This is a genomic window from Streptomyces sp. NPDC002790 (assembly GCF_040295505.1).
Classification (GTDB): domain Bacteria; phylum Actinomycetota; class Actinomycetes; order Streptomycetales; family Streptomycetaceae; genus Streptomyces.
In genome coordinates, this window is record NZ_JBEOVM010000009.1 from 57,473 (window position 1) to 113,460 (window position 55,988).

The 55,988-nt window shown below is 71.1% G+C and carries 51 protein-coding genes, 3 pseudogenes and 1 riboswitch (2 of these 55 running past the window's edge); of the genes and pseudogenes, 22 read left to right on the forward strand and 32 right to left on the reverse strand.

What is annotated here, in order from left to right; all coding sequences use genetic code 11:
- Window positions 1–332, forward strand: the 3' portion of a protein-coding gene (locus tag ABT004_RS07675) for a DeoR/GlpR family DNA-binding transcription regulator (protein WP_351332436.1). It extends 460 nt beyond the left edge of the window; 332 of the gene's 792 nt are visible here — the last part of the coding sequence; its start codon lies beyond the left edge, outside the window; the stop codon is at window positions 330–332.
- Window positions 333–458: 126 nt separating this feature from the next.
- Here the strand turns inward: ABT004_RS07675 and ABT004_RS07680 are convergent.
- Window positions 459–787: pseudogene (locus ABT004_RS07680) on the reverse strand (Rossmann-fold NAD(P)-binding domain-containing protein); the annotation flags it as partial.
- A 168-nt stretch (window positions 788–955) separates the two neighbouring features.
- Here ABT004_RS07680 and ABT004_RS07685 point away from each other — a divergent pair.
- Together ABT004_RS07685 and ABT004_RS07690 are read left to right on the forward strand one after the other, a co-directional pair.
- The gene (locus ABT004_RS07685) at window positions 956–1,930 is read left to right on the forward strand and encodes an epimerase (RefSeq protein WP_351332438.1); all 975 of its coding nucleotides are present in this window, start codon (window positions 956–958) and stop codon (window positions 1,928–1,930) included.
- Window positions 1,931–2,168: 238 nt separating this feature from the next.
- Window positions 2,169–2,903, forward strand: coding sequence for a dienelactone hydrolase family protein (locus ABT004_RS07690; protein ID WP_351332441.1), 735 nt, complete (start codon window positions 2,169–2,171; stop codon window positions 2,901–2,903).
- Between the two features lie 93 nt (window positions 2,904–2,996).
- Here the strand turns inward: ABT004_RS07690 and ABT004_RS07695 are convergent, their stop codons facing one another.
- A complete protein-coding gene (locus ABT004_RS07695) occupies window positions 2,997–3,890 on the reverse strand; it encodes a LysR family transcriptional regulator (protein ID WP_351332444.1) in 894 nt (297 codons plus the stop codon).
- Between the two features lie 143 nt (window positions 3,891–4,033).
- On the opposite strand from ABT004_RS07695, the gene ABT004_RS07700 reads away from it, so the two are divergent.
- On the forward strand, window positions 4,034–5,137 hold the full coding sequence (locus ABT004_RS07700) for an alcohol dehydrogenase catalytic domain-containing protein (protein WP_351332446.1): 1,104 nt from the start codon (window positions 4,034–4,036) through the stop codon (window positions 5,135–5,137).
- A gap of 82 nt (window positions 5,138–5,219) precedes the next feature.
- Here the strand turns inward: ABT004_RS07700 and ABT004_RS07705 are convergent.
- A pseudogene (locus ABT004_RS07705) lies at window positions 5,220–5,945 on the reverse strand (NADP-dependent oxidoreductase); the annotation flags it as partial.
- Here ABT004_RS07705 and ABT004_RS07710 point away from each other — a divergent pair.
- Window positions 5,944–6,084, forward strand: a pseudogene (locus ABT004_RS07710) (TetR/AcrR family transcriptional regulator); the annotation flags it as partial. The pseudogenes ABT004_RS07705 and ABT004_RS07710 sit on opposite strands and share 2 nt — an antisense overlap.
- Window positions 6,085–6,138: 54 nt before the next feature.
- On the opposite strand, the gene ABT004_RS07715 reads toward ABT004_RS07710, so the two are convergent.
- From ABT004_RS07715 to ABT004_RS07740, 6 genes are all read right to left on the reverse strand, one after another.
- Window positions 6,139–7,443 (reverse strand): MFS transporter, encoded by a 1,305-nt coding sequence (locus ABT004_RS07715; protein WP_351332448.1) that lies wholly within the window; start codon window positions 7,441–7,443, stop codon window positions 6,139–6,141.
- A gap of 39 nt (window positions 7,444–7,482) precedes the next feature.
- Entirely contained in the window at window positions 7,483–8,952 is a 1,470-nt protein-coding gene (locus ABT004_RS07720) for an MmgE/PrpD family protein (RefSeq protein WP_351332451.1), read from the reverse strand.
- Entirely contained in the window at window positions 8,952–9,797 is an 846-nt protein-coding gene (locus ABT004_RS07725) for a cyclase family protein (protein ID WP_351332454.1), read from the reverse strand. The genes ABT004_RS07720 and ABT004_RS07725 overlap by 1 nt, the downstream gene beginning before the upstream one ends.
- Window positions 9,798–9,871: 74 nt before the next feature.
- Window positions 9,872–10,702, reverse strand: a complete 831-nt coding sequence (locus ABT004_RS07730) for an HpcH/HpaI aldolase/citrate lyase family protein (protein ID WP_351332456.1) — start codon at window positions 10,700–10,702, stop codon at window positions 9,872–9,874.
- The gene (locus ABT004_RS07735) at window positions 10,699–11,916 is read right to left on the reverse strand and encodes a CaiB/BaiF CoA transferase family protein (protein ID WP_351332459.1); all 1,218 of its coding nucleotides are present in this window, start codon (window positions 11,914–11,916) and stop codon (window positions 10,699–10,701) included. The genes ABT004_RS07730 and ABT004_RS07735 overlap by 4 nt, the downstream gene beginning before the upstream one ends.
- A gap of 16 nt (window positions 11,917–11,932) precedes the next feature.
- Complete coding sequence (locus ABT004_RS07740; protein WP_351332461.1) at window positions 11,933–12,712, reverse strand: IclR family transcriptional regulator; 780 nt, start codon at window positions 12,710–12,712, stop codon at window positions 11,933–11,935.
- 246 nt (window positions 12,713–12,958) lie between these two features.
- Here ABT004_RS07740 and ABT004_RS07745 point away from each other — a divergent pair, with 246 nt between their 5' ends.
- The 4 genes from ABT004_RS07745 to ABT004_RS07760 are packed head-to-tail and all read left to right on the forward strand — an operon-like array spanning window position 12,959 to window position 17,934.
- The gene (locus ABT004_RS07745; protein ID WP_351332464.1) at window positions 12,959–14,401 is read left to right on the forward strand and encodes an MmgE/PrpD family protein; all 1,443 of its coding nucleotides are present in this window, start codon (window positions 12,959–12,961) and stop codon (window positions 14,399–14,401) included.
- Window positions 14,398–15,033: an aspartate/glutamate racemase family protein gene (locus ABT004_RS07750; RefSeq protein WP_351332467.1), complete on the forward strand. Its 636-nt coding sequence runs from the start codon at window positions 14,398–14,400 to the stop codon at window positions 15,031–15,033. Before ABT004_RS07745 ends, ABT004_RS07750 begins: the two co-directional genes overlap by 4 nt.
- The gene (locus tag ABT004_RS07755; protein ID WP_351332470.1) at window positions 15,030–16,430 is read left to right on the forward strand and encodes an FAD-dependent oxidoreductase; all 1,401 of its coding nucleotides are present in this window, start codon (window positions 15,030–15,032) and stop codon (window positions 16,428–16,430) included. The genes ABT004_RS07750 and ABT004_RS07755 overlap by 4 nt, the downstream gene beginning before the upstream one ends.
- Before the next feature lie 37 nt (window positions 16,431–16,467).
- The gene (locus ABT004_RS07760) at window positions 16,468–17,934 is read left to right on the forward strand and encodes a dihydroorotase (RefSeq protein ID WP_351332472.1); all 1,467 of its coding nucleotides are present in this window, start codon (window positions 16,468–16,470) and stop codon (window positions 17,932–17,934) included.
- Window positions 17,935–18,042: 108 nt separating this feature from the next.
- On the opposite strand, the gene ABT004_RS07765 is transcribed toward ABT004_RS07760, so the two are convergent.
- From ABT004_RS07765 to ABT004_RS07780, 4 genes are all read right to left on the reverse strand, one after another.
- Window positions 18,043–19,743 (reverse strand): carboxylesterase/lipase family protein, encoded by a 1,701-nt coding sequence (locus ABT004_RS07765; protein WP_351332475.1) that lies wholly within the window; start codon window positions 19,741–19,743, stop codon window positions 18,043–18,045.
- Between the two features lie 38 nt (window positions 19,744–19,781).
- Window positions 19,782–21,359, reverse strand: a complete 1,578-nt coding sequence (locus ABT004_RS07770) for a carboxylesterase/lipase family protein (protein WP_351332477.1) — start codon at window positions 21,357–21,359, stop codon at window positions 19,782–19,784.
- A gap of 304 nt (window positions 21,360–21,663) precedes the next feature.
- Entirely contained in the window at window positions 21,664–23,781 is a 2,118-nt protein-coding gene (locus ABT004_RS07775; protein ID WP_351332480.1) for an MmgE/PrpD family protein, read from the reverse strand.
- 88 nt (window positions 23,782–23,869) lie between these two features.
- Window positions 23,870–25,420 (reverse strand): SLC13 family permease, encoded by a 1,551-nt coding sequence (locus ABT004_RS07780; RefSeq protein WP_351332483.1) that lies wholly within the window; start codon window positions 25,418–25,420, stop codon window positions 23,870–23,872.
- Window positions 25,421–25,550: 130 nt separating this feature from the next.
- Here ABT004_RS07780 and ABT004_RS07785 point away from each other — a divergent pair, with 130 nt between their 5' ends.
- Window positions 25,551–26,348, forward strand: coding sequence for an IclR family transcriptional regulator (locus ABT004_RS07785; protein ID WP_351332486.1), 798 nt, complete (start codon window positions 25,551–25,553; stop codon window positions 26,346–26,348).
- 26 nt (window positions 26,349–26,374) lie between these two features.
- Here ABT004_RS07785 and ABT004_RS07790 read toward each other — a convergent pair whose 3' ends face one another.
- Window positions 26,375–26,890, reverse strand: coding sequence for an SRPBCC family protein (locus tag ABT004_RS07790; protein ID WP_351332489.1), 516 nt, complete (start codon window positions 26,888–26,890; stop codon window positions 26,375–26,377).
- Window positions 26,891–27,143: 253 nt separating this feature from the next.
- Between ABT004_RS07790 and ABT004_RS07795 the strand changes: the two genes are divergently transcribed.
- Window positions 27,144–27,932 carry a class I SAM-dependent methyltransferase gene (locus ABT004_RS07795; protein ID WP_351332492.1) on the forward strand — a complete coding sequence of 263 codons (789 nt, stop codon included), beginning with the start codon at window positions 27,144–27,146 and terminating at the stop codon, window positions 27,930–27,932.
- Between the two features lie 65 nt (window positions 27,933–27,997).
- Here ABT004_RS07795 and ABT004_RS07800 read toward each other — a convergent pair whose 3' ends face one another.
- Window positions 27,998–28,783, reverse strand: coding sequence for a helix-turn-helix domain-containing protein (locus tag ABT004_RS07800; RefSeq protein WP_351332495.1), 786 nt, complete (start codon window positions 28,781–28,783; stop codon window positions 27,998–28,000).
- 226 nt (window positions 28,784–29,009) lie between these two features.
- Between ABT004_RS07800 and ABT004_RS07805 the strand changes: the two genes are divergently transcribed.
- The 3 genes from ABT004_RS07805 to ABT004_RS07815 all read left to right on the forward strand — a co-directional run bounded on the left by ABT004_RS07805 (window position 29,010) and on the right by ABT004_RS07815 (window position 32,592).
- On the forward strand, window positions 29,010–29,717 hold the full coding sequence (locus tag ABT004_RS07805) for a DUF3159 domain-containing protein (RefSeq protein WP_351332498.1): 708 nt from the start codon (window positions 29,010–29,012) through the stop codon (window positions 29,715–29,717).
- A gap of 51 nt (window positions 29,718–29,768) precedes the next feature.
- Window positions 29,769–31,463 (forward strand): CocE/NonD family hydrolase, encoded by a 1,695-nt coding sequence (locus ABT004_RS07810; protein WP_351332501.1) that lies wholly within the window; start codon window positions 29,769–29,771, stop codon window positions 31,461–31,463.
- A 103-nt stretch (window positions 31,464–31,566) separates the two neighbouring features.
- The gene (locus tag ABT004_RS07815; RefSeq protein WP_351332504.1) at window positions 31,567–32,592 is read left to right on the forward strand and encodes an alcohol dehydrogenase catalytic domain-containing protein; all 1,026 of its coding nucleotides are present in this window, start codon (window positions 31,567–31,569) and stop codon (window positions 32,590–32,592) included.
- 94 nt (window positions 32,593–32,686) lie between these two features.
- Here the strand turns inward: ABT004_RS07815 and ABT004_RS07820 are convergent, their stop codons facing one another.
- The 11 genes from ABT004_RS07820 to ABT004_RS07870 form a co-directional block, all read right to left on the reverse strand.
- Window positions 32,687–33,175, reverse strand: coding sequence for a flavin reductase family protein (locus ABT004_RS07820; RefSeq protein WP_351332505.1), 489 nt, complete (start codon window positions 33,173–33,175; stop codon window positions 32,687–32,689).
- Window positions 33,176–33,282: 107 nt separating this feature from the next.
- Window positions 33,283–34,668, reverse strand: a complete 1,386-nt coding sequence (locus ABT004_RS07825) for an MFS transporter (protein WP_351332507.1) — start codon at window positions 34,666–34,668, stop codon at window positions 33,283–33,285.
- 8 nt (window positions 34,669–34,676) lie between these two features.
- Window positions 34,677–35,828, reverse strand: a complete 1,152-nt coding sequence (locus ABT004_RS07830) for an LLM class flavin-dependent oxidoreductase (protein WP_351332509.1) — start codon at window positions 35,826–35,828, stop codon at window positions 34,677–34,679.
- A 167-nt stretch (window positions 35,829–35,995) separates the two neighbouring features.
- Window positions 35,996–36,121 (reverse strand): putative leader peptide, encoded by a 126-nt coding sequence (locus tag ABT004_RS07835; protein ID WP_351332512.1) that lies wholly within the window; start codon window positions 36,119–36,121, stop codon window positions 35,996–35,998.
- A 373-nt stretch (window positions 36,122–36,494) separates the two neighbouring features.
- Window positions 36,495–36,749: a hypothetical protein gene (locus tag ABT004_RS07840; protein ID WP_351332515.1), complete on the reverse strand. Its 255-nt coding sequence runs from the start codon at window positions 36,747–36,749 to the stop codon at window positions 36,495–36,497.
- Window positions 36,750–36,793: 44 nt separating this feature from the next.
- The gene (locus tag ABT004_RS07845) at window positions 36,794–37,195 is read right to left on the reverse strand and encodes a sec-independent translocase (RefSeq protein ID WP_351332518.1); all 402 of its coding nucleotides are present in this window, start codon (window positions 37,193–37,195) and stop codon (window positions 36,794–36,796) included.
- 144 nt (window positions 37,196–37,339) lie between these two features.
- Window positions 37,340–38,179 carry a YihY/virulence factor BrkB family protein gene (locus ABT004_RS07850; RefSeq protein ID WP_451187135.1) on the reverse strand — a complete coding sequence of 280 codons (840 nt, stop codon included), beginning with the start codon at window positions 38,177–38,179 and terminating at the stop codon, window positions 37,340–37,342.
- A gap of 70 nt (window positions 38,180–38,249) precedes the next feature.
- Complete coding sequence (locus ABT004_RS07855) at window positions 38,250–38,840, reverse strand: hypothetical protein (protein ID WP_351332521.1); 591 nt, start codon at window positions 38,838–38,840, stop codon at window positions 38,250–38,252.
- A complete protein-coding gene (locus ABT004_RS07860; protein ID WP_351332524.1) occupies window positions 38,830–39,930 on the reverse strand; it encodes a DUF6286 domain-containing protein in 1,101 nt (366 codons plus the stop codon). The genes ABT004_RS07855 and ABT004_RS07860 overlap by 11 nt, the downstream gene beginning before the upstream one ends.
- A complete protein-coding gene (locus ABT004_RS07865) occupies window positions 39,927–40,118 on the reverse strand; it encodes a hypothetical protein (protein WP_351332606.1) in 192 nt (63 codons plus the stop codon). The genes ABT004_RS07860 and ABT004_RS07865 overlap by 4 nt, the downstream gene beginning before the upstream one ends.
- Before the next feature lie 73 nt (window positions 40,119–40,191).
- The gene (locus ABT004_RS07870) at window positions 40,192–40,713 is read right to left on the reverse strand and encodes an Asp23/Gls24 family envelope stress response protein (RefSeq protein WP_351332526.1); all 522 of its coding nucleotides are present in this window, start codon (window positions 40,711–40,713) and stop codon (window positions 40,192–40,194) included.
- A gap of 164 nt (window positions 40,714–40,877) precedes the next feature.
- Between ABT004_RS07870 and ABT004_RS07875 the strand changes: the two genes are divergently transcribed.
- Genes ABT004_RS07875 through ABT004_RS07885 form a run of 3 tightly spaced genes read left to right on the forward strand, consistent with a single transcriptional unit; the run spans window position 40,878 to window position 42,432 of the window.
- The gene (locus tag ABT004_RS07875) at window positions 40,878–41,468 is read left to right on the forward strand and encodes an RNA polymerase sigma factor (RefSeq protein ID WP_351332528.1); all 591 of its coding nucleotides are present in this window, start codon (window positions 40,878–40,880) and stop codon (window positions 41,466–41,468) included.
- Complete coding sequence (locus tag ABT004_RS07880; protein ID WP_351332531.1) at window positions 41,465–42,088, forward strand: Asp23/Gls24 family envelope stress response protein; 624 nt, start codon at window positions 41,465–41,467, stop codon at window positions 42,086–42,088. The genes ABT004_RS07875 and ABT004_RS07880 overlap by 4 nt, the downstream gene beginning before the upstream one ends.
- Window positions 42,085–42,432: a hypothetical protein gene (locus ABT004_RS07885; protein WP_351332534.1), complete on the forward strand. Its 348-nt coding sequence runs from the start codon at window positions 42,085–42,087 to the stop codon at window positions 42,430–42,432. Before ABT004_RS07880 ends, ABT004_RS07885 begins: the two co-directional genes overlap by 4 nt.
- An 82-nt stretch (window positions 42,433–42,514) precedes the next feature.
- Here the strand turns inward: ABT004_RS07885 and ABT004_RS07890 are convergent, their stop codons facing one another.
- The 4 genes from ABT004_RS07890 to ABT004_RS07905 form a co-directional block, all read right to left on the reverse strand.
- A complete protein-coding gene (locus tag ABT004_RS07890; protein WP_351332537.1) occupies window positions 42,515–43,612 on the reverse strand; it encodes a hypothetical protein in 1,098 nt (365 codons plus the stop codon).
- A gap of 158 nt (window positions 43,613–43,770) precedes the next feature.
- Window positions 43,771–44,658: a geranyl diphosphate 2-C-methyltransferase gene (locus tag ABT004_RS07895; protein WP_351332539.1), complete on the reverse strand. Its 888-nt coding sequence runs from the start codon at window positions 44,656–44,658 to the stop codon at window positions 43,771–43,773.
- Window positions 44,659–44,693: 35 nt separating this feature from the next.
- Window positions 44,694–45,992, reverse strand: a complete 1,299-nt coding sequence (locus ABT004_RS07900) for a family 2 encapsulin nanocompartment cargo protein terpene cyclase (RefSeq protein ID WP_351332542.1) — start codon at window positions 45,990–45,992, stop codon at window positions 44,694–44,696.
- 55 nt (window positions 45,993–46,047) lie between these two features.
- Window positions 46,048–47,466, reverse strand: a complete 1,419-nt coding sequence (locus ABT004_RS07905) for a family 2B encapsulin nanocompartment shell protein (RefSeq protein ID WP_351332545.1) — start codon at window positions 47,464–47,466, stop codon at window positions 46,048–46,050.
- A 376-nt stretch (window positions 47,467–47,842) separates the two neighbouring features.
- A riboswitch (TPP riboswitch) is annotated at window positions 47,843–47,938 on the forward strand.
- Between ABT004_RS07905 and ABT004_RS07910 the strand changes: the two genes are divergently transcribed.
- The 4 genes from ABT004_RS07910 to thiD all read left to right on the forward strand — a co-directional run bounded on the left by ABT004_RS07910 (window position 47,928) and on the right by thiD (window position 51,748).
- Window positions 47,928–49,328: a purine-cytosine permease family protein gene (locus ABT004_RS07910; protein ID WP_351332548.1), complete on the forward strand. Its 1,401-nt coding sequence runs from the start codon at window positions 47,928–47,930 to the stop codon at window positions 49,326–49,328. Its footprint overlaps the riboswitch before it by 11 nt.
- Window positions 49,329–49,374: 46 nt before the next feature.
- Window positions 49,375–50,196, forward strand: coding sequence for a hydroxyethylthiazole kinase (gene thiM, locus ABT004_RS07915; RefSeq protein ID WP_351332551.1), 822 nt, complete (start codon window positions 49,375–49,377; stop codon window positions 50,194–50,196).
- Entirely contained in the window at window positions 50,193–50,930 is a 738-nt protein-coding gene (thiE, locus tag ABT004_RS07920) for a thiamine phosphate synthase (RefSeq protein ID WP_351332554.1), read from the forward strand. The genes thiM and thiE overlap by 4 nt, the downstream gene beginning before the upstream one ends.
- Window positions 50,927–51,748, forward strand: a complete 822-nt coding sequence (gene thiD / locus ABT004_RS07925; protein WP_351332557.1) for a bifunctional hydroxymethylpyrimidine kinase/phosphomethylpyrimidine kinase — start codon at window positions 50,927–50,929, stop codon at window positions 51,746–51,748. The genes thiE and thiD overlap by 4 nt, the downstream gene beginning before the upstream one ends.
- On the opposite strand, the gene ABT004_RS07930 is transcribed toward thiD, so the two are convergent.
- Both ABT004_RS07930 and ABT004_RS07935 read right to left on the reverse strand, forming a co-directional pair.
- On the reverse strand, window positions 51,749–51,970 hold the full coding sequence (locus ABT004_RS07930; protein WP_351332560.1) for a superinfection immunity protein: 222 nt from the start codon (window positions 51,968–51,970) through the stop codon (window positions 51,749–51,751).
- A gap of 54 nt (window positions 51,971–52,024) precedes the next feature.
- Complete coding sequence (locus tag ABT004_RS07935) at window positions 52,025–55,204, reverse strand: cytochrome P450 (RefSeq protein WP_351332563.1); 3,180 nt, start codon at window positions 55,202–55,204, stop codon at window positions 52,025–52,027.
- Window positions 55,205–55,386: 182 nt separating this feature from the next.
- Between ABT004_RS07935 and ABT004_RS07940 the strand changes: the two genes are divergently transcribed.
- Window positions 55,387–55,988, forward strand: partial view of a PAS domain-containing protein gene (locus ABT004_RS07940; protein WP_351332566.1) — the 5' portion only. 34 nt of this gene lie beyond the right edge of the window; only the first 602 of its 636 coding nucleotides appear in the window; the start codon lies at window positions 55,387–55,389; its stop codon lies off the right edge, out of view.

Genomic DNA, 55,988 nt, shown 5'->3' on the forward strand with positions numbered 1-55,988 from the left:
ACACGGCGAACCGCTCGAGCGTCGGCCGCCTCGGTGCCGCGACACTGCGTCAACTCGCCCTCGACCTCGCCTTCATCAGCAGCAGCTCCTGGGACCTGCTGCGGGGCGTCACCACACCGTCGGAACCCAAGGTCGACGTCAAGCAGGCCGCCATGGAATCCGCGGCCGGCTCGGTCCTGGTCGCGGGATCGTCGAAGTTCGGCACGTTCGGCAAGTACCGGGTGGCTCCGCTCACCGCATTCGACACGGTGATCACCGACAACGCCCTGGCGGAGGGCGCGGTCACCGGAATCCGTGAGAGCGGCTGTGAGCTGCGTCTGACGCAGACCTGACGGGGGTCAGCTCCAGGCCCGGCGTTCCTCGCTGTGCGGGTAGTCGATCTCGGGCCACCTCGGCATCGATCCACCGGGAGTGGCCGGGGGCCGGGCGGCGTCTTCCTGAAGCGGTGCCGGTTCGTCTCAGTGGAATGCGGCGACATTGCGGGCCACCAAGTCGGAAAGGGGGCGCGGGGGACGGCCCAGGCCTGCTGGACGTCCGGGCTGACGCGCAACTCGGCCGGGTTCGGGGAGCCGAGGGTGTCCAGCGTGTCATCGGCGAGTTACGCCGGCATGCTCCGGGTCGTGGCGGCCTGGGCCTCGTTGCGGGTGAGTTCCTGGAACCTGACGGGCGAGCCGAGTGCAGCGGCGATGGCTTCCGTTTGCCCGCGTGGAGTGATCACTTCCGGGCCCGTCAACTCGTAGGCGTGGCCGCTGTGTTGGCCCTCCGGTAGGTAGGCCGCCGCGACTGCGGGCCTTCACGTGGCGGACGCCCTCGGGCACCGCCGCGGTGTGCCGTGGCACCGCCGTCACCTGCTCGCCCGATCTGCGTCGCCAGGTAACAGGCCCCCTCCGCTCCGAATCTGGGCGGGTCGTACGCTGGCTGTGCCGTGCGACGCCAGACGTCAGGGGAGAGACCGGTGAAGATTGTGCTTCCTGGAGGGACCGGTCAGGTCGGCGGTGTGCTGCGGCGGGCGTTGACCGGTGCGGGCCATGAGGTTGTCGTTCTGACGAGGCACCCTGTGCGGGACGGCGAGGTCCAGTGGGATGGCCGGACGCTCGGCCCCTGGGCTGAGGCGGTCGACGGCAGTGACGTTGTGGTCAACCTTGCGGGCCGCAGCGTCAGTTGCCGCTACACCGACGAGAATCTGCGCGCCATGATGGACTCGCGTGTCGACTCCGCGCGCGTCGTGGGCCAGGCGATTGCCGCCGCCCGCACGCCGCCCCGCGTCTGGCTCCAGATGAGCACCGCCACTGTCTACGCCCACCGGTTCGACGCGCCGAACGACGAGGCGACCGGCGTGATCGGCGGAGCCGAGCCCGGCGTGCCGGGCTACTGGGCGTACAGCGTCGAGATCGCGAAGAACTGGGAGCGGGAGCAGGAGCGGGCCGCGACCCCGCAGACGCGCAGGGTGGCCCTGCGGTCGGCGATGGTGATGAGCCCCGACCGCGGTGGTGTCTTCGACTACCTGCTGTGGCTGACGAGGTTGGGTCTCGGTGGGCCGGTCGCGGGTGGCGCGCAGTACGTGTCCTGGATCCATGACCGTGACTTCGTGCGCGCGGTGGAGTTCCTGATCGGGTGTGACGACATCAGCGGGGCGGTCAATCTCGCAGCCCCCGGCCCGCTGCCGCAGCGGGAGTTCATGCGTGCGTTGCGGGCTGCGTGGGGCATGCCGGTCGGGCTGCCTGCGACGCGGTGGATGGCCGGGGTCGGAGCCTTCGCTCTCCGTTCGGACACCGAACTCCTGCTGAAGAGTCGGCGGGTGGTGCCCGGGCGGCTGGAGGACGCCGGGTTCACCTTCGACCACGGCGCCTGGTCGCAGGCTGCGGCCGACCTCGTAGGGCGGGTGCGTCGTGAGCGGACCCGAATCGGACGCACGGAGGCACGCATCTGACCACGCCTGAGCCCGAGTTCGGCCTCCAGCGCTGGTGTCGGCCTTGTCCGGTGGACTAGGTTGTGGGGATGACTACCGGGAGGGCATTGCGCCACACACGGATCGGTGACCCGGTGCTGTTCTGAGCGCCGTACGGGCCATTGCGGGCCCGCTGTTCGATCGAGGTATTCGCGCTGCCGCGCGGGCTCCGCCCTCGTCGTGTTGATCACAGGACACATCAACCACGACAGGAGCGTTCATGCCCACCAAGATGTTGCAGATTCCCACCGAGGACGGCCAGGCCGATGCCCTCGCCGCCTTCCCCGACGACGGCGAGCGGCACCCAGGGGTGCTGATGTACGCGGACGGCTTCGGCATCCGGCCTGTGCTGCGGGAGTTGGCCCGCGAACTGGCCGGCCACGGGTACTACGTGCTCGTCCCCAACTTCTTCTACCGGCACGGCCCGGCACCTGTGGTCGAACTCCCCGAGTACATCGGAGAAGAGGCCAGGACCTCGGTGATGGGTCGGCTGATGCCCCTGATTGAGGCGCACACCATCGATCGGGCCCTCCGCGACGCCGACGCCTACCTCAGATTCCTCACCACCCGGCCCGAGGTCGACGCCGGACCCGTCGCGGTGACCGGCTACTGCATCGGCGGCCTCCTGGCGGTGCACACCGCCGCGGCTTACCCTCGCCAAGTGGCCGCCGTCGCCGGATTTCATGCCCCCGTGGGCGTTGCCGGACCCGACAGCCTGCGCCGACTCACCGCCCAGGTCCACTTCGGCCACGCCGAAACCGACCTGACGCCCGAGGCCCTCGGCGAACTCAACCAGGCCTTGGACGCCGCGGGTGTCGACTACACCTCTGAGATCTACCCCGACACCGTCCACGGTTTCACCATGGCCGACACCGACGCTTTCAACGCCGCCGCACTGCAGCTCCACTGGGAGCACCTGCTCCCTCTCCTCGGCCGCACTCTGGCCAACCGTTGAGGCTCCGGGCCCGAAGCCATCCTCTGCGTTGTCCATGGGCAACAAGCCCACCGGCCTCGGCAGAAGCCCGGTCGTGCCGGCCCTCACGGCGGCTCACGCACCCGCAGCGATGGCTTGGATGACGGCCCTGGGCGCCGGGCCGGGACGGCCAGGGAGGCGTGCCACGAGTACCCGGCGGATCTCCGGGGGCGCGCCCTCGACGCGCAGCAGGCTCACCCCGGGCGGCAGTACCGGTGAGAGGCGGGACGGCAGTGTGGTCACGCCGAAGCCGCCGGCGACGAGTTGGAGCTTCGTCAGCCAGTCGCGCGCGGAGTGGACGACGCGCGGCCGTCCGGGCAGGCCGGGCCAGACGCCGAGCAGAGGCTCGGAGCTCGACGACGGGGTGGCGATCCACGCGGCGTCGACCAGTTCGTCGACGTGCACGGTGGTGCGTCCGGCGAGGTCTCCGGTCGAGGGCGCCGCGACGACCAGTTCGGTGTCCGCGACGGTCTCGACGTGGAGGCGCGGCGAGTCACCGTCGAAGGGACGGTGGGGTGCTCGGGACGTCAGTACGGCGAGGTCGAGCGAGCCTGCGCGCAGCGCCCGGATGAGGGCGGGCGTGGTGCCCTCGCGGGTGGTGACCGTGATCTGCGGGTCGGCCTTCGCGAGGTGGGCGAGTGCGGCGGGCAGGATCGTCGAGCCCGCGCTCGGGACGGCCCCGAGCCGCACCAGTTCGGTCCGCGGGACGGTGCCGGTGAGTTCACGTTCGGCCGCTGTGAGCGAGGCGAGGATCGTGTGGGCGTGCCGCAGGAGGGTCAAGCCGGCGGGAGTGAGCCGTACGCCGTCCGCGCGGCGTTCGAACAGGGTGGTACCGGCGCTGTGTTCGAGGGCGGCGGCCTGGCGTGAGACGGCCGACTGCGTGTAGCCGAGACGGGCAGCTGCCGAGGTGAAGCTGCCCGACTCGGCGATCTGCCGCAGGACCCGCAGTCCCGTGCTGGAGATGTCCATGCGTCATACGCATACCAGATGTGCGTGATCTTCGCTTCCCGCATGCCCGTCCGGCTCCTAGTGTCGATCCCAAGAGGACGGACGGAAGAGGACGGACTAGAGACGATGGACGGAAGAGGACGGGCGAACATGGAGGTCAACACATGCGCGCAGCAGTTCTGACGCGCTTCGGCGCCCCACTCGCGGTGCGGGAGGCACCGGCCCCCGAGGCCGGTAGCGGTGAGGTGGTGGTCGAGGTCCTCGCCGCCGCCGTGGCGCCCTACGCGGCCGAAGTCTTCAGCGGCAAGCGGCAGTACCCCCTCGTCCCTCCTGTCGTGCCCGGTGTCGGCGGCGTGGGGCGGATCGTCCACGTCGGCCCCGACGCCACCCGGCTGCGCCTCGGCGACCTGGTGTGGTGCGACCCGACGGTGCGTGCGCGAGACGACGCCCTGACGCCCGACATCACGCTCCAGGGCTGGAGTTCGCGCGGCGAGGGCGGCGCGCGGCTCGCCGAGTACCTGCACGACGGCGCGTTCGCCGAACTCATGCGGGTGCCGACGGAGAACGTCTACCCACTGCCAACCTGGGCCGGGGAGGATCCGGCCCGCTGGGCCGCGCTCACCGTGCACACCATCTCCTACGGCGGGCTGCTGGCAGGTGGGCTCGCGGCCGGCGAGACGCTGCTCGTCAGCGGGGCCACCGGAAACCTCGGCAGCAGCGCCGTCGCGGTCGCGCTCGCGATGGGAGCGGGCCGCGTGGTCGCCCCCGGCCGCAACAAGGCCGCGCTCGACCTCCTCGCCGACCGCTTCGGTCCGCGGCTGCGCCCGGTCCCGCTGACCGGGGACGAGGTCGGCGACCGCGAGGCGATGTCCGCGGCGGCCGGCGGTCCGATCGACATGGTGATCGACCTGCTCCCGCCGAGCGCACCCAGCTCGGCCTCGCGCGCGGCGGCCATGACCGTGCGCGAGTACGGCCGGGTCGTCCTCATGGGCGGCGTCGGCATGCTCGGTGGCGCCGACCTCGCACTCCCGTACCCGTGGATCATGCGCAACTCGGTCACCGTGCGCGGGCAGTGGATGTACCCGCGCGCAGCCAATGTCGGCATCATCCGGCTCCTCGCCTCGGGCACTCTGGATCTCGCCCCCGAACGGGTCCGGTCGTTCGGCCTCGATGCCGTCAACGACGCCATCGCGTACGCCGCCGCGCACGGTGGCCCGTTCGACCGCACCAGCCTCACACCATCGGCCGGCCGACACCGGGCCCCCTGATCGCCACCAGCCACCAGCCACCAGCCACATCCGCACGACCGTGAAGCGTCACTTTCCCAGGCGCCGACCCATACGACAGGCCCTACGCAGCCGTGAGCACGATCTTGCCGCGGATGTGCCCCCGCGCGGCGCGTTCGTGGGCGGCTCGGGCATCCGCGAGTGTGAAGGTGCTGTCGATCGCAACGCGGACCGTGCCCGCGTCGAGCAGGCGTCCCAGTTCGGCGAGTTGAGTGCCGTTGGAGCGGACCTGGGTACTGGAGACCGTGACGTCCCGCTTCGCGATTTCCGCTTCGTCGAAGTCTCCCGGGAATACGGGGAATTGGTCGCCGGCGCGTTTGAGCGTGCGCAGGAAGCGGCTGCTGTGGGGGCCGCCGACGGTGTCCAGGACGAGGTCCACGTCGTGCACCAGCTCCTCGGGACGGCTCTTGGTGTAGTCGATGAACCGGTCGGCGCCGAGGTCCGCCAGGAAGGTCTCGTGCTCGCCGGATGCCACCGCGATGACCTGCGCGCCCTTCCACTTCGCCAGCTGCACCGCGAAGTGCCCCACGCCGCCCGCGGCGCCGTTGATGAGCACCGTCGTGTCGGTGCCGAGTGCCGTCGGGTGGTGCCGCGTCTCCTGGAAGGGGGACGGACGGTCGTGCCCGACGTCGATGAGGAATTGCCACGCGGTGAGTCCGGCCATCGGTGCCCCGGCGGCGTGTACGTGGTCGATGCCGGCCGGTTTGCGTGCCAGGTCCGACACGGGGACGGCGACGTACTCGGCGTACGCGGAGCCGTTGAAGCCGGGAAAGCGCAGGAGGCCGAAGACCGATCTGTTCGCTCTGGTGGCGGCGCTCGCCTGGGTCGGTGACCAGGCCTCACTCGCGCCGCGCGCCGACCACCTCTTCGACGTCGTCGCGAGCGCGATCCTGACCGAGGCAGGCGCCGGCGCCGGCCGAGCGCTCTGAGCGCACGACGTCCCCGGCCCGTGACTCGGCGGCTGCCGAAGCGGCACGGTGCGGTCACCGGGACTCTGGGACCAAGTCGGCCTGGGCGTCGACGGGTTGGCGCTGACCTGCGCCCCGCTTCGGCAGGACGAGCATCGCTCCCGCGCCGATCACGGCCAGGACCGTCATCACCACGAAACCGCTGGAGAAGCTGCCGGTCACGCTGACGATGAAGCCCATCACGGAAGGCGCGACGATGCCGGACAGCGCGAACGCCGCGTCGGCGAAACCGGCCGCGACGCCGGGCTGGGACGGCGCCGCGTCGATCGCGGCGACCCACCAGATGCCGCCGGTGACGAAGCCGAGCCCGACCCCGATCGAGATGAAGGTGACGGCGACGGTCAGGGACGGCGCCGTGAAGATCGGGATCAGGGCGGCGCCGGAGAGCAGCAGCGCGGTTCCCATGATGGTGAGGCGGCTGCGCTCGCTGCCGGTGCGTGCGAAGACGCGGTCCGTGATCACCCCGCCGATGAGTGCGCCGACGATGCCCGCGGCCCAGGGAGCCACGGTGAAAAGGCCGACCTCGGTGATGCTGAGCTGGAACTCCGAGGACAGGTAGTCGGGCAGCCAGTACATGAAGCCCCAGAACATGAAGCCCCACGCGAAGTAGCCCACCGCGATGATCCACAGGTTCCGGTTGGTCAGGATCGGGCGCCACTGGACCCGCCCCGTGGAGGTGCGTTCCTCGTCGAGCTGGCCCGCGGCGATGTGCGCGCGCTCCGACTCCGACACACCACTGTGTTCCTCGGGTGTGTTCTTCAACAGCGCGTAGGCGATGGCGAACCAGAGCACGCCGAGACCGGCGAGCACCCAGAACATGCCCTTCCAGGTCAGGACGGCGATCAGCTGAGACACCAGCGGCCCGCCGATCAGCAGCGAGCCGGACACGGCCACACCGCCGACCATCGCGAGCGCGATCCCGCGTTCCTTCTGCGGAAGCCAGCGGCTGACCGTACGGCTCGCCGCGGGGAAGCCGGGCCCCTCACCCGCACCCAGGATGATGCGCGTGACGAACAGGCCGATGAAGGATCCGGCGATGGGGGTCACCGCGGTGACCAGCGACCAGATGGCCACGCCCACGAGCAGGATGCGCCGGGCGCCGTAGCGGTCGACGAGTGGCCCCGCCATGAAGGCGAACACCATGTAGCCGATGGAGAAGGCGCTGCTGATCAGCCCGTACTGGGACTTGCTGATACCGAAGGCCTCGGTGAGCGGTTCGACCGCGTAGCTGATGGCGCTCCGGTCGATGTAGTTGATCACGATGAGGGCGACGATCAGTGCGAGCGTCAGCCACCGCACGTTGGTACGCGAGGAACTCATGGGTTCACCTCGGTGGAGTGATGGGGAGTCTGCGTTGCCTCATGTGCCGGCCACCACCGCGGACAGCGCACGGGTCAGGCCCGTCGTGTCCGCGGCCGCGGCGATGTTCCACACCTCCTCGGCCAGTGCCCGCACGGCGGGTCCGTCGCCGGCGCCGAGGGCGTTGGCGAGGAACTTCGCGGTGAGTTCACGGGGGTCGAGGGGGTCCTGGGGGCTGCCCCGGTTGACCATGACACGTTCGGTCACGGTGGATCCGTCGTCGAGTTCGGCAGTGAGGGCGGCCGGGAACTGGTGCGGGAAGACGGTCGTGCACTCCTCGTCCGCCACGCAGATGACGCGGGCGGCGAGGCCGAGACGTGCGGGGTCGGCCGCCGCCTCATCCGTGAAGTCCTCGTGGAACACGCCGAGTCCGTGCCCTGGAGCGTCGGGCTCGGCGAGCAGTCCGGCGGCCACCGTGTACGGACCGCTGAACGCCGCGTGGTAGCCGGAGCGCGGGTGTGCCTTCTCGGCCGCGGGTTCCGCGATGGTACGCAGGACGGGCGCGGGTACACCGAGCGTCAGACGGGTGATGTGTCTTGGCTCGACGCCGCGACGGCGCAGCCGCATCGCGGCGTCCACCCCCGCGTGGGTGAAGTGGTTGCACGGGTACGGCTTGATGAAGAGCCGGGCCAACTCCCAGCGCTCGCCAAGCCCTTCGGTGACCTCCGCCACCACGGCGGCCTCGTCGAAGCGTTCACCGCAGAAGGCCTGGAAGAAGCCGAAACGGCCTTCGAGGACGGTAGGTGGACCGGTCAGACCGAGCCGTGCCATGTCGGCCGCGACCACCCCCGCGTGCGCGGCCCAGCCGCAGTGCACCCGCTTGACGGTGCCACCCGTGCGGTTGGCCTCGATGATCCCGGAACCCATGCTCGCCGCGATGCCGATCGCCGAGCAGATACCGTCGGCGTCCAGGCCGCGCAGCATCGCGGCGGCCACGGCGGAGCCGATCGCCCCGCAGATCGCGGTGGCGTGCAGACCCCGGTCGAAGAAGACGGAGTTGCCGAGCTTCTCGTCGTACTGGGCCATGCCGAGCCGGCAGGTGACCTCGATGCCTACGGCGGCGGCGTCGAGGAGCCGCGCCCCACTGGCGCCGGTCGCCTCCGCGGTGGCGAGGGCGGCGGGTATCACCGATGCCGACGGGTGCAGCACGGACGGCAGATGGGTGTCGTCGAAGTCCAGACTGTGCGCGAGCGTGCCGTTGACCAGCGCAGCCGACGGTGCGGGCAAGCGGGTCGAGGAGCCGATGACGGTGGCGGCGGGGACGCCGCCCCACTCCTCGGCGAGTTCGCGCACCGCGGCGCCGGGCCGCTCGGACAGCGCGGCGATGCTGTTGCCGAGCAGGTCGAGCAGGTGCCCCGTGGTCTTCTCCCGCAGCCCGGCGTCGAGTTCACCGTCCCGTACGGCGACGGCGAATGCCGCGAGCTGCTGCGCGGGAGTGGCTGTGGCCGGTGTCGTGGAGTCGTCCGTCATCAGGACACCACCGCGATCGGGCGGATGGGGGAGCCGGTGCCGCCGACGATCCGCAAGGGGGCGACGACGAACAGGAAGGTGTGCTGTCCGGTCGCGGCGAGGTCTTCGAGCGCGAGGTGTTCCATGATGTAGACGCCGTTCTCCACCAGCAGCAGCCGGTGCACGGGCAGGACGCTGTGGCCCGCGCCCGGCGCTATCTGCTCGCAGGCGGTGGTGTCGCAGCCGACGGCCTTCACGCCGCGTTCCGCGAGCCAGGCCCCCGCGTCCTCGGTGATCCCGGGCACGCCGGACTCCTTGCCGAGGTAGGCGGCCGGATCGTCGAAGTGCCGCGCCCAGCCGGTGCGGACCACGGCGACATCGCCCTGGCGGGGCTCGGCGCCGCCGAGTTCCGCGGCGCGCTCCAGGTCGGCGGCGGTGACACCGTATCCGCCCGGCAGGGTGCCGACCCCGTGCGCCGCGGCGACGTCGAGGAGGACACCGCGGGTGACCATGGCGGGCGTCTGTTCCGCGCCGTGCTGCGAGAAGGAGCCGCCGGTCTGCGCCTCGGCGGCGTCGACCCCTCCGTGCAGCTTGCCGTTGTGGCTGACGTGGGACAACGCGTCGATGTGGGTGCCGACATGGCCTCCGGTGACGATGACCTCGTTGGAGGCGGAACCGCCGTCGGGGCGGACCATGTCGCCGTGTCGGCGGGCCAAGGTCATGCGGAAACCAGGGTGGTTGGGCGAGCACGGCATGCCGGTGAAGAGGGGCTGGCCCAGTTCCACGATGTGCGGGTCGGCGGGCAGTGCGTTGAGCAGGGCGTTGCCGGACGCCTGGTGCGGTGGGGTGAGCTGGGAAGAGGTCATGACCTGCCTAACCTGGAGAGGGGAGCGGGGAGCAGCGGCGTGTGTGCGCCGCCGGAAGGTGTGCGGATGCGGTGTCAGCTCGCGCGGTCCAGCACCCAGCGGGCGCGGGCCACGACCGCCGGGTCGATCAGCCGGCCGCGGTCGTCGAGCCAGGCGGCGCTGCCGCTCTCTTGGGCCTGCCGCAGCGAATCGACCAGCCGACGGGCGTCGTCGACCTCTTCGGGCCGGGGCGTGAAGACCGCGTTGACCACCGGGACCTGCTTCGGGTGGACGACGGAACGGCCGAAGAAGCCCTGGTCGAGGGCGCGTTGAGTACTGGCCGCGAGACCAGCGACGTCCGTCACGTCGGTCCACACGCTCTGCACCGGACCGGTCAGGCCCGCCGCGCGCGCCGCGTTGACGATGCGGGCGCGCGCCCAGTCAAGTGCCGCGTCACCGCGCACCCTCAGGTCGGCGCCGAGGTCGGCCTCGCCGAGCGAGAGGAACGCTACCTGCGGTGCTGCCAGGGCGAGTTCGAAGGCGTGCTCCACGCCGAGCGCCGTCTCGAACAGCAGGTGCAGGGGTGCGTCCACGTGCCGCAGTACGGTCTCGATCTCCTCGGCGCTCTCGCACTTGGCCAGGCGCAGACCCTGCACGGGCGCGCCCGCGAGTACCGCCAAGTCGGCCTGCCCGTACGGGAGTGTGACCTGGTTGATGCGCAGCCACAACGGCTTGGGCCAGGTCTCGCCCACGGCCTGTACGGCGGCGGCGCGTGCCTCGTCCTTGCGGTCGGGCGGCACCGCGTCCTCCAGGTCGAGGACGACCGCGTCCGCCTCGCCGCGCATCGCCTTGTCGAGGAGGTCGGGGCGGGTTGCGGGGACGTAGAGCCAGGACCGCACGCCGGTGGGGTGCGCCGGGGCGCTCATACGACGCCCCGGTCGGCGAGGGAGGCGATCTCGGCCGCGCTGACACCGTACGCGCCGAGCACCTCAGCGGTGTCCCGGCCCTTGCGCCGGCCGGACCAGCGGACGGCGCCCGGGGTGTCGCCGAGCCGGAAGGGCACGTTCTGGAACCGGATACGGCCGAGCTCCTCGTCCTCCACCTCGGTGATCGTCTCCAGGGCCTGGAACTGCGGATCCTCGAAGATGTCACTCATGTCGTAGATCGGCGCGATGGCGGCCTGCGCCTCTTCGAACGCGGCGATGACCTCTGAGCGGGTGCGGTCCGCGATCCAGGAGCCGACCGCCGAGTCGAGCTCGTCCGTGTGCCGGGCGCGCTCGGCGCCCGAGGCGAACCACGGCTCGTCGATGAACTCGGGGCGCCCCACCAGCCGCATGACCCGTTCCGCGATGGACTGGGCGCTGGTGGAGACCGCGACCCACGAACCGTCCTTGGTGCGATAGGTGTTGCGCGGCGCGTTGTTCGCCGACCGGTTGCCGGTGCGTGGCTGGAGCTCGCCGAGCTGGTCGTAGGTGATGGCCTGCGGCCCGAGCAGCGTGACCATCGGCTCGATGATCGCCAGGTCGAGCACTTGACCGCGGCCCGTGCGGTCCCTGGCGTGCAGCGCGGTCATGATGCCGAAGGCGGCGGTGAGCGCGGAGACGCCGTCGGCCAGGCCGAACGGCGGCAGGGTCGGGGGCCCGTCGGGCTGTCCCGTGATGGCGGCGAAACCGCTCATCGCCTCCGCGAGCGTGCCGAAGCCGGGGCGCTTGGAGTAAGGGCCGCGCTGCCCGAATCCGGTGACGCGGGCCAGGACCAGACGCGGGTTGATCTCGGCCAGCGCCTCATAGCCGAGGCCCCAGCGCTCCAGCGTGCCCGGGCGGAAGTTCTCGATGACGACGTCCGCGTCCGCGACCATGCGGCGGAAGATGTCCTGGCCCTCGGGGCTGCCGAGGTAGAGGGTGATCGCTTTCTTGTTGCGCGAAAGCATCTTCCACCACAGGCCCACACCGTCCTTGTTCGCGCCGTGGTGGCGCACCGGGTCGCCCTTGGGATGTTCGACCTTGGTGACATCGGCGCCGAAATCGGCGAGCAGGGTGGCGGCGAGGGGGCCCGCGAACAGTGTCGCGATGTCCAGCACCTTGATGCCGTCGAGGGCCGCAGTGCTGTCTGCCCGGGGTGCGGGGGTGGTGTCGGTCATGGAGTTCCTTCCGTCGTCACGTGGGGGAGGAGGCCGCCTTCCAGCCGAGGCGCGTGGAGAGGTCACGTGCCGCCTCGACCACGCGGGGTGCGCAGGCGCGGACGAACTGTGGGGTGAAGCGGGAGCGCGGGCCGCACACGGACACCGAGCCGCGGACGTCGCCGTCGAAGCCGAAGACGGGCGCGGCCACCGAGCCGGCGTCGGCCTGGCGTTCGCCCTGCGAACTCGCGTAGCCGAGCTCTCGGATCGCGGCCAGTTCGGTGCGGAGGGCGTTCTCATCGGTGATGGTCCGGTCGGTGAGCGCCGAGAGTTCCGCGGTGAGGATCTCTTCCTGCCGCTCCTGGGGCAGGAAGGCGAGGAGACACTTGCCGGAACTGCCCGCATGCAGCGGGAACCTGCGGCCGAGTTCCACGGTCATCTTCACCTCGTGGGTGCTGACGATCTGGTCGATGTAGGCGCGCCCGCCGGGCACCAGCGCCGTGAGGGTCACGGTCTCCCGCGTCTGCTCGTGCAGTCGCCGCAGGGTTTCCGCGGCGACGGCCCGCAGGTCGAACTCGCGCAGCGCCCTGGCGCCGAGCGCCGCCGCGGTCGGACCGAGGCGGTAGAGCCGGGTCTGCTGGTCGAGCACCACCATCCCGCGTGCCACCAGGGTCTGAAGGATGCGGTGCACGACCGCCTTGCTCAGGCCGAGCTCGCGGGCGATCGATGACACCCCGATGTCGTCGGGGCCGTCGGTGAACAGCAGGAGGACGTCGATGACTCGGCCTGCGGTCTCGGTTCCGGGTTGGGTCGTCATGGGCTCATTCTTGCCTGTTCCCTGAGGTCGATGTCCGGGGGCTCCCGAAGTCTCGATCTCTTTCCGTACCGCTGAATGGAACACCAGAGAAACACCGTCTCCAGGCCCGGTCAAGAGGTGCTGGCCAGGAAGTAGCGACGTTACCTGGATTCTTCAGGAAGGTATTGACGTCGATTCGTGGGTGCTGCAAGTATCGAATGGCCAACGTGTTCCGCTCAACGGAACAACATGGAAGGGGGTGGGCAGGTGACTGCCCGACCATCCGAAGCACCCCTGACGGCGGCGCCCGACCCCAAGACCGAGGCGCGGGAGCGCACCGGGGACCTCGCACTCTGGGCCGCACGGCTCTCCTGGACCGACGTGCCCGCCGACGTGCGTGAGCGGCTCTCCCTCGTCCTGCTCGACACCTTCGCGGTGACGCTCGCCGGAGCCCGGACCGAGGGGCAGCGCCGCATCCGCGCCGCCTGGCCCCAACCCGCGGGCGACGCACCGGTGTTCGGCGCCGCGGTCCTTACGCAGGTGGACACCGCCGCGTACTTGAACGCGACGGCTCTGGTGTGCAGCGAGCTCGACGAGGGCGGCAAGTACGCCCGTGGCCACCCGGCCGGACACACCTTCCCCGCGATCCTCACCCTGGCCGCCGCGCTCGGCTCCACGGGCGAGCTGACCTCCCGCGCCCTGCTCGTGGGGTACGAGGTCGCCGCGCGCCACGGCCGTGCCACGGGCCTGCACCCCGGTGTCCACCCGCACGGGAACTGGGGCGTGACCGGCGCCGCGGCGGGCTGCGCACTCCTGCTCGGCCTGCCCGCGGAAGGGATCGCCGCGGCCATCGACACGGCTTCAGGGCTGCCCGTCGCCGGCCACTTCGACTCCGCGCTCGACGGCCACCGCGTACGGGACGCCTGGATGGGCGCCGCGGCCGTGTCCGGCCTCGCCGCCGCCCGGCTCGCCGCGGCAGGCGTGGTCCGCAACACCGGCACCGCCGCCCTCTCGCTCGGCACACTGCTCGGCACCTTCGACGCCGCCGCGCTCACCGACCGGCTCGGCGACGACTGGCAGATCCAGCACAACTACTTCAAGCGGCACGCGTCGTGCTCGTACACACACCCGGCCGCCGACCTGGCCCTCCAGCTGCGCGACCGGCACCTCGGTGGACGCAGTGGCACCCAACTGGGCGCATCCGTCGTTGAGATGCACGTCGACACGCACGCGCTCGCCGCACCGCTGAACCGTACGACGTGGGACAGCAGCCTCGGGGCAATGTTCTCCGTCCCGTACGCAGTCGCCGCGGCGCTGCTCGACGGCGCGGTGACCCCGGACACGGCGGACGCCACCGAAGCCGACCGGCCCGAACTCTTCGCGCTGGCCCGCAAGGTGACCGTCGCCGAGGACCCGGAGCTGACCGCACGCCTGCCGCACGAGCGCGCCACCCGGCTGACGGCGGTGCTGGACGACGGCCGGCGCGTGGAGCTGAGCGCACCGCATCCCGTCGGCGACAGCAACCACCACCCGTTTACCGAGCAGACACTGGCCTCGATGCTCGCGGACCTGCTCGGCGACACGGCCACGGTCGACCGCTTGCGAAGCGCCGTCGACGACCTGTTCACGACCGACGATGTGGGACCGTCGCTGCGGGCTCTCGCCGCCCTGAGGCCCTGTCCTGCCGCGACACCAGGAGACAGCGCATGAAGATCTTCTCCGTCACCCCGATCCGGACGGGCGCCGACGAACTGGCCCGACGCCGGGACCGCTACCGACGGCTCTCACCCCCCGGCGTCGAATGGGTCCTCGAGGAGATCGGCTCCGACGCGCCCTCCGAACTCGCGACGGCGCGGGACATCGCCGCCTCGACCGTCTCGGTCACCGCGGCCCTGGCGGCGGCGCCCGGCGACACATTCGACCTCCGGATGCCGGACTGCGTCCTCGACCCCGCCGTCCCCGTCGCACCCGACGGCGCCGCCGTCCCGAACGTCGGCATGCTGCGGTTGTGCGCGGCACACCTGGTCGCGACCGGACGTCGGTTCGGTGCGGTCACCCGCAACCGGGCGATCGGCGACGAACTCGCCCGGCGCATCGAGGAGTACGGGTACGGGCCGTGGTTCGCCGGAGTGACCGTGCTCGACCTGGCCGTCGACGCGATCCCCGACACCGGGCGGTGGAACGACGCCGTGCGCGGCGCGCTCGACGGCTTCGCGGAGCGGGGCGTGCGGGTCGTGATCAACGGCTGCTCCGCCGTCGAAACCGACACCCCGCACACGGTGGAACTCGTCGACCCGGCGGCCCTGGCCCTGCGGCTACTGGCGGCGGGAGGCCGGGCATGAGCGGCGCACAGCCCGACGCGGGGACGGTCGACCTCGTGGTGGCGGGCGCGGGCGGCGGACTCGCCGGGGCGCTCAAGGCCGCCGAGGACGGGCTGAGCGTGCTCGTCGTCGACCCCGACGAACAGTTCCTGCGCGGCAACAACACCTCGATGTCCACCGCGATGATCCCCGGCGCCGGCTCCCGCTGGCAGCGCGCGGAGGGCGTCGAGGACAGCCCGGAGCGCTTCCTCGCCGACATCACCGCGAAGACCCACGGCACCGCGGACCCGGCACTCGCCGACGCCCTCGCGAGGATCAGCGCACCCCTGGTGGAATGGCTCGCGGACGGCGCGGACGTGCCGCTCCAACTCGTACGCGACTTCAGCTACCCCGGCCACAGCGCCGACCGGCTGCACACCGTGCAGGGGCGGCACGGCTCGACGCTGCTGCGGCACCTGTACGAACGGGTGCGGCGCTCACCGTCGATCGACCTGCTGATCCCTGCTCGGCTGGTGGACGTCGAGCGGGACACCGAGGGACGTGTCACCGGCGCCGTCGTCGAGGACCCGGGCGGCCACCGGGAGACCATCGCGACCCGGGCCGTGCTGCTGGCCACCAACGGCTACGGCGCCGACCGCGCCCTGGTCGAGCGGCACATGCCGGAGATCGCGGCGGCCGACTACCACGGCGGTCAGTTCTCCACCGGCGACGGCCTGGACATCGGGCTGCGGCACGGCGCACGAGCCGCCTACATGGACGCCTACCAGGGCCACGCGGCACTCGCCCGCCGCTCACGGACGCTGGTCGGCTGGGCCACCATCATGCACGGCGCGATCATGGTCGACGCCGTCGGCGAACGGTTCGGCGACGAGACCACCGGCTACTCCGAATACGCGGCAGCCCTCGCGGCCCGCCCGGACGCACGTGGCTGGATCGTCCTGGACCGCCGCATCCACGACCTGTGCCTGCCGTTCTCCGACTTCCGGCAGACGGTGGACGCGGGCGCGCTGGCGTGGGCCGACGACCTGGACGCGCTCGCCGCGCGCACCGGCTGCGACACGAAGGCCCTCCAGGAAGCGGTGTCCGAGCAGGTCGCCTCGGCCACCGGGGCGGCCGGGTACGACCGGTTCGGCCGGACATTCTTCGAGGCGCCGCTGCGCGGCCCGTACGCGGCCGTCGAAGTGATCCCCGCCCTGTTCCACACGCAGGGCGGCCTCGTCGTCGACGCCGCCGCACGCGTCCTCGACGGCCAAGGGGCCCCGATCGGCGGCCTGTTCGCCTCGGGAGGGGCCGCGCACGGCATCTCCGGCCGGGGCGCGGACGGCTACCTGGCGGGCAACGGACTACTGCCCGCACTCGGCCTCGCCTGGCAGGCGGCCACGACCCTGTCCGGCGCCACGGACATCGCCGAGAACTGAGAACTCAGAACCCAGAACCCGGAAAGGCACGCACACCATGACCGAACTGGATCTGCTCATCAAGAACGTCCGCCTGGTGAAGCACGACGCCGCGAACATCCCCACCACCGACATCGGCGTCAAGGACGGCGTGTTCCACCGCATCGCCCCGGACATCCCGGCGTCCGAAGCGGCCGAAGTCGTCGACGGCAAGGGGCTGTTGGCGTTCCCCGGCGTCGTCGACGCACACCAGCACTGGGGCATCTACAACCCGCTGTCCGACGACACCGTCACCGAGAGCAAGGCCTGCGCCCAGGGCGGCGTGACGACCGCCCTCACGTACATGCGGACCGGGCAGTACTACATGAACCGCGGCGGCAGCTACAACGACGTCTTCCCGCTGGTCCTCGACGCCGCCGAGAGCCGCTCGCACGTCGACTACGGCTTCCACCTCGCGCCGATGGAGAAGTCGCACATCACGGAGATCCCCGAGCTGATCGCCCGCTTCGGTGTCACCTCGTTCAAGATCTTCATGTTCTACGGCAGCCACGGCCTGCACGGGCGCTCCGCCGACCAGAACGACTTCCTCATGATCCCGCCCGGTGAGCGCTACGACCTGGCGCACTTCGAGTTCGTGATGCGCGGCGTACAGGCGGCACGCGAGGCGTACCCGGACCTCGCGGACGCCATCTCGCTGTCCCTGCACTGCGAGACGGCCGAGATCATGACGGCGTACACCAAACTGGTGGAGGAAGAAGGCCAGTTGGACGGCCTTGCTGCCTACAGCGCCTCGCGTCCGCCGCACTCGGAGGGGCTCGCGGTCACCATCGCCAGCTACCTCGCGGCCGAGACGGAACTTCCCAACATCAACCTGCTGCACCTGTCGTCCCGCAAGGCGATCGATTCGGCGATGCTGATGGCGAAGACCTTCCCGCAGGTCAACTTCCGCCGCGAGGTGACCATCGGCCACCTGCTCGCCAACATCGAGACGGCCTCCGGCATCGGCGGCAAGGTCAACCCGCCGCTGCGCCCGCAGGACGACGTGGACGCGCTCTGGGAGCACCTGGTGGCGGGCAACATCGACTGGGTGGTCAGCGACCACGCCTGCTGCAAGGAGGAGACGAAGTTCGGCGACCCGAAGAGCGATGTCTTCCAGGCCAAGTCCGGCTTCGGCGGCACCGAGTACCTCCTGCCCGGCCTCGCCGGCGCGGCACCCGCCCACGGCCTGCCGCTGCAGAAGGTCGCCGAACTGACCGCCTGGACACCGGCGCAGCGCTTCGGCCTGCCCACGAAGGGGCAGATCGCGGAGGGCTACGACGCGGACGTGGTGCTGGTCGACCCGTCGGCATCATGGACCGTGGACGCGGGCGACTCGCTGTCGGCGCAGGAGTACACGCCGCTGCAAGGGCTAGAGATCGGCGCACGCGTGGAGTCGACGTACCTGCGCGGCACGCAGGTCTTCGGCGACGGCAAGGTCATGGGCGCGCCCCAGGGGCGCTACTTGTCGCGTCCCACCGCACGCTGAGGGCGCCGACATCCGCCCGGTGTTCATCGCGGCCACCTCGACACCGACGGAACGGCACGAATCAGTGCCGTTCCGCACACATGGCAAGGGCGTGAGTGTGTGTCGTGGTCAAGTGGTCGGCAGGTGGGACCAGAAGGAGAGGTTGTGGTCGGTGGCGAAGTCGGTGTCCGCCTTCGAGCAGGCCGCGGGGGCGTCACCGCTCGCCGGATCGGTGTCGCAGGCCTTCAGGGACATCGTCGTGCCTGGCTTGTCGGCGTAGTCGGGCCAGTTGGGGGTGCGTGCGGTGTTCGGTTCGCCCGCCGCCGCGAAGCGGCCCCAGTACGTGATCATCTCGTCGGAGAGCTCCAGCTGGTCGTCGTCGTACGGGAGGGTCTGGCCGAGGTACTCCCAGAGGTAGCCGAGGTCGTCGACGTGAACGGCGCCGCCGAACGGGAAGTCGCGTGCCGCCGCGCTGCGTTGCTGGATGCGGAAGATCGAGGTGAAGTGCGGGGTGTCCGACTCGGCGAATTCGTAGGAATAGGTGGGCACCCGTTTCGCGAACGTGGCCGTCAACTGCTGTCGCGTGTACGAGGTGGAGTCGCTGTTGGCCTTCGTCCACGCCTCGCCTGGGGTGTCGAAGTCGCTGAGCGGATACTCCGCGAGGACCTCGTCGGCACCCGCGCCGTACGTGGTGCGCACCAGTTGCTCGTACTCGGCGGCCGTCATGGGGTGGCCCGCGTAGTCGTAGTTCTGGAACGTGAACAGGCCGCGTTCGCTGTTGGTCTGGCCGATCATGACGGGGACGCGGTTGAAGTCGCCGCTCGCCACGGCGGTGCCGGGGTTGACGGGGAAGGCGGCGCCGCCGATGGAGGGGGAGACGCCGGAGGTCTTCTGGGCGGCGAGCAGGTCCGAGGACGACTTGCCGCGCAGGCAGGCGAGGACTTCGTCGGCGGCCGTGTCGCAGCCGACGGCCTTGACGAACGCCTCGCTCTGCTGCTGCCCGGCGGCCGCGGACTGGAGGTTGCAGCCGCCGCTCATGCTGATCGCCTTCGAGAAGAGGCCCTTGGCTGCCGGAGAGGCGAGGTGGTCGCAGACCGAGCCCGCGCCGGCGGACTGGCCGGCGATGGTCACGTTGCCGGGGTCGCCGCCGAAGCGGTCGACGTTGCGGTGCACCCACTTCAGGGCCGCCTGCTGGTCGAGGAGGCCGTAGTTGCCGGGACCGTTCGTGGACTCGGTCCGAAGCTGCGGAAGGTTGAGGGTGCCGAGGACGCCGACGCGGTAGTTGACGGTCACGACGATCGCACCGGTGCGCTCGATGAACCTGCGCGGGTCGGTGTCCTGGCCTGCTCCACCGGTGAAGCCGCCGCCGTGGATCCAGACCAGCACGGGGGCATCGCGCCTCGCGCCGTCGGGGACGTACACATTGAGGCCGAGACAGTTCTCGGTCGTGATGGTCTTCTCATAGCCGGGGTCCCAGCCGCTGTTCTGCGCGCAGCGGTCGCTGAAGGCACGGGCGTCGCGCGCCCCCGACCACTTCTTGACGGGCTGCGGCGCCTTCCAGCGGTTCTTCCCGGCCGCGTCGGCCGCGTACGGGATGCCGAGCCACTGGTTGTAGCCGGTGCGGGCGGCGCCGCGCACCTTGCCGTCGGCAGTGCCGACCACGAGCGAGGCGGGACGCTGTACGCCGCCGGCGTCCGCGTCGCCACTGGGTGCGCTGAGCGCGGTGCCGGCCACCGGGGCGACGCCAAGAGCGACCGCGCCTGCGGTGGCCGCGAGGACGGAGAGTCTGCCGCGGAGTGCGGTGATCGCCATGTCTCCCTGCTTTCTCACGGGGATGCGGTACGGAGTGGTGAAGTGTCGTACGGGAATCAGCCGAGCCAGAAGTCGCAGTGGTGGTCGGCGGGGAACGACGTGATGGCCTTGCTCGCGCCACCGGCGCGCAGCTGCATCACCCGGGTGGCATCGGAGTCCGTGAACTGCGGCCACCGCGGTGCGTGGGAGGTGTTGGGGTCGCCGGTGCGGGCGAAGGCCGCCCAGTAGCGCATCATCTGGTCTGCGAGCTTCTCCTGTTGGGCCGTCAGCGGCCGCTCGCCGAGCGTGAAGTCGAAGAGGTAGGCGAGTTCGGCACTGTGTCCGTTGGCCATGTCCTCACCGGGCACACGGAAGCCGTACAAGGTGGGCGAGGTCGGGTCGTTGAACTCGTAGCGGTAGACGGGGGATTCGGTCGCGCCGGCCAGCTGCTGTGCGTGCTGGTAGCTGGGGCAGGCGCGCAGCGCGTCGGTCTGGATCTGTGTGACGGCGTCCCACGGACTCTTGAAGCGGCCCACCGGGTACAGCTCCAGCGCCCGGTCCGCCTTGTCGGGCCAGGTGGTGCGAACGAAGTCCGCGTACCCCTGTGCGGTGATGCCGGCCTGAGCGGTTGCCAGGAGGCGGAACTCGGAGTGCGTCGTGCCGGACATCACCGGCACCTTGTTCCAACTGCCGTCCTTCAAGGCCTGGTTGAAGGTCTTCGGGAGGAGTGATCCGCCGACCTTCGACCCGCCGACGTAGTCCTTCTGATGTGCGATCAGGGTCCCTGGCCACGTCTTGCGCAGGCAGCTCACGACGGCCGCCTCGTCGGTGCAGCCGACGGCCTTGGCGAACGCGGTGCCGCTGCGCTCGCCCTCGTCGAGGGTGGTGGATGTGCCTGAACAGTCGGAGCTCTGCACAACGGCCTTGTCGAAAAGGCCCTTGGCCGCGGGCATGGCGAGCAGGCCGCACACCGCGCCGCCGCCCGCCGACTGGCCGTGGATCGTCACGTTTCCGGGGTCGCCGCCGAAGTTCGCGATGTTGTCGCGGGCCCACTCGAGGGAGGCGAGCTGGTCCATGCGGCCGTAGTTGCCGGACCCGCCCTCGGTGACTTTGGAGAGCGCGGGGTGGGCGAGGAAGCCGAGGGCGCCGAGGCGGTAGTTGACGGAGACGACGATGGTCCCGGTCTTGGCGGCCATCGTGCTGCCGCCGTAGATCACGCCCGTGCCCTGAGTGTTGGCGCCGCCGTGGAACCACACCATCACCGGCAGCTTCGCGGTCCGTGCCACGCCCGGGGGCCGGTAGACGTCGAGGTAGAGGCAGTCCTCGCTGACCGCCTGCTCCTCGCGCACCCCGGACGGTTCGAACTGCGGGCAGGCCGGCGACTGCCGGTCGGCGGACCGGACCCCCTTCCAGGAGTCCGGCTCGGCCGGCGGCGCGAACCTCAAGTCTCTTACGGGCGGGGCCGCGTAGGGGATGCCGAGGAACCGCTCGGCATCCCGGGCGGCGACCCCGCGCACCTGGCCGCTGTCCGTCGATGCCGTGGGCGCGGCGCTCCCATGGCCACTTCCAAGGGTGTCCGTCGCACTCTGCAGTGCGAGGGTCAGGGCCGGAACGGTGAGCGCCGCTGTCGCCACGGCGATGAACTGTCTGACCACACGTCTTGCTCTCACTCGTGCCTCCCAGGAGTTGTCCGGATTCGGGCGCGGAAGGAGGGCGCAAAGCCGGTGGAACTATGGGGAGTTGCAGTGAAGCTGTGAACGCAGGAGGGTCTCTGCGCCGGCTGGGTCGTACGTGTCGGGGTAGTACGCAACCACTGCAGGGGATTGTGGGCAAGATGTGGGACGAAATTGCCAACAATGCTTGGAGGCGTCGAACGCCACGATGCAGGCCGTGAGTTCACAACTCGTGCGCGCGTCCGGCGTCGATGCCCGTGTCCTTGCGCCGATTCCGGCCCTCGGCTCACCTCCGCGTCCGCAGGAGGGCCCCGAGGGCGTCGTCCCCGAGCAGTTCGGGACCGGTCAGCGGGGGCTCGGCGCTCTGGGCGAGCAGGCTCAGCAGCCCCCGGCGGCCGGTCAGGGGGCGAGCCGGGCCGGTGAAGCCGCTCCGCGCCAGGGCAGCTGCCTCGATGCCGTCGGCCGCGGCGAACCCGGCCCGGCGGGCGTCGGCCGCGGGAGAGGCCGTGGCGCCGACGACGCCCGTCGTCCGGGTACCGGCCAGTCCGATGACTTGAAGGACGGTCTCCGGCGGCAGACGGTGCGCCGCGGCGGACGCCAGGGCGGCGGCGAAACCGGACACCCGGTCCACGTCGACTCCGAGCCGGGCGGCAAGACGGCAGGCGACGGCGAGTGCGAGCGCGACGCACCGCGCCGCGTCCGCGCGGCGCAGGTGCTCCGCCGCACACGATGCCACCGCTGCGGCGACGACGGGCCGGTGTCCGGCTTCGACCAGTGCGGCCGCGACGGCCCCCGCCCGGACGCGTTCGTCACCTGCGGGAACGCTGGGAGCGATGCGGGCAGCCTCCGCGAGGAGCGCGACGGCGGGCTCGGCGTGCGGATGCTCGGGCGTGAGGGCTCCGGAGTCGGAGATGAGTGCGGCGAGCGCGAACTCCTCGGAGGCGGAGTCGGAGTCGCCCAGAGAATCGGAGCCCGGGGCGGGGGATGACTCGGGGGTGCTCACGTGCGCCTCTCCCGTGCCCGGTTCGGCGTCGGAGTGCGCACCACCGGCCCGTTCGACGGTGGCCGGTGCCGCAGCGGCGAGCAGGCCACGCAGGTATCCCGGCCCCCGCCGGCGCGCGGCGGCGTCCAGCGCGTCGGCGCCGCTCGGCCGGAACGCGTCGACCAGACCGCGGGCCTTGGCCCTCAGCTCCTCCTCGGTGAGGGGGCGCGCCATGCTCCCGCGGGCATGGGCCACTTCATGGCTGAGGACGGTGCCGTCGGTCATGGTGACGTCGATCCGCGCCGCGTCGCGCCCGCACTCCTCCCGAGGCTCGAAGGTGACCAGGGAGCGCAGCCGCCGTGCCGATGCGGAGACGACGAAGTCCGTGGCGTACCCCGCCAGACCCACCGGTGGCGCGAGGAGCCCCGCGGCGATGCCATGGGCGGTGGAGAAGCGGGCCTGCAGCCCGTCGACCGGCTGGATGTTGCCGGTCAGTTCCGGTACCAGCGGGTGGCAGACCAGCACGATCGCCCGGACCGCCTCCGCGCCGCCGTGCGCGGCCACCCGGTCGTGCAGGGCCTCCGCAGTCTCGATGGCGGGATGCGTGACGATGCCGCAGGGGTACGGCTTGAAGGTGTTGTCGAGCAGTTCCCAGCGCGTGTCCGCACCACCCAGCAGGGCGTCGGGGTCGAACTTGCCGCGTGCGAGCCGGTGCACAAACCCTTCGGGGCCCGTGAGGCTGTCGCCGGGACCGTCCGCTCCGGCCCGTGCGTCCAGTGCCGCACGAAGTCCGCAGACGGCGGCCTTGCCCGGATGGAACGGCTTGATCATCGAGCCGAAACCCTCCCGGTTGCCCAGCCCGTCCTCGACCGCCCACTCCAGTGCTGTGCGCAGTTGCCCGGTGTCGAGGCCGAGGAGCAGGCCGGCGGTGACGGCGGCCCCGACGGCGCCGCAGGTGCCGGTGATGTGCCAGCCGGCGTCGTAGTGCTCGGGCGAGACCGACACACCAAGTCGCAGCTGGGCCTCGACGCCCCAGGCGAAGGCGCCCAGGACCTCGTCGGCGTCCCGGTCGGCGATCTCCTGCTGCAGGCCGACCAGCGCCGCCAGACAGACCGCCCCGGGGTGGATGACGGTGCGCAGGTGTGTGTCGTCGTAATCGTCGAGGTGTGCCGCGAGGCCGGTCGCCAACGCGGCGTCCAGTGGCTGCAGTTGGTCGGGGCGTCCTGGCATCATGGCCCGGCCGCCGCTGAATTGGGCGGCGACCGCGACCACGATGTCGGTGGCCGGTTCACGGGAGGCGCCGACGCTCGTCGCGAGCGCGTTGTAGAGCGTGCGCCGCGCGGCGTCCCGTACTTGGGCGGGGAGCGGCGACCGGCTGTGTGCGGTGACGAGGTGGGCGAGCCGGTCGAGCGGGGCGTCCATGAATCTCCTTGTACGTGGGGCTGATGGTGGGTGGGGTCGGTCAGTGGTGCACGGGCGTGGGGCCCGGGGCCGAGGGGAGACGGAGTGGTCAGAGGCCGACGACGGGTGCCATCAGGAGGACGCCGGTGACCAGGATCGTCACTCCGATCACGTCGAAGACGATGCCGCTGCGGAGCATCTTCGTCATCGGCACCATCCCCGAGCCGTAGACGATCGCGTTGGGAGGCGTGGACACCGGCAGCATGAAGCCGTATCCGGCGGCGGCGGTGGCCACCAGGCCGGGGATGAGCGGGTTGACGCCGACGGCGACCGCGATCGGCATCACGATGGGCACGACGATGCCGGCGCTCGCGGTGTTGCTGGTGGTCTCGGAGATGATCAGCCCGGTCACCGCGGCGAGGATGGTGATCGTGGTCAGGGACGACACACCGAGGTGGTCGGCGAGCGCGTTCCCCATGGTGCCGGCGAGGCCGGTCTCCGAGGACAGCGAACCGATCACCGTGCCGGCCCCGAACAGCAGGATCACGCCCCAGTCGATCCTGGCCGCCTCGGTCCAGGTGAGCGTGGGCGCGCTCCGAGTGCCGCCGGCGGGCCGGGCCAGTGGCAACAGGAACAGCAGCGTCGCGGCGAGGATGGCCGCGACCCCTTCGGTGAGATGCTCGTGCATCCACAGCACGGCGCCGTGGTCCTCGCCGAGTGCGAGATTCCCGATGCCGGGCAGCGTCCACAGCAGTACGGCGATGACGAACGCGACGCAGGTGTTGGCCTCGCCGCGGGAGAACGGGCCGAGCTCGGCGCGCCGTCCCGCCACGTAGTCCTCCGCGCCGCGGAGTTGCTTGACCTCCGGTCGGTTGAGCCGGAGCAGGATGAACGACAGGGCGATGAACATGACGAGCACGATCGGGGTGAACAGCAGGACCCACTCGACGAAGTTGACCGACTTGTGGGTCTGCTTCTCGACCAGGTCCCGGCCGATGAGCTGATGCGGGGCGCCGATCGGGGTGATCAGGCCCCCGATCGAGGCACCGTAGGCGATCATCAGCATCAGCGCGGTGGCCCACCGCGAGCGGCTCAGATCCCGGCCGCTGTCCGCGGAGTTGATCGCGCTGACCGCCCGGACGATGCCGATGCCGATCGGGAACAGCATCGCGACGGTGGCCGTATTGGAGATGAAGGCGGACAACGCGGCCGCGATGACACCGAAGGCGATCACGGTGCGGGCCGGCGAACGGACGATCCCGCCGATGGACAGGACGCGCAGCGCGATGCGTTGGTCGAGACCGTGCACGGTCATGGAGCGGGCGATGACGAAGCCACCCAGGAACGTGAAGACCGTGTCGTTGCCGAACGCCCCGAACACGGCGTCCTCGTCGCCCACACCCATGAGGACACACAGGACGATGCCCAGGAGCGCGGTGGCCGGCAGCGGTATCGCCTCGCTCACCCACCAGACGACCATGAGCGCGAGCACCGCGGCGAGTGCCCGCTGCGGCCATTCGAGGCCGGCGGTGGCCAGGAGCACGAGAGCGAAGGCGACCGGTCCCAGACCCAGTCCGATGCGGGCTCGCGCCATGTCGAAGCGTTCTTGGCGGTCGACGGTCCCCGAGGGGGCCGCGACGCCGCGGTCTTCCACCTTCATGGTCCCTCCACGATCCGAGATGCCCGCAAAGCGAGACGTCGTTTCGTAATGCGGGCACACTAGGGCGCGGGCGGATCCTCAACAAGAGGCAGGGCAAAGGGAAATGCACCGGGCCGATAGGCTTGGCCGCGTGACGACACCGGAAGACGACGCCGTGGTACCGGCCGGCCAAGCCTCTGGCGTGCAGTCGATCGACCGGGCGGTCGCGATCCTCACCGCCTTCTCGCGGGCCCGGCCCGTGCTCGGGATCAGCGAGCTCGCCCGGCACACCGGTCTGACCCGCGGCACGGCGCACCGGCTGGTCAGCGCCCTGGCCGCGCACGGCGTGCTGGCCCAGGAGCCGGGCTCCACCGCGTACTCGCTCGGGCCCCGGCTGCTGGGCCTCGCCGACTCGGCCCGCGACCAGCTCTCACTGGACGTGCAGGCGCCGCCGGTCATGACGTGGCTGCGGGATCGGACCGAAGAGACCGTGGGCCTGCACATCCTCGACGCCCTGCCGAGCCGCCGCACGATCGCCCAGGTCGAATCCCTCCAGCCGCTCCGGCGCACATACACCGACCTCGGCGCGGCCCGCCCGCCCCACCAGGGCGCCCCCGGAAAACTCCTGCTGGCCCACGCGCCCGGCACGGTGGCCCAGGACGTCATCACCGAACTGGCGCGCTCGAACGCGGCCCTGGCCAAGGAGATCGCCGCGGAACTGGAGCAGGTGCGGGCAGACGCCTACGCCATCTCCCTGGAGGAGCGCGTCAAGGGGGTCGTGGCCCTCGCGGTCCCCGTCCGGGACCACCACGGTGCCGTCGCGGCGGCTCTCAGCGTTTCCGTTCCGGCCGTCCGTGCCGGCCGCCCGGAACTGATCGCCCTGGTCCCCCTGGCCCGGCAAGCGGCGGCGAAGCTCTCGCACCGGCTCGGTTACGACCCGGTGCCATGATCTGCTGGTGCGCGCCTGAAATCGGCTCAGCGCGCGTCGTCGTGTTCGGCCTCGAGTGTGCGCTTGAGGTTGTGGAGCGTCGTCTCGATGTTGCGCCTTTGGAAATGGGCGAACGTCTTTCCTGACGTGGCCACGCGGTCGAAGGCGTTGGCGACGAACGTCGGCCAGCTGCGTCGATCGTCCGTCCAGGTCTCCGTCACGAGGGTGCCGTCACCGGCCGGCTCGAACCGGTACTCCCAGGTGGCGATCGGGCCGCGCAGGAACGGCCGCTTGAGGCCGATCGCCTGGACGCGGAACGCGAAGCGCCGGCCCGGCTCGGCCGCGGTGACCGTGCACCGGGTGGTCCACCGGAACGCACCGCGCTTGTTGCGGCCGACGAACGTGGTGCCGAGGCCGGCCGTCCCCGCGGGTGACTCGGCCGTCGTGCCGAGGTTCTCCGGGCTCCAGCGGCCCATGTCCGCAGGGCGGCTGACGGCCGCGTATGCGGCGTCCGACGACACGGCGATGGTGATGCTGTCGCTCACGGTGAAGACGCGGGCCATGGGGTTCCTCCAACTGACGACATGTGGTTGACGGCTTTCGGCTTTCGGCTCACGGCGTGAAGCTACTGCTCAGTAGGATCATGACATGCGGGCGACCGCGACATCTGGCCGGTCCGCCTTCCGGGCGAAGGAAGGAACCGTTCCGGGGGCTCAACGCATCGTGCGGGGCAGGATCGTTGTGCTGTGAAGGTTCTGACGGGAGGCGTTGGGCATGGGCATGGGTGGACAGGCGGCGGGTTCGGAAGAGTACGCCTTGGCTCGGTCGCCGCAGGAGGCGCAGCGGCTGCAGGTCCAGGCCCAGCTGTTTTCGGCGCACACCGAGTATCTGCTGCGCCGGGCCGGCATCGAGCCGGGAATGCGGGTGCTCGACGTCGGCTGCGGCCCCGGCGACGTATCGCTGATGACGGCCCGGCTCGTCGGCCCCGAGGGCTCCGTGCTGGGCGTGGACATCGATGCGGAGCTCGTGGCACTCGCCGAGGAGCGGGCCGTACGCGCGGGTGTGCGGAACCTCGCGTTTCAGCAGGGTGATGTGGGCTCGCTGACGCTGCCAGGAGGGTTCGACGCGGTCGTGGGCCGTTTCCTCCTCACGCATTTGTCGCAGCCGGCCAAGGTGCTGCGGTCCGTGGTGCGGCAGGTGAGACCGGGCGGCCTGGTCACCTTCCTGGAAGGTGCCTACAGCAGGGCCAGGACCGTGCCCTCCACACCGCTCATGGAGCGGGGCGTCGACTGGATGGCGCGGACCCTCGTCGCCGCCGGCGGGGATCCGGATTTCGGGGAGTCGCTGGCCACGTGCTTCCTCGACGCCGGACTGCGCGCGCCCGGCATGGCGGCCTGCACAGCGGTCGAGACGGATCCGAACGTGGCCGCCGCCTACACCGCCGCCTCGGTCCGCAGCATGCTGCCCGCCGCGGTCGCCTTCGGTGTGACCACAGAGGAAGCAGTGGGCATCGACACCTACGAGGAGCGGCTGCGCGAGGAGGCGGTCGCCGCGCGGGCGACCTTCTTCCTGCCGCAGGTGATCGGCGCCTGGTCGCGCAACTGAGAGCTGCCGGCCGCCGCTGTGAGCCAGCGAGTGCTGCTGGGCGCCGCTGAGTGTCGCGGGGCCCGCTATCGGGGGGTGGTGCCGGGCTCCCCGGTCCCCTCCGGCTCTGCCGTGCCCGCCTGCTGTGCCTCGGCGAGCAGGGTGCTCAGTCGGCGCAGGACGTCTACCTGGGCGTCGTTGTAGATGTCCTGGAGGGCCTTACCGACCGTCTTCTTGGCGAATTCCTCACCCCGCGGGGCATCGGCGGGCAGAGTGCTCAACCCGGGGTTCTGCCGTTGCAGCAACTCCACGAAGGGGACGAGGCGTTCGGCGACGTCGGCGCAGGTCTGCTCGTCGGCATCGGGCGGCAGATGTTCGAACGCCGCGCCCGCGGGATCGACGACGGGGTTCCTCATCAAGTCGGCATAGGCGGCCGTGCCCTTGGGGCCGAGCACCGTGCTCAGCACGGTGACGAACGAATGATCCGTCTCGGACATCGGGATGTCGGGCGCGGCTGCCGTGGCGAATTCCCGGGGCAGGTCGGTCAGGACCTCCTTGCGGAGGATGAAGCCGAGTTCCATCCTGGCCCGCTGCAACCGTTCGATGGTGGCGGCCAGTTCGGCGTCGAGTGCGCGCAATGCTTCCTCCGGGTGCTCGTCGGTCGCGCCCATCTCCGCGATCTGTGAAAGCGGGAACCCCAGGTCGACCAGGCGTTTGATGCGCAGCAACCGGACGAGGTGGGCCACGCCGTACTGCTTGTAACCGTTGGCCCGGCGTTCCGGCTCCTCGAGCAGGCCGACCTCGTGGTAATGACGCACGGTCCGCAGGCTGGTGCCCGCGAGCTCGGCGATCTCACGCGTACTCCATGCCATTGCTTTCTACTCCGTCTCCGTTCGACCCCTCGCGGTTCGGCGTGCGGCCTTCGCTCACTGCTGTTCGTCACTGCGGTTACTCACACCATTCGAAACCATGCCGTCGCGGCACGGTCAAGCGCCACACCGTCCCTTGTGGACGGGCTTGACTGTGCCGCAACGGCACAGTTTCTCCTGGGTCCCAGCGCACCGACGGCACGGATTCGCGAAGACCGAGGAGTACGCCATGACCGACAACATGACCCGCAACACCTGTACCGATACGGCCACTTGCCGCCACGCCGAGCCGACACCGGCCGAGTCTGTCGGCCCCGCTGGGCAGAGCCAGGCGGCGCAGCAGAAGCTGCTCGACCAACTCGGCGGCACGAAGGGGATGGTGTACTCGGCGATCCCGGTCGCGGCCTTCGTCGGCGCGAACGCCGCGCTCGGCCGGCTGCCGCTCGCGATCGGCGTCGCGCTGGCCGTGGCCCTGCTCATCACGGTGTGGCGGATGGCGCGGGGGGAGCCGTTCACCGCGGCTGCCGGCGGCCTCTTCGGTGTCGCGGCCGCGGGCGGTGTCTCGGCGTGGGTCGGTTCGGCGGGTGGGTTCTTCCTGATCGGGATCTGGGCGAGCTGCGCGGGCGCGGTGCTCCTGGCCGCCTCGCTGCTGGCCCGCAGGCCGTTGACGGGGCTGTTGTGGAACGCGCTGCACGGCAACCGGCACCCGTGGCGACACGACCGCCCCAGCGTGCTGGCACATGATGTCGCCACGGCCACCCTGACCGTCCTGTTCGGGGCCCGGTTCGGCGTGCAGCTGTGGCTGTACGAGAACGGGTCCACGGAGTGGCTCGCTCTCGCCAAGGTCGGGATGGGCGTACCGCTGCTCGCATTGGCCCTGCTGGTCGTCTTCTGGGCGTTCCGCCGGTCGACCAAGCGCCTCGTGACACTGCCTTGACCGTGCCGCGACGGCACGGAGTCACCTCGTACCCCACCTCCCGGAGGAGCCATGAAGAAGATCCCCCTGCCCGCCGCAGCCACTGCCACCGCCACCGTCGCTGTGCTCGCACTGACCGGCGCCCACATCGCCCCCGCCGGCGCTGCGGACGCGGCCACCCGCGCAGTCACCGACGCGGACAACGAACGTGTCCCCAAGGGGGCGGCATGGACCCAGCACTACTTCCCGTCCTCGGACGGCTCCGGCACCGACCTGCACGCCGATGTCCTGTTGCCGGAAGACCTCCCCCAGGGCAAGAAGGTGCCGGTGATCCTCTCCGTCGGCGCCTACTTCGGTCACTCCGGAGAGCTCACGGACGAGGGATGGAAGCAGCCCGGCCCCTCCGCACGCTTCGAGGACCTCGTCGAGGGCGGCGACCTGTTCAAGCGGGGCTACGCCCTCGTGCAGGTGGACCTGCGTGGCTTCGGCGGGTCCAGCGGCTGCCTCGACTACATGGGCAAGGGTGAGCAGGCCGACGTCAGGGCGGCGATCGACTGGGCGGCGAAGCAGCCGTGGTCCACCGGCAAGGTGGGCATGTACGGCAAGTCGTACGACGCGACGACCGGCCTGGTCGGCAACAACCTGGATCAGGACGCGCTGAAGGCCGTCGTCGCCCAGGAACCCGTGTGGGACATGTACCGCCTGACCCGCTCCAACAGGGTGCCCAAGCTCGGCGGGGTCCTCGCCCCCAACTCCTACAACCAGATCGCCCAGTTGCCGCCGCTGCCCGACGACGACAAGCGCTACAGGAACAACAGCCAGTACGAACTGAAGCACCCCGAATGCACCGCCTACAACACAGACAACAACCTCAAGGCCGACCCCGAGGACCCGTACTGGCGACAGCGTGACCTGGCGAAGCAGGCCAAGGGCAGTGACACACCGCTGTTCGTCACCCAGGGCTTCATCGAGTCGAACACCACGCCTGAGGCGATGCAGGAGTACCTCGCGAACCACCAGGGCACCGAGCGCGGCTGGCTCGGCCAGTGGGACCACGTACGCGGCAACGACCGTACCGAGGACGGGCGGTTGCAGATGGGGCGTGCGGGCTGGTTCAAGGAGGTGATGTCCTTCTACGACCAGCAGCTCAAGGGCATCGACCCCACGAGCGACTACCCGGCCCTCGCCATTCAGGACAGCACCGGATCCTGGCGTTCCCAGGACACCTGGCCCGTCTCGGACCGCTCCGCGACCGTGTCCCTGCGCGACGGGTCCTACGTGGACCGGGGCGAGCCCGGCGACGCGGCCTCCTTCCTCACGTGGTCCGAACCGGTCGAGCGGGACGTTCGTGTCACCGGAACCCCCAGGATCGCCATGGACACCGAGGGCAGCGGCAACGTCATGGTCAAGCTGTACGACGTCGCACCGGATGGCTCCGGTGTCATGTTCGACGAGCAGGTCTCCCTCGCGGACGCCTCCGGCCATGTGGCGATGGATCTCAAGTCGACCGACTGGCGGCTCGCGGCCGGGCACTCCCTGGCCGTCGAGATCGGTACCGTCCAGGACGGTGTGTGGGTCGACACACCGACCGGCGATCACATCAAGGTGAGCGACGCACACCTCACCCTCTCGGTCGACGACCCCGCCGACGACCGGGCCACCGAAGGCAAGCGCTCGCCATACCTCGACACCTACCTGAAGATGTACACGAAGAAGGAACTGGCCACGCAGCCCCCCTCGTTCACGGTCCCCACGGCGCGTGACTGACATCGCGATGGACACCGCGGCTACCGTGAGCCGAAGTGCTTCGGTCCGGTGGAGCCCTTGGAGCCCGGTGGAGCCCGGTGGAGTCCGACGGAGGAGGAGAGAAGTGAAGGCGCTGCGTTATCACCGCTTCGGCGGGCCCGTCGCCGTGGAGACGGTCCCCGATCCGCGGGTTCCGGACGACGGCGCGGTGATTCGCGTCGCGGCCTCCGGCCTGTGCCGCAGCGACTGGCACGCGTGGTCCGGCCACGACGACACGGTGACACTGCCGCAGATCCCCGGGCACGAGTTCGTCGGCCGGGTCGAGGCCGTCGGTGCGGAGGTGCGGCACTGGTCCGTGGGTGACCGTGTGACGGCCCCCTTCGTCAACGGGTGCGGGACCTGCGAGTGGTGCCGGAGCGGGAACGCGCAGGTGTGTCCCGACCAGACGCAGCCCGGCTTCACCCACTGGGGTTCGCATGCCGAGCTGGTCGCCGTGCGGGCGGCCGACGTGAACCTGGTGGCAGTCCCCCGGACCATCTCGGACGCCGCGGCCGCAGGCCTCGGGTGCCGGTTCGCCACGGCCTACCGGGCCGTGTCCGCCCGCGGGCGTGTGCAGGCCGGCGAATGGGTGGCCGTGTTCGGGGCCGGGGGAGTCGGGCTGAGCGCCATCATGATCGCTGCCGCGCTCGGTGCGCGGCCGATCGCGATCGACCCCTCCGCCGACGCCCTGGCGCTCGCGGCCAAGGCCGGGGCGGTACACGTACTGGGCGTCTCGGACGGCACCGTCCCCGAGATCGTGGAACTCACCGGCGGGGGAGCCCATGTCGCCGTGGACGCGGTCGGGGCGGCCGAGGTGATCGACATGAGCATCCGGTCGCTGCGCCGACGCGGACGCCATGTGCAGATCGGGCTCCTGTCCGGGCCGCTGCCCGCCATTGCGTTGGACCGCGTGCTGGCCTGGGAGCTCGACGTCCTGGGCAGCCACGGCATGGCGGCGAGCCACTATCCGGAACTCCTCGACCTGGTCGAACGTGGGGTGCTGCGGCCGGCCGACCTCGTGACGCACGCGGTCGGGATGGACGAGGCCGCGCCCCTGCTGTTCGCCGAGGACACCGCCCGCCGCTCGGGAATCACCGTGTTGCGTCCGTAGGGCGGGCCCGACTCCGGCGCCGTGCCGGTCGGCAGGTGTCTTCAGTAGTGCCTTCAGCAGGGCGCCTTCAGTAGGGCGTATTCAATTGGTGTCTTCAGTCGACAGGGTGGCCCGGAGTGATTCCTTCGGCGTCGGAGAGCCTGAACGGCTGCCGCTCGAACGCGCCGCCGGTGCCCGCGGCCTCCGGGGCGAGGACGAACCCCACGTGGTCGCCGCCGTCGAGGTGTGTCACCACGCTGCCGACGAGCCAGGCACGGGCCGCTGGGAGTACGACGGTGCCGTGCGGGCCGCGGGTCCAGTCGACCGGCGCGAACTTGTCCACGTCGTCGCCGCTCTCGCCGCCGAACAGCCGGGCCAGAGCGTGCTGTTCGCGGCCCAGCAGGTGTACGGCGAGGTGGCCGGCGTCCTTGGCGATGCCGTACGTCCGGTTGGCCTTCGAAAGCCAGACGACGTAGCGGACGGGGTGGATCGAGCACTGCGAGGAGAAGCCGACCAGGCAGCCCGCCCACTCGCCGTCGGCCTCGGCAGTGACGACGCACAGTTCCGGGTCCAGGTGGTCGACGAACGCGTCCGCGAGGGGCATGGCGGCAACCTCTCCCTTTGGTCGGCAGGCACCGGTGCGACGACACCGGGACTGTGCCCGATGGTCCGTCTCCAGCTGACCATAGAGAGGGCGCGGCCGCGCACCGGTCACTCCTCGGCGGCAGCCCGGCCGGTTCCCACGAACAGATCCTTTTCGCGGATCCGGGACGTCGCCCAGACACTGCCCACCGCGGACAGGACGAGATACCCGCACGCCAGCCACGGGGTGCCGCCTCCGATGGCGAGGAAGGCGGTGACCAGCAGCGGCGTGATGCCGGACGCGAAGATGCCGGAGACCTGGTAGACGGCCGACATCCCCGTATAGCGCACGTGCACCGGGAACAGTGCGGCGAACAACGTGCCCTGCGCCCCGTAGAAGCAGGCGTGCACGATGCCCAGGGCGAGTACGAGCGCCACGGCGAAGCCCAGAAGGCCGCCCGTCTCGAACAGCAGGAAGGCGGGGAAGACGCACACGCCGAACGCGGCCATGCCCGTCAGATAGGTGCGCCGCGCGCCGAACCGGTCCACAAGCCGCCCCGACACCGGGACGAGCGCCGCCATCACCAGCGACGCCCCGGTCACCGTCAACAACACTGGCGTACGCGGCAGTTGCAGCGTCCCGGTCGCGTACGTCAGCGCGAAGACACCCCAAGTATTGAAGGCCACGCCCTCACCCCAGCGAGCCACCATGCCGAGCAGCAGATGACGGCGCGACAGCCGATCGCGCACCACCTCCACCAGGGGTACGGCCCGTGGCTCCGCCGTCCGGTCGAGCACGGCGCGGAAGGCGGGTGTCTCGTCGATCTTCAGCCGTACGGTCAGCCCCACGCCAACCAGGACCAGGCTGGCCAGGAACGCGACCCGCCACCCGTAGCCGAGGAAGGCCTCGTCGTTCAGTACGTTGCTCAGGAGCGCGAACACGCCCGTGCCGAGGGCGAGTCCGAGCGCCAGGCCGATCTGCGGGTAGCTGCCGAACCGGCCCTTGCGGCCCTCCGGGCCGTGCTCCACGGCCAGCAGGACGGCCCCGGCCCACTCCCCGCCGATTGCCACGCCCTGCGCGACACGAAGGACCAGCAGCAGTATCGGGGCGAGCGCGCCCACCTGCTCGTATGTGGGCAGGAGGCCGATCAGTGCGGTCGACACACCCATCAGGCCCATGGTGAACGCGAGGGTGCGCTTGCGGCCCACGCGGTCGCCGATGTGCCCGAAGAGCAGGCCGCCGAGCGGACGGGCGACGAAGCCCACCGCGAAGGTGGCGAAGGCGAGCATGGTGCCGACGGTGCCGTTCGTCTCCGGGAAGAACAGCTTCCCGAAGACGAGGCTCGCCGCTGTGCTGTAGAGGAAGAAGTCGTACCACTCGACGGTGGTACCCAGCAGGCTGGACAGGACGACGGTCCGCAGCTTGCGCCCGGCCGTCGCGCCGCCGTCCGTGCCCGTGCGCGCATCCGTGTCCTGGGTGTCCGCGGGTTGGGTGTCCGTGAGTTGGGTGTTCATGCCTGGGCTCACACGCCCGCGAACGCGACGGTGCCGGGCTCGACGGGGGCCGGCGCGGCCGGGTGGTTCCACAGCCCGCGGCGCTCCAGCAGCGGCAGGACGCCCTCGCCGAACCAGTACGCCTCCTCCAGGTGTGGCACACCCGAGAGGACGAACTCGTCGATGCCCAGCCGGTGGTACTCCTCGATACGGTCGGCGACCTCCTCGTGGCTGCCGACCAGGGCGGTGCCTGCGCCGCCGCGCACCAGGCCGACACCGGCCCACAGGTTGGGGTAGATCTCCAGGTCGGAGCTGGTGCCGCTGGAGTGCAGCGCGCGCATCCGCTTCTGGCCCTCGGACTCGGAGGTCGCGAGGCCGCGCTGGACGGCGGCGACGCGCTCCGGGTCCATGCCCTGCAGCAATCGCTCGGCCTCCGCCCAGGCCTGCGCGGCGGTGTCGCGGGCGATGACGTGCAGCCGGATGCCGAACCGGACGGTGCGGCCCAGGAGTTCGGCCCGCCTGCGGACCTCGGCGATCTTCTCCGCGACGGCCTGCGGCGGCTCGCCCCAGGTCAGATACGTGTCGGTGTGCCGGGCGGCGACGTCCAGGGCCGCGGGCGAGGAACCGCCGAAGTAGACGCTGGGCACCGGGTCCGGCAGTCGGCTCAGGCGGGCGCCCTCCACGTGCAGATGGTCGCCGTGGTGGTCGACCGTCTGCCCGTCCCACAGACGGCGCACGATGTCGAGGAACTCGCCTGTCCGTGCGTACCGTTGGTCCTTGTCGAGGAAGTCCCCGTAGGCGCGCTGCTCGGCGCTCTCGCCGCCGGTCACCACGTTCAGCAACAGGCGTCCGTGGGACTGCCGTTGGTACGTGGCGGCCATCTGGGCGGAGAGCGTGGGGGAGATCTGTCCTGGCCGGAAGGCGACGAGGAACTTCAGCCGTTCGGTGACCTGCGTCAGCATCGCCGTGGTCAGCCACGCGTCCTCGCACCAGGCGCCGGTGGGCGTCAACGCCCCCTCGAAGCCGAGCTGTTCCGCTGTGCGGGCGATCTGGCCCAGGTACTCCACGGACGCCGGACGGTCGCCCCCGGCGGTACCGGGAGTCGAGCCGTGACCGCCGCCGACGACGTGGCGGCTGTCGCCCGTGGTGGGGAGGAACCAGTGGAAGGTGAGTGTGGACATGACGGGGTGAGGACCTCACGGAGTACGGGCGTGCGACGGGCAGGCCTTCCGGGCGTGCCGACACCACGGCGAGGAGCCGGGTGCGGAGGGGCGAACCGGACGGTCGGCGCGGGCGCGCGGGAGGGGAGGGGGAGCGCCGCGGTGCGTGCGGCGGGCAGGGAGCGGCGTCAGCGCCGACAGCAGGCGCCGGCGTACCGGCAGAGGTCGATGTGCCGACGTGCGACGAGCGGTGTGCCGATGCCGGATCCGCCGTGCGTCGCGGATACAGGCGAGGGCGGGGTATGTGCTTGCACGGGCCGCCCCCTCCTTGCCTACAATTCCTACTGGATTACTAGGGAAATCTCTCGCGCCGACGCCCGCTGGTCAAGTTCCGTCTCGGTGGGTGGACGGGGGCGGGCATGGAGGAGTGTGCCGACCGGGCCGTGGCGGCGGATCAACGGGCGGCCTCTCCTCGGCGTAGCGTCACCAGTACGCTCGGCGGTTGCCGGGACGGCGCCCGTGTCAGCCCAGGCGGGCGGCCCGCCGGAGGCATCGCTGTTTTCTACATGCCAGGTGAGGCGGCACGAGGATCGGAGAGCTGTCCGATAGGACACGGAGCGTCGTCCTACACGACGCGTCCGGAGGCCTCGACGAGCGGTAATGAGGGTTCGGCGGGCGAGCAGCCCCTCACGGGCTTGCGCGGTCGAAGCCGTAGCGCAGTGGCTCGTCCTGTACGTAAAGGTCGCGCCGGTAGACGTACAGTGCGTCGGCTCGCAGGTCCTGCGGGCCGGGCGGCTCCTCCACGTCGCAGGGGCGGGTCACCTGAACCACCGGCGGGCGGCCCGTGACGCGCAGACGCAGTCCGTGGGCGGGCCCGCCGTCAAGGACGGCGAGTTCCCTGTCGCCGGTGTCGTGAGTGTTCGCAGACGCTGATTTCGGCATGGCACATTCCCTGAACTGTTGTGCTGCGGGCGTGGCTTCTTCGGTCAGGTGGCATCGGGATCGAGGGCCGGCCGCGTGCCCTCGGGGGATGACGAGGGCTTCGCCAGGCTGACGGTGGCCCGCAGTGAGTCGGTGGCGTCGGCCAGTTCGTGACGTGGGTCGAGCGCTTCGCGGATCTCGTCGAGTTCCCGGCCGAGGTCGGTGCCGCCGCTCAGCACGTGCTTGCGCACGAACGTCTTCGGGTGCAGGTCCCGCACGTCGAAGTCCTGGAATTCCGGGCCGAGATCGGAGCGGATCTCCTGCTGGGCGCTGTCGGAGAACTCCCGGATCTTCCGTACGGTGCGGGCCACGTTCTGCAGGAACTCCGGCAGCTTGTCCGGCCCGAACAGGAGCACACCGATCACGGCGATCGTGAGCAGCTCCAGCGGGCCCACATCCGAGAGCATTCGGCACTCCTTGCCTGGCGGCGGCGCGGCGCATCGCCGCGCCGCACTCGAAGGTTTCGAGATTGCGCAACCAATGAAACCATCCGCGCCGCGGCAGCGTCGCCCGGGGTGGCGGTCCGCGTCTTTCGGAGGGGGCCGGCTCGCTCAGGCCGTCGCCGCCCGCGCCTCCAATTCGCTGAGTTCCGCGGTGAACTGTGCGCCGGCGAGCAGCGCCAGGTTGGACAACCACAGCCAGATGAGGAAGACCACCGCGCCGGCCAGCGACCCGTAGAGCCTGCTGTAGGTGCTCAACTCCGAGGTGTAGAGAGCGAACCCGGCGGAGGCGCACAGCCACAGAAAGGCGGCCAGGGCGCCGCCGGGGATGCTGTGGGCACGGACGCGGGCCTGTGCGGGGCCGGTGCGGAAGACGATGACGACGAGCAGAGCCACCACGCACAGCAGCATGGGCCAGCGCAGCAGACTCCACGCCCATGCGGCGGCGGTGTCGAGGCCGAGGTAACGGCCCGTCGTCTCGGCGACCGGGCCGGTCATCAGGAGCACCAGGGCGCTGAGGACGAGGATGCCGAGCAGGGCGAGCGCCGTGATCAGGATGCGGTGGGCCTTGTGCCAGGTCGAGCGGCGGTCCGCCACCCGGTGCATGCGGTGGACCGCGCGACGGAACACCGCGAGGTAGCTGGAGGCCGACCACAGCGCGCTGACCGAGCCGACGCACAGCAGGGTCCAGGCGGCCGTGCCGTGGTGCAGCGCTCGGGACAACACATCGTGGAGTTGGGTGCCGGACTGCCCGGGAGCGTAATCGCTGACGTGCGCGATGAATTGCTCGGCCGTCTCCGGGCTGATGAGGCTGAACGCCAGGGAGATGACCAGCAGGGAGGGCAGTACGGACAGGATCGCGTAGTAGGTGAGAGCCGCCGCCGAGTCCGACATGTCGTCGCGCCACATCGACACGGGGGTGCGGCGCAGCGCGGACCGCCACGCCGACACGCGATTGTCACCTCTTGAGGGGAGGGGACGTGAGTCCCGCTCGTGCGACGTGCCGTCGAAGGCGTTTGGCTCAGCGGACATGCGGCCTGCGGTGCGAGCGTGCGGAGAAGCGGATGTGCATGCGGAAACGGTACGGGGCGAGCGCGTCCCCCGTATCGGAGGCGATCCTGGTGAGTGGGGGAAGGACGGTGGAGGGTGTGGTGTCCTGGTGGAGACTGACGCGCAGCACGGCGTCGAGTCGGCCCGACCGTGTTCCGCCCCGTACTCGGGGCCGGCAGTGGGCGACACCGTCGACGTCCTCCACGAGACCGGCCAGCGTGTCCTCCAGGGCACGGGTGTGCAGATGGCTTCGTGAAACGGGCAGGGCCACCAATCGCCGCCGTCCGGTGCGCAGTTGCCGCGCACCCCACCAGGTGAGCAGGACGGCGGCGATGATCGAGGTGGCCATGACGGTGGGCGTCCACCACTCCTGGCCGCGCATCGAGGCGAGGCGTTCAGCGGGGACGAGCGGGGTGTGAGGGCTGCTGAGGGCGGACCACCGGTCGGGCACGGCGGACCGCCACGACGTGTGCCCCAGGCAGAGCAGGCCACCCACCGCCACGGCGGCCAAGCCGCACACGGCCAGCGTGACCCGGTTCAGGAGCGTACGGCTACGGGGCATCGGTGACACGGCCCTTCTGCTGGCGTGGTTCTTGTACCGGCACCGGCTGGAAGCCGCCGCTCGGGGCCTGCTGCTCGGTGCTTGGACCGGGACCGGGACCGGCACCGGCACCGGCATCAGGATCGGACCGGTCCCGGGCGGCGGCCGGTTCAGCGGGCCAGTCGCTCCCTGTACGGACCTTGACGCGAAGTCTCAGTGGGCGTCGCAGGCCGCAACCGTCGAGGACGGTGTGTGCCGCGGTCCGGATGTCGCTTCGCGCGATCGTCCTGTCTCCGAAGGCCAGTTGGGCGCGGACGACGACGCGGCGCCGACGCGCCCGGACACGCACGGTGCCGACCCCTGGCACGTCCCCCACGGCATCGCGCACCGCAAGCCCGATCGCCTTGCGGTCCATGGCCGCCCGCAGCTGCGCGGCGGGGGAGGCCACGGTGAGCAGCCCACGGCGCCCGGGGCTGACCGCCAGGGCGATCATCAGGATGCCGAGGACGGCGAGAGCCCCGGCGGCGACGGCGACGAAAGGGGCGTCCGGGCCGTGCCCCTCCAGCCAGTGGACCGCGTCAGTGCGCCAGGATGCGGCCGCGCGGTGGGCCCAATGCACCCTGATCATGTCGGCCGCCAGTATGCCGCTGGCGGTGGCCGCCGCCAGGCAGAGCAGCGCCGTCGGTAGCCTGCGCGGCGACCACCAGCGCAACGGCGTGCGGGAGCCGGAGTCCCCCGAGTCCCCGGAGCCCCCGCTGTCCCGGTGTGTGGCACCCGGGTCGTCGGTCGCCGTGAGCGCCGCTGCGTTCCTCTCTGCTGGCGCCGGGAGGAGTCCGGTGACATGGACCCGTGCGGGGCCGACGTGAAGGCCCGTCAACTCCTGTGTGCGGCGGGTGACATGATCCTGGATCAGTCGGGCGGCTTCGGGCAGTGGCGCCGGGAACGGCACCGCCACCTTCACTCCGACGTCCGCCCGGCGTCCACGCACGGTCGCGGAAGCGGCCCCGCCGCGGACGGGACCCGGCGTGGCCTCACCGGCCGCACGCCCGGCGATCTTGCGCACGACTCTGTCCGAGACGGCCGTCGTGCCCCGCTCGGCGGCCTCGGTCATCGCCGGCCCCGTTCCCAGCTGTCGCGCAGGTCCTGGACGTGCCCTCCGGCGTCGAACCAGTGGCCCGCCGCCCCGCCCACGGCGCCGAGGGCAGCCACGAGCAGGAACGCTCCGAAGCCCCCGAAGTACCCTGCGAAGGCCAACGCCATCCCGGCGAGCATCCCGGTCATCGCTCTGGTCACTGCCACCTCACCTCACCTCGTCTCGACCGGCGCCCAGGACCCCGGCCGCTTCCGTCGGCCCGTATGTACGACCTGCCGGTCACTCCACGCGGGTCTCCGCGGCGGGCGCCTCGTCGTCCTCGGGCAGGTGCACGTCGTTGATCGTGACGTTCACCTCCACGACCTCCAGACCGGTGATGCGCTCCACCGCGGAGATCACGTTCTCCCGCACGTCGCGGGCCAGGTCCGAGATCGGGACGCCGTACTCGACCACGAGGTCGATGTCGATGGCCGTCTGCCGCTCGCCGACCTCGACCTTCACACCCCGCCCGACGTTCGGCCGGCCGCCCGGCACCCGGTCGCGCACGGCACCGATGGTGCGGGAGAGCCCGCCGCCCATGTCGTGGACGCCAGGGATCTCGCGTGCCGCGATACCGGCGATCTTCACCACGACGACGTCGGCGATGGACGTCCTGCCGCGGTCGGAGGCGGGCTGATCGGCTCCCGTCGCGCCGCCGAAGACCTCCGTCGTCTGCGTGGCTTGCGTCGTCTGCGTCGGCCGGCCGGAGCGCTCCAGCGGCACGTTCTTGGCGTCTGGTGCACTCTGCGTGTTCGTGCTCATGGCGTGTCCTTCTCTCTGCGGTCGGTCAGATGCTCTTACGTGGATAGACCCGCCCCGGACGCATCTGTGACGCGCCAACCGGAAGAACTTTTTTCGGAATTGCTGCGTCACAGATCCGGCGCAGGTGTGTCCAACAGGCAGGAAGAGACGAGAGGAGCCACTCAGTGGCGGGTGCCCGCAGAGACACCGCACCGCCCGAGGGCGGGAGCGAGACCGATGACCAGCTGCTGACGGTCCGGGCCGCGGAAGGGGACGAGGACGCCTTCGCCGTGCTCGTCCAGCGGCACGCTCCGGCGTTGCTGCGGCTGGCCACCCGGCTCCTCGGCACGCGCACCGAGGCTGAGGACGCCGTGCAGGACGCCTTCGTCAGCGCGTGGCGGCGGCTCCCCGAGTTCCGCGGCTCGGCGTCGTTCGGCACCTGGACGTACCGCATCGTCACCAACCGGTGCCTGAACATTCTGCGCACCCGATCCCGCAGGCCGGTCGTGTCGCTGGAGACGGCGGCGGACGTGGCCGCGCCCGAGCACACGGTCTCGCCGGCCCGGATCGCCGAGGCCCGCGGCGCCGTGCGCGAGCTGGGCGCGGCCCTCGATCAACTGTCGGCCGAACAGCGCGCGTGCTGGGTCTTGCGCGATCTGGACGGCCAGTCCTACGACTTCATCGCGGACGCGGTCGGGATCAGCCAGGAGGCTGTCCGCGCCCGTGTCTTCCGTGCACGACGCTGCCTGACTCAAGCACTGGGGGCCTGGCGATGACCGCTCACACCGACCCGCCCAACACACACTCCGAGGGCCCCGACGACGAGCAACTGCCCTGCGGCCGCCTGCTGTCCCAGGTGTGGGCCGCGTGGGAGGAGCAGTCGGACGACCCGCACCTGCACGCCTGCCCGCACTGCAGGGGTGCCGTCGACGACCTCACCCAGCTGGAGACCGCGGTACGCGACCTGCGCGAGGAGCCGCTGGACGACACCGGCCAGGACGCGGCCGCGCTGACACGCCGCGTCATGGACGTCGTACGACTCGAACTGCGTCCCGGCCGCCCGCTGCCCCTGGGGGAGCCCGACGAGGACCTGTCCGTCATGGAGGCGGTCGTCGCGCGGGCCCTGCGAGCGGCCGCGGAGACCGTGTCCGGAGTGCGGGCCGGGTCCTGCCGCCTTCGGCCCCTGCCCTGGCCGGGCGCACCGGATCGGGTCGAGGTCAGACTCGAGATCCACGCACCGTTCGACGCCTCACTGCCCGACCTCGCGGAGGACGTCCGTATGCAGGTGTGGGAAGCGGCGGACCGCGACCTCGGCATGCCCATCTCGGCCGTGGACATCCGTGTCACCGACCTCATCGACAGCACGACCGATGACCAGGAAGGCCGAGCCCGATGACCAGGACCAGCCCCCCGGACCACCTCACCGACGACATCGCCCGCGCCGTGGCCGATGTGCCCGGTGTGGCCTTCCTCAAGCCCGATCTCGCCGGGCGCCTGCGTTCCGCGCTCGCCCACCCGGCGCCACCCGCCGGCGGAGGTCCTTCCGGATTGCGGCTCACCCCTCCACAGAGTGCCGACGGCCCCTGGCACATCGAGATCCAGCTCGTCGCGCTCGCCCGCTTCCGCACGGTGGACGTGGCCCGCGCCGCCCGCCGGACGGCAGAGGAACAGCTGACCGCAGCCGTACCGGACCAGAGCGTGCGGGCCCAGGTCAGCGTCACCGTGACGGGACTGATCTGACTGGGACCAGCACCAGTGGAAGCCGCTGAGAAGGGAAGCACCCAGCACGGCTGCGGCCCGGTTCACGACGGTCCGCGACGGTTCAGGACCGCGTCGCAGTACCGCACTTGTCGTCCCCGGCGCCGCTCATCCGCTCGTCCATCGCGGTGCTCCGGTCGTACGGGTCCACCGCGGGGCCGTCGCCGGTGTCGCCGTCGGCGGTGAAGGACGGGGTGAGATAGCCGTTGTAGGTCTCGCAGCCGCCGTTGGTGGTGTTCACGCGGTTCGAGATGACCGAGAAGGTGCCCGGTTCGGTGATCACCTTCGACGGGTCGGGCCAGTTCATCACCACTTCGCGGCGGACGATGACGCGCGTGACACGGTCGCTGCCCGCCTCCGCGGACACGACCGGATACACGTACGTGACGTCCGTGGTGACCTCGAGCGCGCCCTTCTCGCCCGTGCGGTACGTGATGCGGCCGCGGGTCTTGACCTCATGGCCGACCAGCTGCACCTTCGAGGTGTCGAAGCGGCTGAACAGCACGAGTGGGTTGTACTTCTCGCTCGGGGCGGTCAGCGACCTGTCCAGGAAGGTGCGTTCCTTCGGCTGGCGGGGGTTGATGAGGGCGATGGCCTCGGCGGGGTGATCGCCGCGCAGCACCTCGGGGTCAAGGCTGGACGCGGTGAGGAAGTCCCGGGAGCGTTCGAGGGAGCGAGCCACCTGCGCCGTACTCATCCAGCCGGTGGCCCGGGCCGCGGGCACAGTGATCCCGGCCGATCCGGAGGCCCAGCGCGCGGCGGGCGAGCCCCTGAACGGCTCGTCCAGCGTGGGGCTCGCGGCCGCATCGTCCGGCGGCGGCGCCGTGGGCCGGGCGGTCTCCCCGGCCAGTGGTGTCGCCGCGTCGGCGTCGCCGCCGAACCAGCCCGTCACCCGCCCCGGGTTGAGCGCCACGACCACCGCGGCGAGCGCAGCCACCAGGCCGAGCGCGTACCAGCCCGTGCGGCGGTGCGGCCGGGGCGGCTGGTGCGAACGCCACGGCTCGGGCCGGGCGTCCCGCTCCTGCAAGCGGCGCGTCACCATGCGGGCGCGCGCCGACGGTTCCTTCGGTGCGTCCCGTACGCCGTCCTCCGACTCCTGGAGGAAGCGCTCCCAATCGTCGTCGGACAGCGGCGAACCGCCGTGATCCCCACCCGAATTCACTTCTGAACTCCCCTTGTGCCATGTGGTTTCCGTGGCGGCCAGTCCCTCCCCAGGGCCGGCCACCATCGACGGATCATGGCACACGCGCGAACGCCGGGCGACGCCGAAGCGGGGAGAGGCCGTTCAGGAACGGCCCCTCCCCGGTGGTCAGCGGACGGTCAGACGCGGTCCGCTGCGATCAGCAGGTACTGGAACGAGCCGTCCCGGTACGAGTTGATGAACGCGTCCTCGATCCCCGTGACGAGCGACGACGTGGCCCGCAGCTCCCAGTACGGGAGGGTGTCGGGGGTGAGGTCGATGACGGTCTGGGGCACCAAACGGTTGTCGGCCATCGCGCGCAGGTACTCCCGGCGCGAGTGGATGTTGCACTCGAAGTGCGCGTTGATCTGGGACACCCACTTCGACGGCTGGCCGTACCGCGGGTTCCAGCAGCCGGTGATGGTCACGTAGCGGCCGCCGACCTCCAGGATGCGGGAGTGTTCGGCGAACAGGTCGTGCAGGTCGACGTACATGGTCGACTCGTTGTTCCACGACCCCGAGATCTGCCCGGTCTCGAACGGGGTGTCCAGCATGTTGCAGACACGAGCCCTGACGTGGTCCTCGATGCCGAGTTCCGCCGCCCGCCCGTTCGCGAAGTCGGCCTGCTTGGCCGAGAGTGTGACCCCCTCGACCTTGCTCCCGAAACGCTGGTGCGCCATCACCATCGAGCCGCCGCGGCCGCAGCCGGCGTCCACGAGGGTGTCGTCGCGTCCGATGTCGCCGAGGTTCCCGAGCAGGTACGCGGCCTGCGCCGACTCCAGCCGGTGCAACTCGGCGATCAGCTTCTTCTCGTTCACGTCACCCGCTCCGTCACCGAGCGCGGAGTGGTCGACCGCGCCGATGCCGTAGTGGTGGTGGTACAGACCGTCGACATCGCCGAGCCGCAGATTGACCGGCCGGGCCTCGCCGTCCCAGTAGCGGGCGATGTCCCCCTGGTAGGGGGTGGCCGGCGAGGGGATGTACGGGGAGGTGCTCTGGGCCGTGGCGGTGAGTTCGGTGCTGGTCACTGATGAGTCCTATCTCTTACCAGAAGTCGGGTCGCTTACCAGAAGTCGGGCAGGCGGTAGCGGTAGGTGTTGTTCTGGTGCCATTGGTGGTTGCCGTCGACCCACGCCGCTACGCCCCGCAGGAAGCGTTGGACGTTGGGGAGCGGGCAGGCGGCGGCCAGGGCCGCGGCCTCTGTCTCGAAGGCGTGCATGAGTTCGTTGTGGACCTCGACCGACTTGAGGTAGGCATCCTTGTCGGACAGGTCCTCGCGTTCCGCGATCACGACCGGCAGGTTCAAGTGACGGCCGGGAGCGTCGAGTTCCTTCATGTACGAGTACAGGTCGTTGACGATCGTCGTCGCGTTCCCCGCGAGTGCGATGACCTTCTGCATGTCCGGCAGGGCGTGCAGGTCCGCCGGCAGTTCGTAGCCGCCGACGGTGTCGGTGATGGTCGGGCAGGGGCGGAAGTTGTTGAACTGGCGCATCGCCAGGTACTCCCACACCTCCGGTACGTGGTCGTGTTCGGACCAGGCGGCCTCGGCGAGGTAACCCATGTGCAGGCGGGCCATGTCGTGCCGGTAGCGGTCGGCCTGGGACGCGCTGCTCGCCTGGACGAAGTACTCCATGGCGGAGCGGTACGCGCGCCGGGGCGCGTCCGAGTACAGCGAGTCCGCCCACTGCGGCTGGTACTCCCGCGTCGTGTACAGCGGGTCGAGGGTGGTGTGTGCGAGCAGCAGCCGTGAGCCGAGGCCGACGGGCGAGCCGCCGTGGTCCTCGCAGTAGCAGTCGTCCAGCGCGTTCTCCGCCATCATCAGGCGGGTGGCGATCATGACGTGGTCGACGGTGGGTGCGTCGGGGTGGCAGCCGACCATGTAGCTGCCCACGGAGAACCCGTCGAACTCCTCCTCCCAGTCGTCGGGGTACAGGTCGACCTCGTCCAGCGCCCACTCCTTGATCCGGCGGCTGACCTCCGCGACCCGTACGGGATCGGGGTCGGGCGCCGGATGGTGGTACAGGCCGGGAACGGGCCGCCCTTTCGCGGTACTTGGCGCAGGAGCCGGGTCCGAGCCGGGCTTCGGGGCCGACGATGCCGGTTCCTCCCGCGGAGTGAGCCGCAGCCCCGCCGTGCCGAGACCGCTGGGCCCGCGCAGCAGCCGCTCCAAGTCGGCGTGCTCAGCCGGTACTTCACCCGCCGACGTCCCGGCGGTCGGCGTGGCAACCGCCCGCGGCGGGCACCCCGTAACGGCGCCGATGTCGCGGGCGCGGGCCGCGGCGTCGGCCAGGACCTGCGCCCCGAAGCGGGAGATCGCTTCCGGCAGGCTCGACTGCGGAGGTGTCGGCTCGGGCGGGGGCATCCATGTCTCCTTGAGGGCTCCTCGGTGGGGTGGGGGCGGCCGTGGTTCTGCCCCGCTACGTGCTGGGCCAGCGGCCGATCTGCACGTTCTCCAGCACACCGACCGCGTCCGGCACGAGGATCGCGGCGGAGTAGTAGGTGCTGACGAGGTACTTGGTGATGGCCTGCTCGTCGACACCCATGAACCGGACCGAGAGGCCCGGCTCGTACTCGTCGGGCAGACCGGTCTGGTGCAGGCCGATGACACCCTGGTTGTCCTCGCCGGTACGCATGCAGAGGATCGAGCTGGTGCGCTCCTTGGTGACCGGGATCTTGTTGCACGGCAGGATCGGCACCCCGCGCCAGGCCGGGACCTGCTGGCCACCGAGGTCGACGTGGTCGGGATACAGGCCGCGCGCGTTGAACTCGCGCCCCATCGCAGCGATCGTGCGGGGGTGCGCCAGGAAGAACTTGGAGCCGCGGCGGCGACAGAGCAGCTCGTCCAGGTCGTCCGGCGTGGGCGGCCCCGAGTGCGGCTGGAGGCGCTGCTTGAAGTCGGCGTTGTGGAGCAGACCGAACTCCCGGTTGTTGACGAGCTCGTGCTCCTGGCGCTCGCGCAACGCCTCGACGGTGAGCCTCAGTTGCTCCTTGGTCTGGTTCATCGGCTCGTTGTAGAGATCGGCGACCCTGGTGTGGACCCGAAGGATCGTCTGGGCGGCCGAGAGTTCGTACTCGCGCGGCCGCGCTTCGTAGTCGACGAACGCGCCGGGCAGTTCGTGCTCGCCCACGTGCCCCGCCGACATCGGGATCTCGGCCTCGCCGCGGTGGTTCTGGCCCCGGCCCGCGAGCGACTTGAACTCGTCGACGTGCGCCTGCAGGGGCGGCGCAGCGGACAGTACGGCCGCGAAGTCGGCGCGCGAGAGGGTGAGCAGGGTGCCCGCCGTCTCGGCGACCGCGGTCTGCTCCCAGCGGGCGTCCTCGTCAAGGAGCGCATCGTCCCCGAAGCGGTCGCCGTCGGCGAGTACGTCGAGCGCGACCTCGTCGCCGTAGCCGCCCTCGGAGAACTGACTGACGCGCCCATGGGCGATCAGGTGGAGCCGGTCCGCGGGCGCCCCGCGCTCGACCAGCGTCTCGCCGGCCCGGAAGTCGCGCTGCTCGCACCGGTCGGCGATGGCGGTCAGTACTTCGACGTCGTCGAAGCCGCGCAGCAGGGCCAGTTCGCCGAGTTCGCGGGGGATGACGCGGACGTTGCCGCCGTCCTGGATGAACTCGATGGTCCCGTCGCCGACGGTGTAGGTCAGGCGGCGGTTCACCCGGTAGACGCCGCCCTTGGTCTCCACCCAGGGCAGCATTCGCAGCAGCCACCGCGAGGTGATCTCCTGCATCTGCGGGGCGGACTTGGTGGTGGTGGCGAGATTGCGGGCGGCCGCCGTACCGAGGCTGGTCTGCCGTGGCAGGGCCGCCGCGGTGTCCGGGGTGGTCGAGTCAACTGTCATCGGATGAGCTCCCCTTGATCGCGCGAAAGCGCGCATGTCGGTAATAACGGGACGGATGAAAGAGAGTTGATGAATTCGGCGGTAATGCGTCCAGATCCAGCATCACCGTAAGGTCCGCCTCGGCTGCCGGACCAAGGAAAGTCGGCGACATTCGCTCGATGCGATGATCAAGCTCGCGGGGTGTTTGCCGGGGAAGGATGGAACTCGGCCCGATTTCTTCGTGCCTCCCGACGGGCGTGGGCCCTGGCCCACGCGGTGCACACGCGTCATAGCGGCGCCAAACCGACAGAAGTCGGCCACTCGCCGCAGAGCTCGTCGTTGCCGACTCCGCACCCCACGAGGTAGGCGAAACGTCACCGCGTTACGCTGGCCGCTGTAACCGGACACGGGGTGCCCCCACCAGAGGGCTGAGAACACACCCGTCGAACCTGAACCAGTTCGTACTGGCGGAGGGATGTCTCATGCCTGTGGTGCATGTTTCCAGTGGCCTGCCTGCCGACCGCGAGAGCGGCGCCTTCGACGGGCGGATGCCCGCGGCACCCGGCGACCTCGGCATCGAGGGTCACGGCATCGAACCGGTGCCCGAGGGCAACCGCTACGGCGGGGCCGGGCGCCTGTTCACCGTGTGGTTCGCCCCGAACCTGACCATGACCGGCGTCTTCACCGGCACCGTCGGCATCGCCCTCGGACTCGACTTCGCCACGGCACTCGCCGCCGTCGTGCTCGGCACCCTGGTCGGCGCGGTACCGACCGCGTACCTCGGGACATGGGGGAGCCGGACCGGGGCAGGACAACTGCCGCTCGCCGGGCTCGCGTTCGGGCGGGGTGTCGTGCTGCCGGGCGTGCTGCAGTGGCTGTCGTCCATCGCGTGGGACGCACTGATCGGCCTGTTCGGCGGTGACGCGCTGGCCCGGCTGTTCGGCTGGCCGTTCTGGGCCGGCGTCCTCGTCATGCTGCTCGCCCAGGGCCTGCTCGGTGTCTTCGGTTACGAGGCCATCCACCGGTTGCAGATCGTCATGACCTTCGTGCTCGGCGCCGCGTTCGCGCTGATCGCCTGGCGGCTGCTGGACGGTGTGCAGCCGGCCGCCCACGGCTCCGTGCACGGAGCCGACCGCGTCGGTGCGTTCGTCCTGACCAGCACGATCGCGCTGAGCCTCAGCCTGTCCTGGGCGCCGTACGCCAGCGACTTCAGCCGCTATCTGCCCGCGGCCACCTCCCGTACCCGCATGTTCTGGTACACGTTGCTCGGCCTGCTGGTGTCGTTCGTGGCCGTCCAGGCGCTCGGCCTGTGGGGTGCCTCCGTGCTCACCGACCAGACGGCGGCCGGGGTCGACAAGATCCTCGGCGGCGGAGCGGTCGGCGCGTTCGGGCTGCTCGCCGTGGCGCTGGCCGCGCTGTGCAGCAACGCGATGAACGACTACAGCGGCTCGCTCGCCCTGCAGACCATCGGCGTACGCATCCCGCGCCCGGTGGCCGCCGCCCTCGCCGCCGCGCTCGGCTTCCCGCTCGTGCTGTGGATGCACGCGGCGGACACCACAGCCCGGTTCCAGAATGTGCTGCTGTTCGTCGGGTACTGGATCCCCGGCTTCGTGGCGATCGTCCTCGTCGACTGGCGCGCGCGGGCCAGGGCGCGCGCCGGCGCGCCGCTCGACCTCGCCGCCGAGCGCGAACGGCGCCAACCCGCGTGGCCCGCCGTGCTGGCCTTCGCGGCGGCCTTTGCCGCGGCGGTCCCGTTCATGGACACCAGCCTGTACGTGGGTCCGGTGGCGGAAGCGCTGCACGGCGCGGACGTGTCGTACTACGTGGCGTTCCTCGTGGCCGGCGCCGTGTACGCGCCGTTGCGGCTGCGGCGACTCGACTGACCCACGAGCCCTCGTACCTCGCACCTCCTTTGCTTGGAGTCACCCCATGCCCCAGACGTCCCCCGACCGCCCCGAGGACCTCGTCGCCTTCGCGGCGCAGGCACTCGGGCGCGTACAGCACACATCACCCCTCGTGCAGTGCCTGACCAACGCGGTGGTCACGGGGTTCACCGCCAACGTGCTGCTCGCGGTGGGCGCCGCGCCCGCCATGGTCGACATCCCGGACGAGGCCGGGCCCTTCGCCCGCGTCGCCTCGGGCGTGCTGGTCAACCTCGGGACTCCGCGCGCCGAGCAGCGCGCCGCGATGCCCGAGGCGGCGCGGGCCGCGGCCGACGCGGGCACGCCCTGGGTGCTCGACCCGGTGGCCATCGGCGCCCTGCCGGTGCGCACCGCGCTCGCCGCCGACCTGCTCGCGCTGCGGCCGACCGTGATCAGGGGCAACGCTTCCGAGATCATCGCGCTCGCGGGCGCGGGTGGCGGCGGCCGGGGCGTGGACTCCTCCCACGGTGTCGACGACGCCGAGGACGCGGCAGCGCAGCTCGCGCGCACGGCGGGCAGTGTGGTCGCCGTGTCCGGGCCCGTGGACTACGTCACCGACGGCACGCGCAGCGCCCGGATCGCCAACGGGGACGCCCTGCTGACCCGGGTGACCGGCGGCGGCTGCGCCCTGGGGGCGGTGATGGCCGCGTTCGCCGCGGTGGACGAGGACCGGTTCGCGACGACGGTGGCCGCCGCCACCGCGTACACCGTCGCCGCCGAGTTCGCGGCGCGGACCGCGGCCGGTCCCGGCAGCTTCGCCGTCGGGTTCCTGGACGCGCTCGCTGAGCTCACCCCTGACGACGTCGCGACGTGGGCGGAGGTGTCATGACGGCACGTCCTCGACCGACGGATGCCGGTGTCGACCTGTCGGTCTACCTGGTCACCGACGCGGACCAGTGTGCGGCCCGCGGTCGCACCGTGGCCGAGACCGTCGCGCAGGCTGTGGCCGGGGGAGTCACCGCCGTGCAGATCCGGGAGAAGCGCGCGGGCGGACGGGAGTTCCTGCGGACCGTCCTGGACGTCGCCGAGGTGCTCCCCGAGCATGTCGCGCTGATCGTCAACGACCGGGTCGACGTGTTCCTCGCCGCGCGAGCGAGCGGCGCACGGGTCACCGGCGTCCACGTGGGCCAGTCGGACCTTCCCACCGCCTCCGTACGTCAACTCATCGGTGACGACGCCGTGTTGGGCCTGAGCGCGGCCACCACTGCCGAGCTGCACACCGCCGCGATGTCCACCGCCCGCGTCGACCACGTCGGTATCGGCGCCCTGCACGCCACCCGCACCAAGGCCGACGCGCCGGAGCCGCTCGGCCGAGACGGCTTCGCCGCGCTGGCCCGGCTGAGCGGGCTGCCCGCCGTGGCCATCGGTGGTGTCACCCCCGACGACCTGCCGCACCTGCGGGCCGCGGGGGCGGCCGGGGCCGCGATCGTGTCCGGCATCTGCGCCGCCGAAGACCCCCGCGCCGCCGCCCGTTCCTACGCCGACGCCTGGGCCGACAGCCCGCACCCCAGCAGCACGCACTCCCGCACCCGTCCCCGTATCCGAAAGGATGTCTCCGCATGACCGAGACGCCGCCCGCGGTCGCGCCGCCCCGCGTGCTGACCATCGCCGGTTCGGACTCCGGCGGAGGCGCCGGGATCCAGGCCGACCTCAAGACCATGCTCGCGCTCGGCGCACACGGCATGAGTGTGCTCACCGCCGTGACGGCCCAGAACTCCCTTGGTGTGCAAGGTGCTTGGAACCTCCCGCTGGACGCGGTGCGCACCCAGTACCGCAGCGTCGTCGACGACATCGGTGTGCAGGCGCTCAAGACCGGCATGCTCGGCGACCCCGACATGGTCGTCACGGTCGCCGAGCTGCTGGCCGACGCGCAGGCCCCCGTCGTCGTCGACCCCGTCAGTGTCTCCAAGCACGGCGACCGGCTGCTCGCCGGCGACGCGATCGATGCCGTACGGGACCGGTTGCTGCCGGTGGCGACGGTGGTGACACCCAACCTCGACGAGGTCACCGAACTCACCGGCATCGCCGTCGAGGCCGACACCGCCGAGGCCGACATGCGGCGCGCGGCCGAGCGGCTGCTCGCCTATGGACCCCGCTGGGTGCTCATCAAGGGCGGTCACCTGCCCGGAGAGGCCGTCGACCTGCTCACGGACGGCGCGCACGAGCACTGGCTGCGCTCGCCGCGCCACAACAACGCCCACACCCACGGCACCGGCTGCACCCTCGCCTCGGCCGTCGCGGTCGGCCTGGCCCAGGCGCATGGTGTGCCGGAGGCGGTGCGCCGGGCGAAGGAGTACGTCACCGGGGCGATCGCGGCGGGGTTCGCGCTGGGGGCCGGGATCGGCCCGGTCGACCATGGGTGGCGGTTCCGGGCGGCGTGATCACTTCCCGGTGAGCTCGGGTTCGCGGGTGGCCATCGTCAGTGCCATGACCAGGGCGACGAACCAGAACACTCCGGTGAAGGCGCCGATCACATTGATCCCGATGACCAACCCCAGGCGCTGAACTCTCCGGCGATGGGCAATGAACGACGGGACGACGAGGACGATCAGCGCGATCAGCGCCAGGATCAGGACTTCAAGGGTTCCTATTTTTGCAAACACCGTGTCACCCTATCCAGTCCCTTCGTCAGCACAGCCACGAAGCGGTGTTCGGGCTCAGCCCCCGTACACGTCCTCTACGTAACGTCCCTCTGCCATCAGCGCGTTGAGCCACCGCTCCGCCGCGGCCTCGTCGGCGTCCGGCGTGCGCTCGCGGTGCAGTGCGCGGAACGCGGCGCGTACGCCGGGTGCCATGCGGGCGCCGTCCCCGCACACGTACACCCGCGCCCCCGCGTCGAGGAGGCGGCCGATCTCGGCGCTTTCGGCGGCGATGCGGTGCTGGACGAAGGCGTGTCCCTCGACCGGAGCGTCGCTGAACACCGGGCGCAGCGAGACGGCTCCCGCGGTGTCGGCGGCGCGCAGTTCGTCGGCGTGCATAAAGTCCAGGTCCGGGTGGTCGCAGCCGAAGTAGAGCAGTGCGGGCGGCAGTTGGGTGTTGTGTGCCGATCGTTCGGCGATCACCCCGCGGAACGGAGCCAGGCCCGTTCCCGCGGCGATCATGATGACCGGCTCGGTGGCGTCCGGTCCGATGCGGAAGGCGTCGCGGCACGGCTGGATCCGGCCGAGGACGGTGTCGCCGGGGCGGAGGGACGCCAGGTGGTGTGAGCCCGTGCCACGGTAGCGGCCGGTTCCGGAGGCCGCGGGTGCGTCGAGGATCGACACCATCAGGTCTACGTGGCCGGGGAGTTGGGCCGGGCTGGAGGAGACGGAGTAGTGGCGCGGGCGCAGCGGCGGCAGCAGGCCGAGCAGCAGGTCCCAGGTCAGGGCGTCGCGCAGCGCCGGGTGGTCCTCGACCAGCTCAAGGAAGGTGCGCGGGTCGTCGGCCGACAGCTCCCGCAGCGCCGCGGCCTCCGGTGGGCAGGGGTTGGCGGCGGCGAGCGCGGCCACTTCGTCGGGGCTCGGGCGGTGCTGCAACTCGACGTGGAACGTGAGGAGTTCGCGTACGGTCACCGGCCGGTCGAGGGGGAGGGCTGCACGGCGCGGACGGGCGTCACGGATGTCGATCAGCGTGTCGGGGTCGAGGGCGAGGACCTTCAGGGCGCGGTCGACGAGCCCGTCCTCGTGCGCGGGCAGCACGGCGAGGTGGTCGCCGGTCGCGTACGACACACCGTCGGGCAGCGCGAGCCGCACGAACCGCTTCACGCGCGGGTGGCCGGGCGCCGTCAGGTCGTGCGCCTCGGTGACGGTGAGGGGGGCGAGCCCGTGCCGGGCCGCCGCCGTGTCCAGCGGCCCGCCGGTGATCTCGCGGATCTCGTACGCGGTGGTGGGTTCGGTGGGGGTGTTCGCGGCGGTGGCCTCCGGGTCGCCGTACCGCTCCAGGAGGGCGGTGCACAGGTCGGCGGTGAAGGTGCGGACGGTGCCGCCCAGGTCGCCGGAGGCGTCGGCGGCGGCCCGCTCGCAGAGCCGCTCGGCGCCGAGCGTGGCCAGACGTTCGTCGATGCGGGTGGGGAAGTGCTGGTACGTGGCGGCCCAGTTGCGGTCACCGACGCCGAGCACGGCGTACGTGACACCCTCGGTGGGTGTGCCGATGTCGAGGAGTCGGGCGGCGAACCGTCCGGCGTCATCCGTCGGCCGGCCGTTGTACGACGCGGCGACGATCACCACGGGGCGGTCCGTCGGGAGGCCCTCCGCGTACGCGTCCAGCGGGGCGACCTCGCTCTCGCAGCCGAGCGCGGCGGCCTCGTCGGCGAGTTGGGCGGCAAGCCCCGTGCAGGTGCCGTAGTTGCTGCCGTGCAGGAACAGGGCGCGGGTGCCGGGGAGTACGCGTACCGGCAGGGTGTCGTTGTGCGCGCCGGGCTGTTCGGTCGCGGCCGACGCGCCGGGCAGGGGTGCGTGGAGACGGTCCGCCGGGGTGCGCGGCGCGAGGGCGAGGGTGAAGCCGTCCGGCTTCAGGGTGAGCGTCTCCTTCACCGTCAGGTCGTAGTCGGCGTGGTCGACCAGGCGGTAGCGGTGCACGAGCATCGCGAGCAGCATCGTCGCCTCGTGCAGCGCGAACTGCCGCCCGATACAGGCCCGTTCACCCGTCCCGAACGGCTTGAAGGCGTGCGGGGAACGCGCCGCCTCCGCCTCCGGCGTGAACCGGTTCGGGTCGAAAAGCTCCGGGTTGTCGCCCCACACCGGCTCCCGGTGCAGCATCGGCGCCAGCACGGACACACTCTGCCCGGCGCGCAGCGGAATCCGGCCACCGAGCAGCGTGTCCTCGCGGGCCTCCCGGCTGAACGCGGCGGCCGTCGGCCACAGGCGCAGCGCCTCGTTGAGGACCTGCCGGGTGTACGTGAGCCGGCCGACCTCGTCGAAGTCCGGCTCCGGGTCCGTGGTGTCACCCCACAGGGCGTCCACCTCGCGGCGTACGAGATCGAGGACGGCCGGGTTCTTGGCGAGGTAGTACAGGGCGAAGGACATGGCGCCCGACGTCGTCTCGTGCCCGGCGATCAGGAACGTGATGACCTGGTTGCGGATGTTGGCGGTGTCCAGCGTGGAGCCGTCCTGCGGGTGCCGCGCCGTCAGCATCAGGCCGAGCAGGTCGTCGGTGTGCCGCTCGCCGCTCTCGACGCGCGCGCTGATCACGTCGTCGACGACCTGGGCGAGATAGTCGGCGTCGGTGCGGAACGCCGCGTCCGAGGCCTCGTAGTCGCGGCCGGGCACCCGCGCCAGGCGCTTCATGCTCCACTCCAGGCAGCGCACCATCGCCTCGACGAACGGGTGCGGCTCACTGCTGTCGAAGGACGCGAAGTCGTAGCCGAACCCGGCCAGTCCGATGGTGTCGAGCGTCATCCGGGTCATGTCGCCGGGCACGTCGACCGGGCTGCCTTCACCGGCGGCCACATCCCAGGACTCGACGAGGCGGCGCGCCACCTTGTACATCACCGGGTGGTACGTACGCATGGAGCCGAGCGCGAAGGCCGGCATCAGGATGTCGTGGGCGCGCGCCCAGTTCGGCTCGTCGTTGTAGGCGGTGAACAGGCCGTCGGCGGCGAATTCGCGGACGTTGCGCAGCGCGGGCCCGATGCCCTTGGCGAAGCGGGTCTCGTCGGCGAGTTCGGTGACGAGGTCGAGGTCGGAGACGAACAAGGCGTCCCGGCCGTGCATCCGCCGCACCAACTGCGGGCCGTGCTCCCGCATCAGGCTCATGATCTGCTGCAGCGGTCCGGGGCCGAGCCCGGTGGCGGTGACGTCGACGACGGGGACTCCGGCGGCGGCGTAGGCGCTGTCGTCGGGTGTGGGGGAGTCCGGCATGGTGGGGGGCCTTTCGCGGAAGGAGAGCCTGCGGCTTCCAGCTTGATCCGCTCACCCTGCTGGTCAGGTCCTGTTCACTACATGATTGTGTAGTGGCTGACGGTGTATCGGGCTTGTGCCGGGGCGCCGTCCATGGCATTGCCGCGAGGCGATACGTACGTCAGGCGGGAGGCGACGCACAGATGGACACCGGGGACGCGGTCGTGTGGCGCAATCGCGCGATGGTGCTGTTCGACCGGATCCCGATGCCGGTCGCGGTGTGCGATCCGCACGGCACCGTACGGCTGGTGAACGCCGCGTTCGCCCTGGAGTGGGGCACCACCGCGGGCCGCCTGAAGGGCCGCCCGATCCTCGACCTGTTCGATCCGGTCGACGCAGCGCAGGTCGACCGGATCGCGCAGGCGCAGAAGGCGCGCCGCCGCTCGCGCTACACGGTGGTGGTGGACTGGTGCGGGGGCGACGGGGTGTGTCGCCGGGGCGAGTTGATCGTCGACACGGTGAGCGAGACGGCCAACCGCGTGCCCGACCTGCTGGTGACGGTACGGGTCCTCGACGCGCCCGATGTGTCCGACCGGGCGGCGTCCGCTGCCGCGCCGACGCAGCCGCAGGAGGCGCGGATCCTGGCCCTGCTGGCCGCGGGTGCCACCACGGCCCGCGCGGCCCGCGAGACCGGCCTGACGACGGACGGTGTCACCTACCACCTGCGTCAACTGTCGCGCCGCTGGGGCGCGTCGAACCGTACGGAACTGGTGGCTCGCGCGTACGCGGAGGGCGTGCTGGTGGC

Excerpts from the sequence above, each read along its gene's own strand:
- ABT004_RS07740 (WP_351332461.1), bottom strand. The coding sequence starts at position 12,712 with ATGACGACCCAACCCGGAACCGAGACCGCAGGCCGAGTCATCGACGTC.
- ABT004_RS07690 (WP_351332441.1), top strand. The coding sequence starts at position 2,169 with ATGCCCACCAAGATGTTGCAGATTCCCACCGAGGACGGCCAGGCCGAT.
- ABT004_RS07870 (WP_351332526.1), bottom strand. The coding sequence starts at position 40,713 with ATGAGCACGAACACGCAGAGTGCACCAGACGCCAAGAACGTGCCGCTG.
- ABT004_RS07730 (WP_351332456.1), bottom strand. The coding sequence starts at position 10,702 with ATGAGCGCCCCGGCGCACCCCACCGGCGTGCGGTCCTGGCTCTACGTC.
- ABT004_RS07715 (WP_351332448.1), bottom strand. The coding sequence starts at position 7,443 with ATGAGTTCCTCGCGTACCAACGTGCGGTGGCTGACGCTCGCACTGATC.
- ABT004_RS07855 (WP_351332521.1), bottom strand. The coding sequence starts at position 38,840 with ATGCCCCGTAGCCGTACGCTCCTGAACCGGGTCACGCTGGCCGTGTGC.
- ABT004_RS07910 (WP_351332548.1), top strand. The coding sequence starts at position 47,928 with ATGCCTGTGGTGCATGTTTCCAGTGGCCTGCCTGCCGACCGCGAGAGC.
- ABT004_RS07735 (WP_351332459.1), bottom strand. The coding sequence starts at position 11,916 with ATGACCGACACCACCCCCGCACCCCGGGCAGACAGCACTGCGGCCCTC.
- ABT004_RS07725 (WP_351332454.1), bottom strand. The coding sequence starts at position 9,797 with ATGACCTCTTCCCAGCTCACCCCACCGCACCAGGCGTCCGGCAACGCC.
- ABT004_RS07750 (WP_351332467.1), top strand. The coding sequence starts at position 14,398 with ATGAAGATCTTCTCCGTCACCCCGATCCGGACGGGCGCCGACGAACTG.
- ABT004_RS07790 (WP_351332489.1), bottom strand. The coding sequence starts at position 26,890 with ATGGCCCGCGTCTTCACCGTGAGCGACAGCATCACCATCGCCGTGTCG.
- ABT004_RS07760 (WP_351332472.1), top strand. The coding sequence starts at position 16,468 with ATGACCGAACTGGATCTGCTCATCAAGAACGTCCGCCTGGTGAAGCAC.
- ABT004_RS07825 (WP_351332507.1), bottom strand. The coding sequence starts at position 34,668 with ATGAACACCCAACTCACGGACACCCAACCCGCGGACACCCAGGACACG.
- ABT004_RS07905 (WP_351332545.1), bottom strand. The coding sequence starts at position 47,466 with ATGACAGTTGACTCGACCACCCCGGACACCGCGGCGGCCCTGCCACGG.
- thiM (WP_351332551.1), top strand. The coding sequence starts at position 49,375 with ATGCCCCAGACGTCCCCCGACCGCCCCGAGGACCTCGTCGCCTTCGCG.
- ABT004_RS07830 (WP_351332509.1), bottom strand. The coding sequence starts at position 35,828 with ATGTCCACACTCACCTTCCACTGGTTCCTCCCCACCACGGGCGACAGC.
- ABT004_RS07780 (WP_351332483.1), bottom strand. The coding sequence starts at position 25,420 with ATGAAGGTGGAAGACCGCGGCGTCGCGGCCCCCTCGGGGACCGTCGAC.
- ABT004_RS07880 (WP_351332531.1), top strand. The coding sequence starts at position 41,465 with ATGACCGCTCACACCGACCCGCCCAACACACACTCCGAGGGCCCCGAC.
- ABT004_RS07840 (WP_351332515.1), bottom strand. The coding sequence starts at position 36,749 with ATGCCGAAATCAGCGTCTGCGAACACTCACGACACCGGCGACAGGGAA.
- ABT004_RS07810 (WP_351332501.1), top strand. The coding sequence starts at position 29,769 with ATGAAGAAGATCCCCCTGCCCGCCGCAGCCACTGCCACCGCCACCGTC.
- ABT004_RS07720 (WP_351332451.1), bottom strand. The coding sequence starts at position 8,952 with ATGACGGACGACTCCACGACACCGGCCACAGCCACTCCCGCGCAGCAG.
- ABT004_RS07755 (WP_351332470.1), top strand. The coding sequence starts at position 15,030 with ATGAGCGGCGCACAGCCCGACGCGGGGACGGTCGACCTCGTGGTGGCG.
- ABT004_RS07860 (WP_351332524.1), bottom strand. The coding sequence starts at position 39,930 with ATGACCGAGGCCGCCGAGCGGGGCACGACGGCCGTCTCGGACAGAGTC.
- ABT004_RS07845 (WP_351332518.1), bottom strand. The coding sequence starts at position 37,195 with ATGCTCTCGGATGTGGGCCCGCTGGAGCTGCTCACGATCGCCGTGATC.
- ABT004_RS07800 (WP_351332495.1), bottom strand. The coding sequence starts at position 28,783 with ATGGCATGGAGTACGCGTGAGATCGCCGAGCTCGCGGGCACCAGCCTG.
- thiD (WP_351332557.1), top strand. The coding sequence starts at position 50,927 with ATGACCGAGACGCCGCCCGCGGTCGCGCCGCCCCGCGTGCTGACCATC.
- ABT004_RS07900 (WP_351332542.1), bottom strand. The coding sequence starts at position 45,992 with ATGCCCCCGCCCGAGCCGACACCTCCGCAGTCGAGCCTGCCGGAAGCG.
- ABT004_RS07805 (WP_351332498.1), top strand. The coding sequence starts at position 29,010 with ATGACCGACAACATGACCCGCAACACCTGTACCGATACGGCCACTTGC.
- ABT004_RS07885 (WP_351332534.1), top strand. The coding sequence starts at position 42,085 with ATGACCAGGACCAGCCCCCCGGACCACCTCACCGACGACATCGCCCGC.
- thiE (WP_351332554.1), top strand. The coding sequence starts at position 50,193 with ATGACGGCACGTCCTCGACCGACGGATGCCGGTGTCGACCTGTCGGTC.
- ABT004_RS07695 (WP_351332444.1), bottom strand. The coding sequence starts at position 3,890 with ATGGACATCTCCAGCACGGGACTGCGGGTCCTGCGGCAGATCGCCGAG.
- ABT004_RS07775 (WP_351332480.1), bottom strand. The coding sequence starts at position 23,781 with ATGGACGCCCCGCTCGACCGGCTCGCCCACCTCGTCACCGCACACAGC.
- ABT004_RS07935 (WP_351332563.1), bottom strand. The coding sequence starts at position 55,204 with ATGCCGGACTCCCCCACACCCGACGACAGCGCCTACGCCGCCGCCGGA.
- ABT004_RS07820 (WP_351332505.1), bottom strand. The coding sequence starts at position 33,175 with ATGCCCCTCGCGGACGCGTTCGTCGACCACCTGGACCCGGAACTGTGC.
- ABT004_RS07700 (WP_351332446.1), top strand. The coding sequence starts at position 4,034 with ATGCGCGCAGCAGTTCTGACGCGCTTCGGCGCCCCACTCGCGGTGCGG.